Source organism: Synechococcus sp. J7-Johnson, assembly GCF_024345795.1.
GTDB lineage: Bacteria > Cyanobacteriota > Cyanobacteriia > PCC-6307 > Cyanobiaceae > Regnicoccus_A.
Genome location: NZ_JAGQBU010000003.1, coordinates 1 through 55,055 on the forward strand (window position 1 = coordinate 1; position 55,055 = coordinate 55,055).

Consider the following 55,055-nt stretch of genomic DNA (forward strand, 5'->3'; position numbering starts at 1 on the left):
CGGGAGCGGTTTTCGATCGATCCATGCCGGCCAGCAGGAGGTGGCCCATGACATCAGCCGGATGCTGGCGCTGGGAGAGGGCAGCCTGGCCCCAGGCACGGCTTGATCACACTTTTAGGCAGCCCTGCCCCTCCATGGGGGAGTTCTGGCTCCATGCCGAAGCGTTCGACGCTGCCCCTGATGGGTCCATGGGTGCACAGCCCGAACTGCTGGTCACCGACAACGAGACCAATGCCAGACGACTGTTCGGCGCTGAGAACCCCAGCCCCTTTGTGAAGGACGGCATCAACAAGTGTGTGGTGGAGGGCGACCGCGGGGCGGTGAATCCGAAAGGAATCGGGACCAAAGCGTCTCTGCATTACGTCTTGCCCCTGTTAGCGGGGGAAACCCGGGTGCTGAAGTTGCGGCTGATGAATCGCCCGCTCCCGGTCGATCCCCTCGGCGACGAATTCGATGGGGTCTTCCTTGCACGCCTGCAGGAGGCTGACGCTTTCTACGCCGATCTGCTCCCACCCTCTTTGCTGCCCCCCCTGCGCGACCTGCAGCGCCAGGCCTTTGCCGGGCTGCTCTGGAGCAAGCAGACCTACCTCTACGTGATCCGCGACTGGCTCGAGGGGGATCCGGCCACGCCGCCACCGCCGGGGCACCGGCTCGGCCGCAACCGCCAGTGGCAGCACTTCCACGCGGATGACGTTCTGTCCATGCCCGACAAATGGGAGTACCCCTGGTTCGCCGCCTGGGATCTGGCTTTCCACTGCGTGCCCATCGCCCTGGTGGATCCCGGCTTCGCCAAGTACCAGCTCGATCTGCTGACGCGCGAGTGGTTCATGCATCCCAACGGTCAGCTGCCCGCCTACGAATGGGCCTTCGACGATGTCAACCCGCCTGTCCACGCCTGGGCCACGTGGCAGGTCTACAGCAGGGAGAAAAAAGCCACCGGCACAGGCGATCGACCTTTTCTTGAGCGGGTGTTCCAGAAGCTCCTGCTCAATTTCACCTGGTGGGTGAACCGTAAGGATGCTGAGGGCAACAACATCTTCCAGGGCGGCTTCCTCGGGCTCGACAACATCGGTGTGTTTGATCGCAGCGCGCCGCTACCCACCGGCGGCTTCATCGAGCAGGCCGATGGCACCAGCTGGATGGGCATGTTCTGTCTCAACATGCTCACCATTTCTCTCGAGCTGGCGCTCGAGAATCCCGTCTACGAAGACATGGCGACGAAGTTCTTCGAGCATTTTCTCTACATCGCCGCGGCCATGAACCACATCGGCACTGGTGGCAACCGTCTCTGGGACGATGGGGACGGGTTCTTTTACGACGTGCTGCAACTGCCGGATGGCAGCAGCCTGCCACTGAAGATTCGCTCGATGGTGGGGCTGATTCCCCTCTTTGCCACAGCGATTCTGGAGCCCGATGTCATTGATCGACTCCCGAATTTCAAGGAGCGGCTTGAGTGGTTCATCCGTCACCGGCCTGATCTCAAGGTCAACGTGGCCTGCATGGAGACCCGGGGGCAGAAGGCCCGCCGCCTGCTCGCCCTCACCTACCTCAGCCCCAACCGCTTCGTGGCGCAGGATCGCTTCCGCCGCATCCTGTATCGCCTCCTCGATCCCGCCGAATTCCTCGGCGACCACGGCATCCGTTCCCTCTCCCGCCACCACGCCGAGCATCCCTACGTCTTCTCGTTCGAAGGCCGCGAGCACCGGGTCGGATACGAGCCTGCGGAGTCGCGTTCCGGCCTGTTCGGTGGCAATTCCAACTGGCGTGGCCCGGTGTGGTTTCCGGTCAACCTCCTGCTGATCGAGGCTCTCAGCCAGTTCCATCGCTACGCCGGTGAAGGCTTCCAGGTGGAATGCCCCACCGGTTCCGGCCACTGGGTGAGCCTCCAGCAGGCCGCCGACCTGATCACCGACAGGTTGATCGCCCTTTTCCTGCCCGACGCCGACGGTGCTGTGCCGGCCTATGGCGGCTCCGCCGCTTTTCTCACCGATGCAGGCGGACAGCCCTTGCATTTGTTCCACGAGTATTTCCATGGCGACAGCGGCACCGGTCTGGGGGCGAGCCACCAGACGGGCTGGACCGGCCTGGTCGCTCTGCTGATCCAGGAGCGGGCCGGCCGGCTTGCTCAGCCCTCCACTTAGGCCGTCTGCGCCTGGGGCGGAGGGAGTTCGTCTGGCCATGTCGTGGGCCTCGATGAGCCCTACCGCACTCACCAGAAGCAGGCTGAACTAATCGCCCCACTTCGAACCGGCCTGACGTAATCGCAACGAGCAACGTGCCAGGTGCGAATTCTCTGGGCATGGGGTGCTGTTCACCAGGCCCATGGGCCTCGCCCTTAGGCCAGCGGGTCCATCAGAGGGGGTCAGTGCCGGTCCGATCCGTTGCTGGGGTCTGGGAATCATTCCGCAGGCGCCGCTGGCCCCTGAGCAGCCGGCAGGCCAGCAGAAAAGCGCCGCAGGCGACCAGCGAAACGGTGAGCACCTCTCCCCGCCCGGGGATCAGCAGCACGTAGCCCTTTCCCTTGGTCAGCGCAGCAAAGCTAGACACGCAGAACGGCATCAGGAACAGCCGCAGCGTCGTCCAGTGATCGCTTGGCGCTCGAACAGCGCGGGAGACGCTGAGCATCAGGCCCACACCGATGATCAGGCTGAGACCCAGTGAGTTGAGCCACAACAGGAGGTCGGGCTCGAACAGCGCGATGGCACTGACCAGATACCAGATCAGGTAGCACCAGAGCACCTGTTTCCCTGGGCGCAGGTTGGCGAAGTAGCGCAGCAGGGTCATCCCCTGTCCCGTGACTAATTGCCCCCATTTTGAGGTCTGACGCTCCAAACCCCTACGACGGTCTCTGCAGCCCGCCGCCTGGCTGCGGCGGGCACTTGGGGGTGCCGTGACCATCAGCTCTGGGGCAAGCCGGTGATTGTCGATAATTGGACCTATTCGTGCATCAACTGCGGGCTGACCCTTCCCCACTTACGGGCCTAGGCTAAGAAGTACAAGGACTACTCCAATGTGCACAAGACCAGCCACAAGCTGGGGGTAATCTTCCCGGTGCTGATCGACAATGACATCGCGATCTGGAAGGCTTTCAACAACACTTACTGGCCGGTGATTACTTCATCGACCATCAGGGTCGCATCCGCGCCAGCCACATTGGAGAAGGTTTCTATGCCAAGTCTGAGCAGACGATTCAGCAGCCTCTACATGAAACGGGCCATCGCAATGTGCCCAACGGTCGGATCAGGCCCTGAAGCCCCGTGAGCATCTGCCCGTTGCTCCCCGAGATCCCCCGGTCGCTCACCCTGCGGCACCGACTCAGCCTCGGGATTCAGCGGAGCACTGGCGGAACTTCTGGCGCCAGACGGTTTCGATGGCGTTGCGGATGCCGTGGCTGGTTGTCAACCGGATGCGGCAGCGGTGGCGGCGCGGGGATCGCGTTCGAAGCAGGTGATGACCAGGGCTCCTTCGAGCAGGAGATGGAGCTGCCTGACCAGCCGGCCAGGATCTGCGATCCCCAGTTCCTGGCATTGCTGCTCCAGCAGCGTGCGGCAAGCGGCCTTGAATGTCTCGGCGGCCTGGCGTTCCCAAGTCAAGCTCCCATAGCCCAATGGACACTGCCAGAGAGAAACCAATGAAGCTATTTGCCGTTGTTGTGGCTACACAGTCAAGCTACTATGAATACAAGAAGGCTCATCCTGAGCATGACCAGAAGCAGCTGTCCTGGTTCAAAGAGCAAGAGGAGAATGGAACACTTCTCTGCTGCGGATCCTTTTATCCTCATGATGGCACCGGGCTTTGGATCATACAGGCAGACAATATAGAAGCTGCCAGAATGATTGTTGCATCCAGCCCTAGAGCCAATGACGGAATGCTGTCTGATCAAGCGCGAGTTGTGGAGTGGGAAGCGCATATTGGACTCAGCCGCTTCAAGTAAGCTGTCCTCCCGTTTCAAAAAATCTTATGGCGACTGCTTCAGCCTTGAGTGATGGACTAGAGATCGCACTTATCAGGTGGCTCTAAATGAATAAACTTCTGCATACCGTTGGAGCCATAGTTGTGGTGCCTTACGTTCTGCTGGCGACATTCTTTCTTTACGTCGGTGAGCTTGCACGGGCAAGAGGCCTCGGTGCCCTTATTGAGATCGCCTGGAATAGTCTTGATTGGTTGGCTTGGGGTATCTACGTAGCTCCTGCGCTTTGGATTTGCCTGGTCGCGACAGGTTTCGTTCCAAGCCTGCAAAGAGCAAGTGCCCTTTGTCTATGCCTTCTTGCTGCTGCCAGCTTCCTTGTGGTCGTCTCCCTGTCCTCAAGTCAAGTTGGTATTGGCGAGCTCATCGTCCTTCTTCCATGCATCGGCGCTGCCGCGACCAGCGCCTGGGTATTCGTTCGGATTGGTCGCAAGATGAAGTAGATATTCAATCCATCACTTGATTAGGCAGCAAGCTCCGTTAGCAGGCCTTGTCACCTAGACTGGTACGCATGTACCAGTTGTGTTCGCCATGGCCATGAATCGAATCCAGTTTCAGGCAGGCCTGTCGCTGATCGAGTTCATCCAGCTCTACGGCACCGAGGAGAAATGCGAGGCCGCCCTGGAGCAGGCGCGTTGGCCTGAGGGTTTCCGTTGCCCCGGTTTTGAGGGCAAGGTGTATAGGGGCTCATAAATGGCAGGCGCCACAAGCGCTATCAATGCCGGAGCTGCCGCCATCAGGCCACCCTCACGGCCGGAACCATCCTGGAGGCGACCAAGTTGCCGCTTACCACCTGGTTCCTCGCTTTCTACCTGGTGGGGCAGGCCAAGACTGGCATCTCTTCACTCGCTCTGAGGCGCCATCTCGGCGTGAACTACCGCACGGCATGGCTGGTTCACAACAAGATCATGCAGGCGATGAAGAAGCGGGATGGGGCCTATGTCCTGCGGGGAAAGGTACAGGTGGATGATGCCTACCTTGGCGGAGAACGCTGTGGTGGCAAGACTGGTCGTGGATCAGAGAACAAGTTGCCGATCGTCGCGGCCGTATCTCTCGATGATGCGGGCCACCCCAGGCACGTGAAGCTTGCCACTGTGGCCACCTTCTCCTTTGCCGCCATCGCTGACTGGGCAAAGGATTCACTGGCGATAGGATGTGAAGTGATCTCAGATGGGCTTGCCTGCTTCCGCGCTGTGGCAGAAGTCGGTTGCTTCCATCACCCTGTGGTCGTGAAAGGACGCCATCCCAATGAACTGCCGGAATTCCGCTGGATCAACACGGTGCTCAGCAACTTGAAAACCAGCTTCAGCGGCACCTTCCATGCCCTGAAATTCGATAAGTACGCTGATCGCTACCTCGGCGCCTTCAACTACCGCTTCAACCGGCGCTTCGAATTGGCAACGATGACCGAGCGTGTGGTTCATGCCATCCGCAGCTGCGGCGCTCGGCCGGAGCGCATCTTGAGGAGTGCGGAGCTAGCTTCCTAATCAAGATCCATCATGCTTCACAGCAAAGCTCAAGTATGGCTGCGTGCCGGATCGCAGGTGTGTAACTGATTGGTCCTTGCGACCCACCCAGGTTGCTTGTCCGCTGGTCGTTGAAACGTATGTACAGAGGTACAACGATGATCCCTGGTGAGTTGATGGTCGGTGCTGGTACCTACGTGATTATCAAGAGGCTTCTGATCGCGACCTGGAAGCTCCTTGGCTTCGGAGCATGTTCTGTGCCAATGCCTGGCGGTCCTATTTGGCTCAGCCGCGCCGCTGCTCTGCGGGCCGTTCTTCCGGAATGATTGCCCCAGCCACTGGACAGACCTGCAGGCAGATGCCGCAGTCGATACAGGTGTCGAAATCGATCCAATAAAAGGATGTTCCCTTCTTGTTGGCTCCCTGGCCGGGGTGAATGCAGGCCACCGGACAGGCATCGACGCAATCGGCCACGCCTTCACAGATGTCGGTGACGATGCTGTGGGCCATGGCTGAGGAGTGCTGCGAGCAACGATCTTAGAAATCAACCCCCCGGCGACGGCACGGCTGATGGTGGCTTCAGTCGAGCCATTCCAGAGCTGAGCAACCACGGCGCTGGGCAGCCGCTTCGGCCTCGTCCCGGCCTGGGCAGGCATCGGGCAGCAGTTCGGCGTTCTGGCCCTGCCGGTGCCTGCAGGCGAGGGTCTCCAGGGCGTCGGCCAGGCTTGAACGCTGGCTGTAGGCCACTAGCACCGGCCGGCTGGCCTGGTCGCGGGCACCTGGCCTGAACAGCAGGTCGCGGATGTCCTCGATCGAGAAGCCGAAGCCCACTCCGGCCGCCTCGCTGGCCTCGGCCCCGAAGCGGCCCACCAGGGCGTCGTAGCGACCGCCGCTGGCGATTTCCACCGGCGCCTCTGCCCCCAGGCAGACGAGTTTGAGCACAATGCCGTCATAGAGATCGAAATGGGGCTGGAAGCTGGGATCCAGCTGCAGGCCGATGCCCAGCCGTGAGGCCGTGGGCGCCACGATCTCCAGGGAGCCCGCCAGCTCATCGATCAGGGGGCTCTCGCCCAGATGGCGGCGCAACTGGGCGAGCACCGCCGTCGGTTCGCCGCGCAGGCGCATCAGCTGCTGGAGCCGATCGATCTGGGCCTGGGGCAGGGGCAGGCGGGCGATCGCCAGGGGATCGAAGTTCGAGAGGGCCTGGCGAGCGCTGGAGCGATGGTCTTCGGAAAGGTCTTCGAGCAGGGCGGAGAGCACGCCGTGGTGGCCAACCAGCAGCCGGGGCTGATGGCTGGCCTGAAGGCCAAGGGTTTCGCTGCAGGCCAGCAGCAGGGCCATCAGCTCGGCGTCCGCCGCCGCGGAGCGCACCCCCAGCAACTCGACCCCGCTCTGGAGCTGCTCGCTCAGGCGCTGCCCGCCGCCGTCGCCGGTGAAGGTGCGAAAGGTGCTGCCCTCGGCCCACAGCCTCAGGGGACGGGGGCGATCGGCCAGGCGGGTGCAGGCGGCTCGGGCGATCGAGGCGGTCAGCTCCGGGCGGAGCCCAAGCGGTTCCTCGGCAGTGAGGCGCGCCACCTCTCGCTCGGAAATGCCGCCACCGGCTTCGAGGGTGTCGATCCGCTCCACCATCGGCGGTGCCACCTCCTGGTAGCCCCAGAGCCGGTACACCGCCGCCAGCTTCTGGCAGAGCTGGCGGTTGCGGTCCACCTGGCGGGGATGGAGATCCCTGGCGCCGGCGGCGGGTTGCAGGGCCATGGGAGCGGAGGGGCAGGGAACGGGAGAGGCTGGATCCTATGGAGCGGCGGGGGGCTAGGGGTTGAGTTCCGTAGCCCCGAACAGGTGGCCGGGCAGGGGGCGGCAGTGGCTGAGGCCCTCGATCAGCGCCGCCTGCAGGCCAGGTGTGCAGGCGATTAGCCGGCCCTCGGCCAGGGAGGCGAGACCCCCGTCGTAGCGGCTGACCACACCGCCCGCCTGCTCCACGAGCACCACTCCTGCGGCCAGGTCCCATGGGGAGAGGCCCCGCTCCCAGTAGCCATCGAGCCGGCCGGCGGCCACAAAGGCCAGATCCACCGCCGCCGCCCCGCCGCGGCGTACCCCGCGGGTGCGGTGGGTGAACCAGCAGAACTCGCTGTAGTTGGTGTCCGGCTGGCTCTGGCGGTCGTAGGCGAAGCCTGTCACCAGGAGAGAGGCAGCGAGGTCGCTGCAGCCACTCACCTGCAGCGGACGGTCGTTGCACCAGGCCCCCAGCCCTGGGGCGGCCCAGTAGAGCTCCTCGAGGACCGGCACGCTGATGGCTCCCAGTAACGGAGCGCCCTTCCAGGTGAGTCCGATCGAGGTGGCGAAGAAGGGATAGCCGTGGGCGTAGTTGGTGGTGCCATCGAGGGGATCCACGCACCATTCCAGATCCGATCCGGTGCTGCGCCGTCCGCTTTCCTCCGCCAGTACCCCCAGCTGCGGTGTGCGGGCTTCGAGCACGGCCAGCACCGCCTGCTCCGCCGCCAAATCGGCCTCTGTGACCAGATCGCCGGCACGACCCTTTTCGCGGATTGATTCCAGCTGGCCGAAGTGTTGGGCCAGCACATGGGCACCGGCTGAGGCGGCCTCCCGGGCCACCTCAGCCAGCTGCTCGAGCTCGGAGCGCTCGAGGGCCGAATCGAGCAGGGCCTGCCCAGAAAGGCTTTGCACGGGCTGGGGAGAGGTAGGTGGGGCGGAGGTCATCATTCCTCCTCAAGGGGCAGGCCGGGCGTCACCCGTCCCCGGCCGAAGTAGCGGCCGAACTGAAGCTCGTAGACCTCGTCCTCGTCCTGGGTTTCCACCTCCAGAGGGCCGGTGGCCCTGGCCACGCAGAGCAGGCCATAGCCCTGCCGGCGCAGATCCTGGGACAGCCCCAGGGCTTCCTGCTGATCGATCTCACCGGCGATCACCCGCACGGCACAGGTGGTGCAGCAGCCGTTGCGGCAGCTGAACGGCAGAGGTTGCCCCTGGGCTTCGAAACTGCGCAGGATGTACTCCCCTTCAGGGACCTCCAATCGGATCACCTGTTGTTCCTGCCTCCAGTGCACCGTGATCGGAAAGGTTCGTGTCATCGGCTAGGCCTTGAGCCATGGGGCTGACTGCTACATTGCCATCTGCCCCATGACAGCCCCTGGAGAGGTGGCCGAGTGGTCGAAGGCGCAGCACTGGAAATGCTGTATAGGGGCAACTCTATCGAGGGTTCGAATCCCTCCCTCTCCGCTTCCAACGAAAAAGCCGGCTCTCGCAGCCGGCTTTTTTTATGGGCGAATTCGCTGTAGAGCCCGAGTGAATGGGACTGAGCCCGGTATGGCTGGACCATCAGGGGTTGGTTGACTTCAGCCGAAGCGACCGGTGACGTAGTCCTGGGTGGCCTGCTGCACCGGGGAGTTGAAGATACGCTCAGTGTCGTTGAACTCCACCAGGTAACCGATCTTGCCGCTGCCGCCTTCCACCGCCTCAGCATTGAAGAAGGCGGTGTAATCCGAAACCCGCACCGCCTGCTGCATGTTGTGGGTCACGATCACGATGGTAAAGCTCTTCTTGAGCTCATGCATCATCTCCTCGATCTTGAGGGTGGAGATCGGATCGAGAGCCGAGCAGGGTTCATCCATCAGGATCACTTCCGGTTCAACGGCGATGGCACGGGCGATGCAGAGCCGCTGCTGCTGGCCACCTGAGAGTGCATTGCCACTCTCCTTGAGTTTGTCCTTGGTTTCATCCCAGATGGCGGCCTTCCGCAGGGAGCGCTCCACCAGCTCATCCATGTCGCCTTTGTAGCCGTTGATCCGGGCACCGAAGGCGATGTTTTCGTAGATGCTCTTGGGGAAGGGGTTGGGCTTCTGGAACACCATGCCGATGCGCCGCCGCACCTCCACAGGATCCACCTCGCGGGCATACATGTCCTGCCCATCAAACACCACGCGACCGCGCAGGCTGCAGCCCTCGATCAGATCGTTCATGCGGTTGAGGGCCCGAAGAACGGTTGATTTGCCGCAGCCGGAAGGGCCGATGAAGGCAGTCACCTTGTTGCGGGGAATGTCCATGTAGACATCCCGCACGGCTTCAAAGCTGCCGTAACTGATGGTGACGTTCTCCAGGCTGAGGCAACTGGGCAGGGTGGAGCTGGTGCTGGCTGGCTTCAGGGTGCTGGTCATGGCTGGTTGGGGGGTGGTGGGCAGATCCGGGCGGAGGATGGCTAGCTGGAGGCGAACCTGCGAATGAAGCGGGCCAGGAGATTGGCCCCAAGAATCAGCATCACAAGCACGAACGAGGCGGCCCAGGCCAAAGAGTTCTGGGCTTCGTAGGGCATGATCGCGAAGTTGAAGATCAACACCGACATCGACGCGATCGGGTTGAACAGTCCCTCCGGCCAGAAGGGCGAAAACAGAGCTGTGAAGATCAGGGGTGCTGTTTCACCGGCGGCTCTGGCGATGGCCAGCACCACCCCGGTGGCGATCGGAGTGAATGCGCTGGGCAGTGTGATCCTGGTGATCGTCACGAACTTCGATGCACCAACTCCAATGGCTCCCCAACTGAGTTCCTGCGGCACCAGCTTGAGGGCTTCATCTGTGGTTTTGATCACTGTGGGCAGCATCAGCACCGCCAGAGCCATGCCTCCGGCCATGGCGGAATAGGACTGACCGAAAAAGACCCTTGTGGCCACGATCGCGCTGTAGACGAACACGCCGCAGATGATCGATGGCACCCCGGCCAGGATGTCGTTACCGACGCGGATGAACTGGGCGAACCAGCCGCTGCTGGAGTACTCGGCAAGGAAAATCCCTCCGCCCACGCCCACGGGAATGGCGATCAGGGAGGCCACCAGTGTCACCACAAAGGTGCCGATGATGGCGTTGGCGATGCCGCCTCCCTCAAGACCAGGAGCCGGTGGGAGTTGGGTGAACAGGCTTACACTGATCAGCTTGCCCCCCTGGATCAGCACATAGACCAACACCAGTAGAAGGGGCATAACCGCGATCAGGCTGAATAGCGCGGCGATCGAGGTGAAGATCTTGTCGGTGCGGTTGCGCTTCAGCTGCGGATTGAAGTGGAGCGAGCGCGACGGTAGAGCCGGAGTGGCAAGGGTCATGGTGAGCTGCTCAGTTGTATTTCAGGCTGAACTTGCCGACGATCCATTGGGCGAGGATGTTCACAGCAAAGGTGAGGACCATCAGAATCAGAGCTGCGTAGAGCAGGGCCGATACCTGGATCCCATCGGCCTCACCGAACTGGTTTGCGAGCATGGCGGAGATGGTGTTCCCCGGTGCCAGCAGCGACCAGCTGAAGTTGGTCGAATTACCGATGATCATGGTCACGGCCATGGTTTCACCCATGGCACGGCCCAGAGCCAGCATCACTCCACCGATGATCGAGGAGATGGCAGCGGGCAGGATCACGTTGAAGATGGCGATCCAGCGGGTGCTGCCCACGCCGTAGGCCCCCTGTCGCAGTTCCATCGGGACCTGGTTGAGAGCATCCCGGGATATGGCGGTCATGATCGGCAGGATCATCACGACGAGGATCAACACGGCCGGCGCCATGCCTGGTCCCTGGGGGGGGCTTGAGAACAGAGGAAACCAGCCGAGGCTCTGGTACAGGAATTGAAGGAACGGTCTGAGCAGGGGCTCCATCACGAAGATGGCCCACAGGCCAAGCACCACCGAAGGGATCGCTGCAAGCAGTTCCACCATCATCCCGATCACCTCGCGCAGGTTGCGCGGAATCAGGTTCTCGGTGATGAAGATCGCCGTGCCCAGTGAAATCGGCACGGCGATGAGCAAGGCCAACAGCGAAGATACGAGTGTGCCGTATATGGCGGTGAAGGCTCCGTATTGGCTGTTGACCGGATCCCAGCCTGAGGTGACAAGGAAGGACAGTCCGAAGCTGGCCATCGCCTCCTGGGCTCCGTTGAACACCGTCAGGAAGATGCAGAGCAGCACCACTGCCACCAGGGACGCCAGCACGATCGTGAGCAGCTTGAATCCGACGTCGATGGTGCGCTCGGACCTGGGGCGGTTGCGCAGTGTGAACTGATCCTCGCCCGATTCAGATCGGATCACCATGTAGCTACGTAAGAGAAGACGAGTTGCCCGCAATGGCCAACCACCTGTTGAACTTAGGTTGCAATCCAGGCCCGCGACCACTAAGAACGCCTTAACGCCGTCCCGTCGTCAGCGTCTGTGGGCGCCGCCACCGCTCAGGCTTCTGGCCAGGAAGCCGGTAGTTTGGGGCTTCGCTTTGGGGATGCATGGGCCGGATCGTGGGCATTGACCTGGGCACCACCAACTCGGTGGTGGCGGTTCTGGAGGGCGGTCGACCCCAGGTGATCGCCAATGCCGAAGGGGGCCGCACCACACCCTCGGTGGTGGGCTTCAGCCGTGATCAGGAGCTGCTGGTCGGTCAGCTCGCCCGCCGCCAGCTGGTGCTCAACCCCCGCAACACCTTTGCCAACCTCAAGCGCTTCGTCGGCCGCAGCTGGGATGAACTCGACGACGGCAGCCTGGCAGTGCCCTACACGGTGCGGGCCAACGACCAGGGCAATGTGCGCATCGTCTGCCCCATCACCGAGCGGGAATATGCGCCGGAGGAGTTGCTGGCCAGCATCCTGCGCAAACTTGTTGACGACGCCGCCACTTATCTGGGCGAAGCGGTGGAAGCGGCGGTGATCACCGTGCCGGCCTACTTCAATGATGCCCAGCGCCAGGCCACCCGAGATGCCGGCCGCCTGGCGGGACTCACGGTCGAGCGGATCTTGAACGAGCCCACAGCCGCGGCTCTGGCGTACGGCTTCGACCGCAGTGCCGTCAAGCGGGTGCTGGTGTTCGATCTGGGCGGCGGCACGTTCGATGTGTCGGTGCTGCGCATCGCCAATGGTGTTTTCGATGTGAAGGCCACCAGCGGTGACACCCAGCTGGGCGGTAACGACTGGGATCTGCGCATTGTCGACTGGCTGGCGGAGGCTTTCGAGGCCCGTCATCAGATTGATCTGCGCCGGGATCGCCAGGCCCTGCAGCGGCTTAGCGAGGCAGCAGAAAAGGCCAAGCAGGAGCTCTCCGGCGTCACCACCACCCCGATCTCGCTGCCGTTCATCGCCACCGGCCCAGATGGCCCCCTGCACATCGAGACCAGCCTGGAGCGGCGCACCTTCGAGTCCCTCTGCCCCGACCTGCTCGATCGTCTGCTGCGTCCTGTGCAACGGGCTCTGCGTGATTCCGGTCTCACGGCCGATGACATCGACGATGTGGTGCTGGTGGGCGGCAGCACCCGCATGCCGATGGTTCAGGAGATGGTGCGCACACTGATTCCGCGCGAACCCTGCCAGTCGGTCAATCCCGATGAGGTGGTGGCCATCGGTGCGGCGGTCCAGGCCGGCATCCTCACGGGTGATCTGCGCGATCTGATGCTCAACGACGTCACCCCCCTCTCACTAGGCCTGGAGACGATCGGCGGGGTGATGAAGGTGCTGATCCCCCGCAACACCGCAATTCCCGTGCGCCGCTCGGATGTGTTCAGCACCTCCGAGGCCAACCAGTCGGCTGTGGAGATCCATGTGCTCCAGGGGGAGCGCCAGATGGCCACGGACAACAAATCGCTGGGGCGCTTCCGGCTCTCTGGCATTCCACCTGCTCCCCGGGGTGTGCCCCAGGTGCAGGTGTCACTCGACATCGATGCCAACGGCCTGCTGCAGGTGTCAGCCACCGACCGCACCACCGGACGACAGCAGAGCGTCAGCATTCAGGGGGGCTCCAACCTCAGTGAACAGGAGATTCAGGCGCTGCTGGAGGAGGCTCAGCGCAAGTCCGCTGAGGACCGGCGCAAGCGGGTGGCGGTGGATCGGCTCAACCGGGCCCAGACCCTGGTGGCCCAGGCGGAGCGTCGCCTGCGGGATGCCGCCCTCGAGCTCGGTCCCTATGGAGCGGAGCGGCAGCAGCGTTCCGTGGAGATGGCCCTGCGCGAGGTGCAGGTGCTGCTCGATGACGCCGATCCGGCTGAACTCGACCTGGCTGTAAGCCAGTTGCAGGAGGCTCTCTACGGTCTCAACCGCCGTCTGATCAGCGAACGCAAGACCGAATCAGGACCCCTCCAGGGCCTCAAAAACACCCTGGGCTCGATCAAGGACGACCTGTTCTCCGATGAGGACGACTGGGACGACTGGGACCGCTCCCGGCCCGGACCCTCCGAGCGCTGGGGAGGGGATCCCTGGGCACCACCATCCCGTTACGGCGGCAACCAGGACGATGGCTATTCCTCGTATCAGACTCCTCGGCTGGAGCGCTCCAGGCTTGAGCCCGCTCCTCCAGACTCCCCGCGGGCTGATCGCTATGAACCGGCCGCCGGTCCGGCACCGTCCCGCCGCAGCGGCGACTGGCCCTCGGAGGGGCGCAGACGTCCCAGGGCCGACGATCCCTGGGCTGAGGACTGAGGACAGTGAGCCGAAGCACCACCGCCACGGTCGGCGATGACCACTGGGCGGTCCTCGGGCTGAGCCCGGGGTCCGACGCCGCGGCTCTCAAGCGCGGCTTCCGCGCGCAGGCACGCCGTTGGCACCCGGATCTCAACGGTAACGATCCCGTGGCCGAGGAGCGCTTCAAGCGGGTCAACGAGGCCTATGCCGTTCTCTCGGATCCACGCCGTCGCCAGGCCTGGGAATCGGGGCGGGATCCTGGCTCGCTGCGGGACGAGGCTGCCGATCCCTTCGCCACGGGCTTCCCCGATTTCAACGAATATCTCGAAGCGCTGTTCGGTCGCCAGTCACGCCCGGATCAACGCAGGCAGCCTGAGCCCGACCTTGAGCAGGAACGAGCCGAACCGTTCCGGCCACGGCAGGACCCGCGGGTCGAGGTGACCCACGCCCCGCCGCCGCCGTCGCCGGTTCAGGCCGCCAGCGACCTGGAGACGGTGGTTGATCTCAGCCCGGAGCAGGCCCTCGCCGGCACCCGGCTGGAGCTGGAGCTTCCCGGTGGCCTGGCGGTGGAGCTCTGGACACCTCCCCTGGCGGGTGATGGCTGGCGCCTGCGTCTGGCCGGTGTCGCACCGGGCGGGGCTGATCATTTCCTGCAGCTGCGGGTGCGGCGTCCCGATGGCCTGCGCATCGACGGCCTGCGGGTGCTCTACGACCTTGAGCTTTCGCCAGCTGAAGCGGCCCTTGGCTGCAAGGTGGTGGTGCCCACCCTGGAGGGTCGGGTGCAGCTCACGGTGCCCCCCTGCTCTTCCAGCGGTCGGCTGCTGCGCCTGAGGGGCCTTGGTCTCAGCCTGGAGGAGCGGCGGGGCGATCAGCTGGTGGAGCTGCGCATCGTCCTGCCTGAGCAGCTCAGCGACGCTGAAGCGGCGCTCTACAGACGGCTGGAGGAATTGTCCAGCGATGGTTGAGAGGCCCTCCGCTGCAGGCCACAATCAATGGGACACTTAGCGGCTGGGATTGGTTCGCTTCATGCCCGTCCATGTGCTGCTGTTCGAAGAGGGCACCGACAACGAAGGCATTCACTCCCTGGAGCTGAATGGCCGCACCGTGGTGCTGCTGTTCGAGGAACGGGACGATGCCGAGCGCTATGCGGGCCTGCTTGAGGCCCAGGATTTCCCTGTCCCCAGCGTGGAGGCGATTGAACGGGAGGAGATGGAGCTGTTCTGCGGCCAGGCTGGCTACGAAGCCCGCTTCGTGCCCTCCGGCTTCCTGCCCAGCTCCCCCGAGGAGCGCCTGCTGATCGCCCCGCCGGAGCGGAACATGGATCTGACCCACTGGAAGGACGAGCCCTCCCGTTCTGTCGCTCCCCAGGACAGCGGCGACGGGAGCAGCCCCGAACGTGCCGAGCTCGAAGCCTTCCGCCGTCGCCTGGAGGGCTTGCTGTGACCTGTGCCGACCGTGGCCATCTGCTCACCGAGCAGGCCAACCCCGCCAGCGCCAGTCTCGACCAGCTCAGCTCCAGCGAACTTGTGGATCTCTTCTGCCGGGAAGATGAGAAGGCGCTGCTGGCCATGGAGGCGGCGGCACCGGCCCTGGCCGAGGCGGTGGAGGCCATCAGCTCTCGCCTGCGCTCCGGCGGCCGGCTCTTCTACCTCGGTGCCGGCACCTCCGGCCGCCTCGGCGTGCTCGATGCGGCCGAGTGTCCTCCCACCTTCTGCACACCACCGGAGCTTGTTCAGGGCGTGCTTGCCGGAGGCGCACCGGCCCTGTTGCGCAGTTCCGAAGGTCTCGAAGACTTGCGCGAAGCCGGCCGCCATGATCTGATCGAACGAGGTTTCTCTCCCGGCGACGCCCTGGTGGGTATCGCCGCCGGTGGCACCACCCCGTACGTGCTAGGCGGCCTGGAGCATGCCCGCGCCATCGGTGCCCTGGCGATCGCCATGGCCTGTGTGCCGAGCGAGCAGGCGCCGATGCCCTGCGCCATCGACATCCGGCTGGTCACCGGGGCGGAACTGCTCACAGGCTCCACCCGTCTCAAAGCCGGCACGGCCACCAAAATGGCCCTCAACATCATCTCCACCGGGGTGATGGTGCGGCTGGGCAAGGTCTATGGCAACCGCATGGTGGATGTGGCCGTCACCAACAGCAAGCTGGAAGATCGCGCCCTGCGCATTCTCAAGGACCTGGCCGGGGTGGAGCGGGAGCAGGGTCCGGCGCTGCTTGCCGCCGCCGGCGGCTCGGTCAAACGGGCGCTGGTGATGGCAGCAGCCGGGCTGAGCGCCGAGCAGGCCGATGAGGCCCTGAGCGCCCACGACGGTCAGGTGAGGCAGGCCCTGGAGCAGCTCGGCGCTCAGCTGGTCTGAGCTGCTGCGGTCGGCTCGAAGGCCCCCCAGTAGGGGGAAGTAAAAAGGTCGAGCTTGCGGCGGGTGTCAGCCGGCACCTGCTCTTTCGGGGTCATCAGCGCATCCCGCAGGGCGCTGTGGGAGCTGCTGAGTGGTCGTTGGGCATCGATCCGCTCCGCTGCCACAGCCACGATCTGCTGGGCCAGGGCCGCATTGGCGTGCAGGTTCTCGATCACCAGATCCACCGTCACCGAGGCGTGATCCTCGTGCCAGCAGTCGTAGTCGGTAACCATGGCCAGGGTGGCGTAGGCCATCTCGGCTTCGCGGGCCAGGCGGGCTTCGCTGTGGTTGGTCATGCCGATCACCGAGCAGCCCCAGCTTCGGTAGAGATTCGATTCAGCCCGGGTGGAGAAGGCCGGACCCTCCATGCAGAGGTAGGTGCCGCGGCGGTGCAGCTGGCGGCCCGCTGGCATCAGGCTTTCAGCCACATCGGCCAGCAGCCGGCTGAGGCTTGGGCAGAACGGATCGGCGATGCCCACATGGGCCACTGCCCCGCTGCCGAAAAAGCTCACGGGCCTGGAGTGGGTGCGGTCGATGAACTGATCCGGCACCACCATGTCAAGGGGCCGCAGCGGATCCTGAAGGGATCCCACGGCGGAGCAGGAGAGGATCCAGCGCACTCCCAGCGAACGCAGGGCCCAGAGGTTGGCCCGGTAGGGCACCTCCGTGGGAAGGTGATTGTGGTGGCGCCCGTGGCGGGCCAGGAACACCACCTCCAGCCCACCGATCCTCCCCAGCCGGAGGCTGTCCGAGGGTGGCCCGAAGGGTGTTTCCACCGTGAGTTCACGGACGTCCTCGAGCCCCTGGATGGCATAGAGCCCGCTGCCACCGAGTACTCCCAGGCGTGCGTGGCTCAGGTCGAGGCCCTGGCTCGTGGCAGCGGCGGTGGGACTCATGGGGGGACCGACGGAGGGGAAAGCCCGGTGCAGGACTGGGGACTGTTCTACCCGAGAGTCGATACACTCCGCCTTTGCTCTGAGCCCCATGACCAAAGCTTTGATGGAGACCGAGGCAGGCACGCTGGAACTCGAGTTGTTCGACACCGACGCCCCCGGCACCGTCGCGAACTTCGTCAAGCTGGCCGAATCTGGCTTCTATGACGGCCTGGCCTTTCACCGTGTCATCGATGGCTTCATGGCCCAGGGAGGTTGCCCCAACACCCGCGCCGGTGCCAGCGGCATGCCCGGCACTGGCGGCCCCGGCTACATGATTCCCTGCGAGATCAACAGCCGTAAGCACCAGGCGGGCACCTTCTCAATGGCCCATGCCGGCAAGAACACCGGTGGCAGCCAGTTCTTCCTCTGCCATGAAGCCCAGCCCCACCTTGATGGGGTCCACACCGTGTTTGGCCAGGCCAGCAACGTGGATGTGGTGCTGGCGATCCGCAAGGGCACCCGCATCACGAAAGTGACGATCCTGCCCTGAGGGTGGCTGCCCCGGCTCGGTGCTCAGACCCAGCTCAGACCCAGCGCACGAAAGCCCCGGGAGTTGCCACCAGTTTGGGACTCACCTGAGTTAGCTCCAGCAAGGGCCGGCTATCGGGCTCCAGGGTGGCGCTGGGGTGGGCGCTGCGCTGGGCATCGGGGGTCAGCAGCAGGCTCACCGACCGGGTGGTGGCCCAGCCAGCCATCAAGGTCAGGGCTGAGAGCAGATCAGCCTCTGCCAGGGGCTGGTCCCCTCCGGCCTGCTGGGCGAGCAGCAGGGCAAGCTGCGGCTGCCCCAGCAGGGCCAGCAGGCGGGGGTGTTCCTCCCGCCGCAACTCCAGCCCCCGCTCGCTGGCCCACTGCCGCAGCTGGGGCCAGTGCTCGGCTTCCGCCTGCTCCGGCGCCACCGTCGTGCCGCTCCAGGAGAGCACCGCCGTGGGACCTCCCGCCCCGGTGTGCTCCCGGTCTGGGCCGCCGTGCATCAGATGGCCGAGTTTGGTCTTTTTGGTGAGCAGGTAGGCGGCGTTGTGCTGGCCCGGTTCCATCACCAGCGGCACCCGGTCTTCCACCTGCAACCCGTAGCCGCCGAGGCCGGCGATCTTGCGGGGGTTGTTGGTGATCAGGCGCAGGTGATGAACCCCCAGGTCACTGAGGATCTGAGCCCCGACGCCGTAGTTGCGCAGGTCAGCGGGAAAGCCGAGGCGCTCATTGGCCTCGACCGTGTCGAGACCGCCATCCTGAAGGCTGTAGGCCTTGAGCTTGTTGATCAGGCCGATGCCTCTGCCCTCCTGGCGCAGGTACACCACAACCCCCTCGCCGGCGGCTTCGATCATGCGCAGGGCTGCCTCCAGCTGGGGCCGGCAATCGCAGCGCAGGGAGCCGAAAGCGTCGCCGGTGAGGCATTCCGAGTGCACGCGCACCAGCACCGGTCCGCTGGCCAGCTCGGGGCGCCCCTTGACGATCGCCACATGCTCGCTGTCGTCGAGCTCATTTCGGTACCCGATCGCCCGGAACTGACCGAAGGCGCTCGGCATCTGGGCTTCGGCCTGGCGGCGCACGAATCGCTCAGTTCCGAGTCGGTAGCTGATCAGGTCGGCGATGCTGATCAGTCGCAGGCCATGGCGCCGTGCGTAGCGCGCCAGTTGGGGCAGGCGGGCCATCGAGCCATCGGGGTTCTGGATCTCGCAGATCACACCGGCTGGGTAGAGCCCGGAGAGACGGGAGAGATCGACGGCCGCCTCGGTATGACCGGCCCGTTTGAGCACGCCGCCCTGGCGAGCCCGCAGCGGGAAGATGTGGCCCGGCCGGCGCAGGTCTGATGGGCGGCTGGCGGGATGGATCGCCACCTGAATGGTGCGGGCTCGGTCGTCGGCACTGATGCCCGTGCTCACCCCGTTTTCTGGCCCGGCATCAACACTGACAGTGAAAGCGGTCTGGTTGCTGTCGGTGTTGCGGTCGACCATCAGGGGCAGCTCGAGCGCGTCGAGTCGCTCGCCTTCCATCGCCAGGCAGATCAGGCCACGGGCTTCTGTCGCCATGAAGTTGATCTGCTCGGGCGTGGCGAACTGGGCCGCGCAGATCAGATCACCTTCATTTTCACGATTTTCATCATCGACGACGACGATCATCTCGCCGTTGCGGATGCCGGCAAGGGCATCGGCGATCGAATCGAAGTGGATCGGGTCGTGGCCCTGATCCGGGTGTTGAGGCGCGTCAGAAGCGCCGGCGAGGGGAGCGGAACGCTCGGAGCGAACAGTCAGAACAGCTGGACCAAGTATCGAGCATTCTCTATCAGTTGCGGGTTCAACGTGAGCGGGGGACCGGTACGATCATCGCCCCAGATCCTCCGGCATGGTCAGCCCCACAGCAGCCCGGCGCGTCGCGGTGATCGGCGCCAGCGGCTACGGCGGCCTTCAGACCCTGCGCCTGCTTCAGCACCACCCCGAATTCGTGGTCAGCTATCTGGGAGGCGAGCGCAGTGCTGGCCGCGCCTGGAGTGAACTTGTTCCCTTTCTGCCTCTGAAGGGCAATCCGGTGGTGCGGGCCCCCGATCCCGAAGCCATCGCCGCCGAGGCAGACTTCGCCGTGCTCAGTCTTCCCAGCGGGCTGGCCTCCCAGCTGGTGCCCGCCCTGCTGAAGCTGGGGGTGAAGGTGGTGGATCTCTCCGCCGATTACCGCTACCGCTCCCTGGCCCAGTGGAAGGAGGTGTACTCCAGCGAGGCCGAACGGTTCGAGCGTCACGATGAAGCGCTATGTGCGGAGGCGGTCTATGGCCTGGTGGAGTGGGAGGAGGCGCGTGTAGCCACCGCGCGGCTGGTGGCGGCTCCAGGCTGCTTCCCCACAGCCAGCCTGCTGCCGCTGCTGCCCTTCCTCAAGCAGGGTCTGATCGATCGCAGCGGCATCATCATCGATGCCAAGACGGGCACCTCGGGCGGTGGTCGCGCTGCCAAGGAGAACCTGCTGCTGGCGGAGGCGGCCGAGGCCGTTGCTCCCTATGGCGTGGTGGGGCACCGCCATACCAGCGAGATCGAGCAGACCGCCAGCCAGGTGGCGGGGCAGCCGATCCAGCTGCAGTTCACCCCTCATCTGATGCCGATGGTGCGGGGTCTTCTGGCCACGGTCTACGGCCGGCTGCGGGATCCGGGCCTGACTGCCGAAGACTGCACCACCGTGCTTCAGGCCGCCTACCGCCACAGCCCCTGTGTGGAGGTGCTGCCGGTCGGCGTCTACCCCTCCACCAAATGGACCCGCCAGACCAACCGGGCGCTGCTTTCGGTCCAGGTCGACCGTCGCACAGGCCAGCTGATCCTGATGAGCGCCGTCGACAACCTGGTCAAGGGCCAGGCGGGGCAGGGAGTGCAGTGTCTCAATCTGATGGCCGGACTGCCGTCAGCCATGGGTCTGCCGCTGCTGCCGTTCTATCCCTGAGCCTGGCGGCGGCGATGGCCACTGCCAGGGGCAGCAGGCGGTGCTCCTGCTGGTGAATGCGCGCGGCCAGGCTGTAGCGGTCGTCGCCAGGGAGCACCGGAACGGTGGCCTGGGCCAGAATCGGCCCTCCGTCGAGGTCCTTGGTGACCAGATGGGCGGTGCAGCCGCTGAGGGTGACTCCAGCAGCGAGAGCCTGGCCAACAGCATCAAGGCCCCGGAAGCTGGGCAGCAGCGACGGGTGGATGTTGATCAGTCGCGAGGGGAAGGCGCCGATCAGGCGCGGGGTGACGATCCGCATCCAGCCGGCCATCACCACCAGATCGACGCCGGTGGCGCTGAAGGTCTCGATCAGGGCGCCATCCAGCTCTTCACGGCTTTGGTGCCGGCGGTGATCCACCAGGGCGCAAGGGATCCCCAGCCGATCGGCCCGCGCCTGGGCGCCGCAGCCTGGATTGTTGACCACCAGCTGGAGCACCCTGCCCCGAAGGGGACCTTGGCGGCAGGCAGCCACCAGTGCTTCGAAGTTCGAACCCTCCCCGGAGGCCATCACCCCAAGCCGCAGCTCGACGGCTTGGAGGGGCCAGGGCTGTGCCAACGGCCACTGGACACAACCGGGCGGATCGCTAGGGTCTGTTGAAGCGGGCATTGGCGTCTTGTCCCATCTCTCCATCCTGCCAACGGTGATCCGTGATCTGGATCTGCTGGCAGCGTCCCTTGTCGATCTCGGCTGTGATCCGATCCGAGCCGGAGTTCTTGAAGGCTTTGCCGGGGAGTGCACACCGGTGGATCTGAAGGTTCGCTTCGCCGGTGAACAGTGGATCGGTTGGAGCCGCCAGGCCGACGGCAGCCTGGCCCTGCTCGGGGATCTGCAGCGTCTGAGCCGCTCCCGTCCTCTGCAGACGTTTCTGGGCCGGCTCACCCGTGGCTATGCCGCCCGGCTTGCCCTGCAGGACGCTGCTCTTGAGCTGCCGATGGCCACGATCGAACTGGTGTCCTGAAGCACGGGTGGTTGACCTCTCTCTGGATCTGGGCCAACCCCACAGCCACCTGGTCCACGTCAGCCTCCGTTGCACACCGGCCACCCCTGTGCTGCGCCTGCGCCTGCCCGCCTGGACCCCGGGCTCCTACCTGATCCGCGACTACGTCCGCCACCTCGAAGCCCTGGAGATCCGCCAGGGAACGCAGAGCCTGCAGCCGATCCGCAGTGATCCCGCCGGTTGGCGGCTGGAGCTGCCGTCTCTGGAGCCGATTGAGATCCGCTACAAGGTGCTGGCCGCAGACCTGAGCGTCCGCACCTGTCACCTTGATGGCGACCACGGCTTTCTGGCCCTTGCGGCACTGGCGCTGCAGGTGGAGGGGGAACGCTGGTCCCCCCACCGGCTCAGCCTGCGGCTGCCGTCTGGCTGGCAGGCCTTTGTTCCCTTGCCGCTTCAGGCCGATGGATCCTGGCTGGCGCTCGACTTCGATCAGTTGGTGGACACTCCGGTGGAAGCGGGGCCCCACCGTGACCACAAGTTCAGCGTGGCCGGGGTGCCTCATCGCTGGGTCTGCTGGGATGCCACCGCGCCTGCCACCGCACCTGCAGACGTTGCTCCAGACAGTCTGCTCAATGCCCACCCCGCGCTGCTGCAGGACGTGGCTGCTGTCTGTGAGGCCTGCTGCCGGCTGATGGGCGAGCCCGTCCCTGCAGCTTCCGCGTACCTGTTCGTGCTGCATCTGCTCGATCAGGGCTATGGCGGCCTGGAGCACGACAGCTCCACGGTCCTGCAGTTCGGCCGCCAGGCCCTGCTCAAGCCTGAGGGTTATCGCCAGCTGCTGCAACTGGTGGCTCATGAGTATCTCCACCAGTGGAATGTGCGCCGGCTCAGGCCCGCGGCCCTTTGCCCGATCGACTACGACAAGCCCGTGATCGTGCCTGGCCTGTGGTTCGCCGAAGGGGTCACCAGCTATTTCGACCAGCTGCTGCCCCACCTGGCTGGTATATCGAGCGAAGAAGACGTGTTGCACGATTTCGGCACCGATCTCAGCCGCTTCCTGCTCACTCCGGGGCGTCTGGCTGGCCAGAGCCTGCGCCAGAGTGCTGAGGAGGCCTGGGTGAAGCTCTACCGGCGTGAGGCCAACAGCGACGACAACCAGATCAGCTACTACCTCAAGGGAGCGATCCTTGCGTTGGTGCTCGATCTTGAGTTGCGCCGCTCGGGGTCGTGCCTGGCCCAGGTGCTGCGTGATCTCTGGGCCCGCCTGGGCCGCTGGGGGCGGGGATACCGGGAGCAGGACCTGCTTGAGGCCTTCTGCGCACGCTCGCCTGGTCTGGCCGAACGCTTGCCGGCCTGGCTGGATGGCTTTGAGGATCCCGATCTGCCCGCCTACCTCCAGGATGTGGGGCTGATGCTGGAGCCTCAGCTGGCCCCGTCCCCCCACGTCGGGCTGACGGCGTCGCTCCAGGGAGGAACCCTGGAGGTGGTTCGTGTGGTGCGCGGTGGACCCTCCCAGGAGGGCGGCCTGGTGGTGGGCGATGAGCTGATCGCCTTCGAGGGTCTGCGTCTGCGCAAGCCCGAGGACCTGGCTCCGCTGCTGCAGGCCGGACAGCGTCAGGCGATCACCATCAGCCGGAGGGGGCGTCTGCGCACCCTGGCGATCACCGCCGCGGCGCCGGCGGTCGAGCGTTGGCGGCTGCTGGAGGATCCCGCCGCTGCCCCCGAGGCGTTGCAGCGCCGTCGCCAGTGGCTGGCTGTGGTGCCATGTTGAACACCCTTATGCAGCGCCTGCGGGCCAACCCCCTGGCCCTGGCTCTGCTGAGCGGAGGGGCGATCCTGGGGCTGGCCGGCCTGGGCTGGCTGGCCCGTGACCTCACCGCCAGCTCGGAGGCCGCCAGCCGCCCTTCGCTGTTGCAACTGCTCGAGCAGGTCACCCAGCCCACCCCTTCGCGTGAACCGCCGGCCAGCCGGCCAGCGCCCATGCCGCCGCCACGGCCGGCATGGGTCAGTCCCCTGGGCCGCCAGTGTGTCGACCTGCAGCCACGGCTGAGGCTGCGGCTGGAGGGGGAGCTCGCGGAGTTGCCCGTGCGCCGAAGGCGTCTGCCGATCGACCCCAGCAACTACGGGGTGCGCTTCGAGCGCGATGCCTTCGGCAATGCGCTCGATCCCACTCCCCAGATGGTGGTTCTGCATGAAACCGTTTACGGCATCGGCTCAGCCCTGCGCACTTTCCAGACTCCACACCCCAGGGATGAGGATCAGGTGAGTTATCACACCCTGATTGGCCTCGATGGCCAGGTGATCGATGTGCTCGATCCCAGCCAACGGGCCTTCGGGGCGGGCAATTCCGCCTTCAACGGCCGCTGGGTGGTCACCAACCCCAAGGTTGGGGGGTCGATCAACAACTTCGCTCTTCACATCGCACTGGAAACCCCCCTGGATGGGGAAGACAACGACCAGGGCCACAGCGGCTACAGCAGCAAGCAGTACGACGCCCTGGCCCTGGTGCTCAGCGACTGGATGCGTCGTTTTCCGATTCCTGCCACTCACATCACCACCCACCGTCATGTGGATCTGGGTGGAGAGCGGGCAGATCCGCGCAGTTTCAACTGGGCTGCTCTCCAGAGCCGGCTGGGGGCCCTCGGTCAGCTCTGCTGAAGCGAACGCTTCAGATCAGGGGCGAGAGCTGGGGCTTCCGCTCCGAGTAGATCAGGCCATGCAGCTCGGGGTCCTGCATGTAGCTGAGGATCCGGGCGGGGTAATCGAGTTTGCCGTTGTGCAGGTAGGCAAGGGTGGCCAGTGCCTTGGCATCGCGGGGGCTGCGGCTGGCCTGCAGCTGGCGGTCTGTGGGCAGACCCAGTTCGCGGCTCAGACGGGCGAACTTGCCCACCAGCAAGGTGACGTTGCGATTCGGATCGAGCAACTCCAGGCGCGCCGCCTGGATCTGATCGGCCGTGGGATCGGCGGGGAGCAGACCCTGATGGATCAGTTCGCCGATGCCGAGCTGGGCGGGTCCGTGGGTGCTGAACAAGCCCGACTGGGCGGCCAGAGGCAGGTCCTCGCCGGGTTTGGCGTGCTGAATTTCATCGAAGAGCACGGCCGCCACCAGCATCGGGTTGATCTGGTGGCGGCGGCTCTCCTGCAGGATCGTGGGCCGCAGCTCCGCAAGCCGCTCGACGGTGAGGGCCCTCAGGGGTGTGAGTTGATCGAGGCCATGGGTGAACAGCTGGGCCAGGGGGGCCTGGGGTCCATGCACCCCGAAGCGGCGTTGCAGCTCCTTCAGTTCCTCAGGAGTGAAATCGATGGGATCGGGACGCTGGCCTTCACTGGTGAAGGCGTCCGGGTCGCTGCTGTCGGTGCTGAGGCTGGCGGTCAAGCCGGGCTCGGTGAGCAGTGAGGCGCTGGAGAGGATCGGCTGGGGGGAACCCGAGGCAAGGCTCAGCAGCGAAATGGCGGCGGCCAGGGAAACAGCCCAGCGTTTTGCTCCGCCCTTTGGGGAGAACGAAGCCATCGCAGGGCGAGTGGTCAAGGAAATCCGCCAAAACAAATATTTCTTGAAGATTAACGCGGCTTGATTTGAACAATCCAGCTTCTGGGGTCGTTTGTGTTTCCGTCCATACCAAAAACGCTGATCTGGCCGACTTCGGTGTGGCATGGCACCCCTGTGCCTCCTGGGGGGCCCTTCCACGGATAAGTTCAGCCTCGGCAGCCGATTCGTGAAACCCGCCCGCATGACGACGCTTCCGGATTTCAGCATCCATGAGCCCCATGTGCAGTGGCAGCGCTTCTGCGCCCTGCTCTGGCATCAAGAAGACCTGGGCATCTGGGTCGATGCCAGCCGGATGGCGCTCAATCAGGCCCATCTGGACAGCCTGGCGCCGGCCTTCGATCGTGCCTTCACGGCCATGCAGGCTCTTGAGGCCGGTGCGATCGCCAACCCCGATGAGGGGCGTCAGGTTGGTCACTACTGGCTGCGTGCCCCGGAGCTGGCGCCCGATCCGGAGGCGGCGGCCCACATCAAGGCGGAGGTGGAGCGGATTGATGCCTTCGGCCAGCAGCTGATCGGCGCCGCTGTGCAGGCGCCGTCGGGCATGCCCTTCACCGATGTGCTCTGGATCGGCATCGGCGGGTCGGGTCTGGGGCCACTCTTGATCCTGCGCGCCCTCAAAGAGGAGGGGGTTGGACTGCCGTTCCACTTCTTCGACAACGTCGATCCCCAGGGAATGAGCCGCACCCTCTCCGCCCTGGGCGAGCGGCTGCGCACCACCCTGGTGGTGGTGGTCAGCAAGTCGGGGGGAACGCCTGAACCGCGCCTGGGCATGGAGCAGGCCCGTGCCCGCCTCGAGGCTCTCGGCGGAACCTGGGCCCAGCAGGCCGTCGCCGTCACCATGGTGGGCTCCCAGCTGGATCAGCGGGCTGAGGCTGAGGGCTGGATGGCTCGCTTCGACATGTTCGATTGGGTGGGGGGGCGTACCAGCATCACCAGTGCCGTGGGCCTGCTGCCGGCGGCCCTGATCGGCGCCGATCTCCACGGCTTCCTAGAAGGGGCGGCCCGCATGGATGCGGCCACTCGCGTCACCAACCTGCTCGAGAACCCCGCAGCGCTGATGGCAGCCGCCTGGCATGTGGCCTGTGGCGGAGCTGGAGGACGAGACATGGTGGTGCTCCCCTACCGAGACCGGCTGGAGGTGTTCAGCCGTTACCTGCAGCAGCTGGTGATGGAGTCGCTGGGCAAGCGGCTGGATCGGGATGGCTGCCAGGTGCATCAGGGGATTGCCGTGTATGGCAACAAGGGCTCCACTGATCAGCACGCCTACGTTCAGCAGCTCCGCGACGGGGTCGACAACTTCTTCGTCACCTTCATCGAAGCCCTCGACGATCCGGCTGATGTCGCCCCCATTACCGGGGAGTACCCGGGCGACTTCCTCGATGGCTTCCTGCAGGGCACTCGCTCCGCTCTCAGCGAAGGAGGGCGCCAGAGCCTTTCGATCAGCCTGCGCCGCTTCGATGCCCGCAGCCTGGGGGCGCTGGTCGCCCTGTTCGAGCGGGCCGTGGGCCTCTACGCCGAGCTGGTGAACGTCAATGCCTACGACCAGCCCGGGGTGGAGGCCGGCAAGAAGGCCGCCGCCACGATCCTGGAGCTTCAGGGTCGGCTGGAGGCGTTGCTAGCGGATGGACACCCCCGCTCTCTGGAGGCGATCCAGGAGGAGCTGCAGCTCCCCAGCCCCGAGGCGGCCTTCTGGATCCTGCGCCACCTTTGCGGCAATGCCCGGGGCTACAGCGCTGAGGGTGACTGGGGCAATCCGGCCGGCCTTGTGTTCCGGACGATGTGAGCCCCTTCAGCTGGACCGATCACCATTGCTAGGTTCCGCTGCTTTGCGGCCCCATGATCCGTTCACGCGCTGCGGTGGCCTGGGCAGCTGGCAAACCCCTGGAGATCACCGAGATCGAGGTGGCGCCGCCGGCGGCCGGTGAAGTGCTCCTGCGGGTGGTGGCCAGCGGGGTGTGCCACACCGATGCCTTCACCCTCTCCGGGCAGGACCCCGAGGGTCTCTTTCCTGCCGTGCTGGGCCATGAGGGCGGAGCCATAGTCGAGGAGCTGGGGGCCGGTGTGACCTCCGTGGCGGTGGGTGATCACGTCATTCCCCTCTACACGCCGGAATGCAGGGCCTGCAGCTTCTGTCTCTCCGGCAAGACCAACCTCTGTCAGGCGATCCGCGCCACCCAGGGCCGGGGCCTGATGCCCGACAGCAGCAGCCGCTTCTCCAGCGCCGGCCGCCTGATCCACCACTACATGGGCACCTCAACTTTCTCGGAGTACACCGTGGTGCCCGAGATCGCCGTGGCCAGGATCAGCAAGGAGGCACCGCTCGAGAAGGTGTGCCTGCTGGGCTGCGGCGTCACCACCGGCATCGGCGCGGTGCTCAATACCGCCAAGGTGCAACCCGGCAGCACGGTGGCCGTCTTCGGACTGGGCGGCATCGGTCTGGCAGTGATCATCGGAGCGGTGATGGCCGGCGCCAGCCGCATCATCGGCATCGACACCAACCCGGAGAAGTTCGCCATCGCCCGCCAGCTCGGTGCCAGCGATTGCCTCGACCCCAGCGCCTTTGATGCCCCGATCCAGGAGGTGGTGATCGATCTCACCGATGGCGGTGTCGACTATTCCTTCGAGTGCATCGGCAATGTTCAGGTGATGCGGGCGGCCCTGGAGTGCTGCCAGAAGGGCTGGGGTGAATCCACGATCATCGGCGTGGCCGGAGCCGGCCAGGAGATCGCCACCCGCCCCTTTCAGCTCGTGACGGGCCGTGTATGGCGTGGCTCAGCCTTTGGTGGCGTGCGCGGTCGCACGGAACTGCCTGGCTACGTGGAGCGCTTTCAGAGCGGTGAGATCCCGCTTGACAGCTTCATCACCCACACCATGCCCCTGGAGGAGATCAACAGGGCCTTCGATCTGATGCACGCGGGCGAGAGCATCCGCTCGGTGATCCACTTCAACCCCTGAGGCCCCACCCCGTGCTCACACTCCTGAGTGAGAACCGCAGCTTTGCCGGGAGCCACCGGCGCTACCGGCACCAGTCGGGGGTGCTCGACTGTGCGATGACTCTGGCGGTGTATCTGCCGCCCCAGGCACTCAGCGGAGCAACGGTGCCGGCGCTCTACTGGCTCTCCGGCCTCACCTGCACCGACGAGAACTTCATGCAGAAGGCCGGGGCCCATCGCCTGGCCGCCAGCCTCGGCCTTGCCCTGATTGCCCCCGACACCAGCCCCCGCGGCCCCGAGGTGCCGGGCGATCCCGACGCTGCCTGGGATTTCGGCCACGGGGCCGGTTTCTACCTCAATGCCAGCGAGGTCCCATGGGCGCGCCACTACCGCATGCACGACTACGTGGTGGAGGAGTTGCCGGCCCTGCTGGAGAGGGATCTGCCCCTAAACGGCCGCCGCGGCGTCAGTGGCCACTCGATTGGGGGGCACGGCGCCCTCGTCTGTGCCCTGCGCAATCCGGGTTTCTACCTCTCCGTCTCGGCCTTTGCGCCGATCAGCCACCCCAGCCACTGCCCCTGGGGTGAGAAAGCCTTCAGCCGCTACCTCGGCCCTGATCGCTCCCGCTGGAGCGCCTGGGATGCCTGCGACCTGATCGCTTCGGCGCCGGAGCGGCTGCCGCTGCTGGTCGACCAGGGACTCGACGACCCGTTCCTGGAGAGTCAGCTGAGACCGGATGACCTGGAGGAGGCCGCGCGAGCCGCCGGTCACCCGCTGCAGCTGAGGCGCCAGAGCGGCTACGACCATAGCTATTTCTTCATCGCCAGCTTCATCGACGACCACCTTCGGCACCACGCGGCGGCCCTGCTGCCCCAGGGTTAGGGCACCAGGTTCACGAGTTTGCCGGGCACCACGATCACGCGGCGGGGGGGCTGGCCTTCAAGCCACTTTAGGGCGATGTCGCTCTCGAGAGCCAGTTGTTCTAGGGTGGCGGCATCGGCATCGGCAGGCACCTCCAGCTGGCCCCGCACCTTGCCCTTCACCTGGATCACCAGAGGCACCGTGTCCTGGATCAGGGCGGCGGGATCGGCCACGGGCCAGCGCTGGCGATGCACGCTGCACTCCCCACCCAGCCGCTGCCAGAGCTCCTCGGCAAGGTGGGGAGCGAAGGGGGCCAGCAGGATCACCAGGGCGTTCAGGGCTTCGATGGCCACGGGCTCGCTCGCCAGCTCCAGCTGGGCCGCCATGGCGTTGCTGAGCTTCATCAGCTCCGAGACAGCGGTGTTGAACTGGTAATGGCCTGGGGCGAGGTCGTCGTTGATGGCGGCGATGGCGCCGTGAACGGCCCGGCGCAGCTCCTGCTCCGCCCGTGTGCTGGCCTCTGCGGGGCCGCCCGGGGGATTGGGCAGGTGGAGTCCGCGGGCGACCGCCCCGTCCACCAGCCGCCACAGGCGCTGCAGGAAGCGGAACTGCCCTTCCACATCGGCGTCGTCCCACTCCAGGTCCTTCTCCGGCGGCGCCTTGAAGAGGATGAACATGCGGGCGGTGTCGGCCCCGTAACGATCGATCACCTCGGCCGGATCGACGCCGTTGTACTTCGACTTGGACATCTTCTCGTAGAAGGTGTCGAGCCGCTCGCCATCGATCGGATCGCGGGGATCGGCGGGATCGGCCACATCAGCCGGGGCCACGTATCGGCCGGTCTGTGGATTCTTGTAGGTGATGGCCTGCACCATCCCCTGGGTCAGCAGGCGTTTGAACGGTTCATCGAAGCCGAGCAGGCCCCGATCGCGCAGCACCTTGGTGAAGAAGCGGGAATAAAGCAGGTGCAGGATGGCGTGCTCGATGCCGCCCACGTACTGGGCCACGGGCAACCAGCGGTCCGCCGCACTCCGCTCGAAGGGCAGGCGGGTGTTGTGGGGATCGCTGTAGCGCAGGTAGTACCAAGATGAGCAGATGAAGGTGTCCATCGTGTCGGTCTCCCGCCGGGCGGCCTGGCCGCAGCAGGGGCAAGGCACGTTCACCCAGCTCTCCAGCTGGTTCAGCGGTGAACCGCCCTTGCCGCTGAAGGCCAGATCCCTGGGCAGCTCCACCGGCAACTGCTCCGCCGGCACCGGCACCACCCCGCAGCTCTCGCAGTGAATCATGGGAATGGGGCAACCCCAGTAGCGCTGGCGGGAGATCAGCCAGTCGCGCAGGCGGTAGCTCACCTTGCCCTCACCCCAGCCTTCCGCCTCGGCCAGGGCCACGATCCCGGCGCGGGCTTCGGCGGCATCAAGGCCATCGAAGGGCCCGGAATGAACCAGGCATCCCCCCGCCGTCCAGGCGCCGCCGTCGTAGGCCTCCTCCTGGGCACCCTCGGGCACGATCACCCGCTTCACCGGAAGCTCGTACTGGCGGGCGAAGACGAAATCCCGCTGGTCGTGGGCCGGCACCCCCATCACGGCACCGGTGCCGTAGTCGGCCAGGACGTAATCGGCGATCCAGATGGGGATCGTCTCGCCGTTGAAGGGGTTGCGTGCGGTTGCCCCCAGGGGCACCCCTCGTTTGGGTTGGTCTTCGGCGGTGCGTTCCTGCTCGCTCTGGCTGCTCACCAGATCACAGAAGGCCTCCACCGCCAGGCGCTGGTCAGGGGCGGTGAGACTGGCCACCAAGGGGTTCTCCGGGGCCAGCACCAGGTAGCTCACCCCATAGACGGTGTCGGGGCGGGTGGTGAAGACAGTGATCGACTCCTCCATGTCGGCTGCGCTGTCTGCCGCCGCCGGCGCAACGATCGGGAAGCGCAGCTGGGCCCCCGTTGAGCGACCGATCCAGTTGGATTGCATCGTGCGCACCCGCTCCGGCCAGCCATCGAGCTGATCGAGGTCGTCGAGCAGGGCTTCGGCGTAGTCGGTGATGCGCAGGAACCACTGGCGCAGCTGTCGCTTCTCCACCTTGGCCCCGGATCGCCAGGAGCGTCCCTCGCCATCCACCTGCTCATTGGCCAGCACCGTCTGATCGATCGGATCCCAGTTGACCGTCGCTTCCTTGCGATAGGCCAGGCCCGCCTCGTGGAACTGGAGGAACAGCCACTGGGTCCAGCGGTAATAGTCGGCGTGGCAGGTCGCCACCTCCCGGTCCCAGTCGATCGAGAGGCCGAGTCGCTGCAGCTGGGCGCGCATCTGGGCGATGTTGGCGTCGGTCCAGTCGCCCGGATCCACACCCCGCTCGATCGCGGCATTCTCCGCCGGCAGACCGAAGGCGTCCCAGCCCATCGGATGGAGCACCCTGCGGCCGCGCAGCCGCTGCACCCTGGCGATCACATCGGTGATCACGTAGTTGCGCACATGGCCCATGTGCAGGTTCCCCGAGGGATAGGGGAACATCGAGAGGGCATAGAACGTGTCGCCGCTGCCGTTGTTCTCGCCGTCGTCGCCTGGTTCTGGTGTCTGGTGGAGTCCCTGCTCATGCCAGCGCCGCTGCCAGTCGGCTTCGATCGCGTCGGGGTGATAGCGGCTGCTGTCCGGGCTGGCGCCTGTGCTGGATCGGGTATCGGACTCGGCCATGTTCCGGGGTCGGCCGGTTCGCATCAGCCGTTGAGTGCGTGGCTGTGATCGTGCCACACCCCCCAGGGGTGGCTCATGCACGCTCACTCCAGAGCCTGAATGGTCTCCAGGGCGGAACGGCGGATCAGTACGGGGTGTTGGGCGTCGGCAGGACGCAGGGCCAGAAACTCGGGGTCCTGCCAGTCGAGGCAGCCTTCAAGCTGCTCGCCGCCGGGGAATCGCACCCGCAAGGGTGTGCGCCGGCGGACCCAGTTCTGGAGAAGGCGCACCCCGGGCAGGCTGGGATCCAGGTTGTGAGTCTCCATAGGATTCAGCGTATGTGAATCGGGAATGGGGCCGTGCTGGCATTCAGCAAGTACCAGGGGCTGGGCAATGATTTTCTGCTGGTAGATGGGCGCGAGGCTGCCGATCCCCAGGAACTGTTCGGTCTCGACCCGGAGCGGGTGCGCTGGATCTGCGACCGCCGCTTCGGGGTGGGCGGCGATGGGGTGATCCTTGCGCTGCCGCCCGAGGGAGATGGGGAGCTGCGCATGCGCATCTTCAATGCCGACGGCAGCGAAGCGGAGATGTGCGGTAACGGCATCCGCTGCCTGGCCCGTTTTCTGGCCGACAGCGACGGCGATCAACCGGGGAGGACCTGGCAGGTGGAGACCATGGCCGGCCGGATGGTGCCGGAATTGCTCGCCGATGGCACGGTGCGCGTCGACATGGGTGAGCCGTTCCTGGTGCCCGAGCAGGTGCCCACCACCCTGGCGATCGGTGCGGCGGGGCTGCCCCAGGGGGAGCTGGAGGTGGAGGGGGTCAGCTTCGGGGCGGCGGCGGCCGGCATGGGCAATCCCCATCTGGTGATCCCGGTGGAGGAGGTGGAGGCGGTGGATCTGGAACGGTTCGGACCCCTGCTGGAGGTGCATCCCGCCTTCCCGGCCCGCACCAACGTGCATTTCGTGCAGGCGCTCAGCCCCGATCACCTGGTGATGCGCGTCTGGGAACGCGGCGCCGGTCCCACCCTGGCCTGTGGCACGGGAGCCTGCGCAACCCTGGTGGCCTGCCACCGCCTGGGCCTGAGCGCCCGCTCGGCCCGGCTGGATCTTCCCGGCGGCTCGCTCTGGATCGACTGGGAGTCCGGTTCGAACCATCTGTTCATGACTGGGCCTGCCGAACCGGTGTTCGACGGGGTGCTGGCGCCGCCACCGGCAAGTGTCGTTGAGCCGGCCATCACGCCGGAGTCGTCACAGCCGTCGCAGCCGTCGCGACCGGCGGAGCCGGAAGACATCAGCTGCGCCACTGACTGCGTGCAAGGCTGCCAGCGGCCAGACAACTGCCCCAGCGCTGAGGCCCGCCGTCGGGTGGAGGAATTGCTGGAGAGCCGCTCCCTCGATGATCTGGTTTCCCTGGCGGCTCAGTCGCTCGAGACCCGCACCCAGGCCCGCTTCAGCCGCGACCGCGCCGGATCTGATCGCGCGGCCGAGTGAACTCGGGCGGGCCCACCGGCAGTGGAGCGCAGCAGCTGCTCTACCTCGATGCCTCGGCCGGTGCCCCTCCGGCTGAGGCGGTACTGGAGGCGATGGCCGCTGCCAGTCGAACCGCCTGGGCCAATCCTTCCAGCCTCCATGGCTATGGCCTGGCGGCGGCGGACAGCCTTGAGCGCAGCCGCCGGGAGCTCGCCGCCCAGCTCGGTGCTGAGGCCGAGCAGCTCACCTTCTGTTCCGGAGGCACCGAGGCAGCCCACCTGGCCCTGCTGGGAGCCGCCGCGGCCATGCCGCCCGGTCGCCTGCTGATCTCGGCCGTGGAGCATCCGGCGGTGGCCGCCGCCGCCGAGCGCTTGATCGGCGGTGGCTGGACTTTGGAGCGGCTTCCGGTGGATCACCTGGGTCGGCTGCGGTTGGATCGGCTTGAGGACCTGCTGGAGCCGCCCACCCGCCTGGTTTCGGTGATCTGGGGCCAGAGCGAGGTGGGCACCCTGCAGCCCCTGCAGGCGATCGGTGAGCGCTGCCGCCAGGCCGGTGTGATCCTGCACAGCGACGCCGTGCAGGTGGTGGGCCATCGACCGATCGATTTCGCTTCGATGCCGCTGGATCTGCTCACCGTCACCGCCCACAAGCTGCAGGGGCCTCGGGGAATCGGCGCCCTGCTGGCCCGCCCTGGCCTGGTGCTGCGGCCGATGATCGCGGGCGGCGGCCAGGAGGGGGGGCTGCGCTCCGGCACCGAGCCGGTTGTCCTGGCGGCTGGATTCGCTCAGGCTCTCCAGCTCGCGCAGCAGCGGCTGGAGCTGCACGCCGGCCATGATCCGCTTGAGCCGTGGCGTGACCACCTGCTGCAGGCCCTGCTGGCCCTGGGCGGAGTCGAGCTGACTGGCTGCCCATTGGAGCGACTGCCCCACCACCTCAGTGTGGTGGTGCGGGACAGGGCTGGACGTCCCCTGTCGGGTCGTCGCCTGGTGCAGGCCCTCTGGCGCCAGGGCCTGGCCGTCAGCAGCGGCAGTGCCTGCCAGGGAGGGCGAGCCGGCGGCAGCCCTGTGCTGCAGGCCATGGGCTACGAGCCCGAGCTGGCCGCCAGCGGCCTGCGCCTGAGTCTGGGCCCCTGGCTGTGCCAGGAGCAGCTTGAGTCGGTGCCAGAGCGCTTTGAGCGGGCCCGCCAGGCCGTGGCGGCGGGACAGCTTGGGTAGGGTCACTGGGCTTCGCTGAGGTTTCGCGTGCTTCCTGCCGATCTACGCAGAGCCGAAGTTGAGGCCCTTGAGGCCCTTATGCAGGCCCTGGTGGAAAGCCCCAGCGGTCGCTGGACCATGGAGCTGCGCTTCGAGGGCCTCAAGCTGCTGCCCCTGGCCCTGAGGCTGTTGGCGTCCCTGAATCCCGCAGAGCGTCCGGTGCGCCTGCTCTTCCCCGATGCCGGGGCCGCCGCGCTGGCCCGCCGCGATGCACCGGATCTGGCCCCCCAGCTGGGTTCCCTCGGTGATCAACTGCGGCGTCAGGAGCAGGACAGTGATCCCTCCGCCGGAGACCTGCTGGTGCTGGCGGAGCCCGCCCAGGCCGAGTACGAGGAGGTGGAGCGGCTCTGCCAGGCCCACCGCGGCGCTGTGGTGCTGCTGAATGGACGCCTTGAGGATGCCGCCGTGGGCATTGGCAGTGTGGCCCGGGAACGGCGGCGGGGATTCCTTGCCACCTGGCGAGCGGCCTATGCCCTGCTGCCGCTGGAGAGTGGTGCCCTTCGGTTCGCTTTCCCCGGTCCCTGGCAGCTCTACCGCCTGGATCCGGATGGCTACCGCCCGGCCGCCAGCTTCGATCAGAAGCCCGATACGGAGCAGCAGCTGGAGGCCCTCAGTCCCGATCAGGGCCCTGACATGGCGGCCGGTCTGCGGGCCCTCGACCGCTTCATCGGCAGCCTGAGCAACTGAAACCGGGGGGATCCTGGCGCCGTTGAGTTCCCAGCTCCCCCTGGCAGGAGCGGGGAACTCTCCTTAAAGTTGCGCGTCTGCCCCTTGCCCATGCCCCCCGAGTCCACCTCCGCGGCACCGAGCGGCTCCTCCCGCTGGGGGTTGGTCGACATCGGCGCCGGAGCCGCTGTGCTGCTGGCCATCGGTGGTGTGATCTGGAGCCCGAAACTCAGTGGCGCCGTAGCCACTGCCACTGGGGCGATGCAGCCGGTCACCGTGATCGTCGACGTGCGCGGCGTTCCTTCAGCGGATCCCGAAGGTCTTATCGCCGCTGCTCGGGAGGAGGGGAAGGTGAGCATCGTGATCCGCAACCAGCCTCACGGCACCGTGAAGCTCAAAGACCTGCAAAGGCTGCAGCGCAGATTGGTGGCCCTCCAACCCGACGGCCGTGTCGTAACCGCAGAGGATCCAAACCAGGCTCTGGTGGGTTCCCTCGATGCTCGCTTCGTTCTCGAGGGCCAGGGCCGCAAGACCGATGGCGGGGTGGTCTTCGGTAACCAGAACCTCAAGATCGGCGCCCCGGTGGAACTGGAAGGGCGTAACTATCGCCTCAACGGCTCCGTGAGCGGTCTTCTCCTTGGAAAATCCTGAGATGGTGATGATGTCGCAACCCCAAGCATCCCGGTACCAGCGGCCCATGGCCGCAGGCCTCGCTCTGGGACTCAGCCTGGTTCCTGGTCTGCCGGTGCTAGCCGCTGATCCCCTGGCCCGCCTGCCCGGTTCACCTGCGGCTGCAGGTCTGCCGCGGCTCCAGAGCCAGGTGAGCTGTCCCGCCCTGCAGCAGCGCGTTCAGGCCAGCCTTGGACCGGAAGCCGGTCTCTGGAGCGTGTCGGTGGCGGATGGCAGTGGTCGTCTGCTGGCGGATGTGAACGGGCTGCAGCCGCGGGTGCCCGCCTCCAATCAGAAGCTGTTGAGCACAGCTTTTGCCCTCGATCGCCTCGGTCCCGACTACCGCCTCACCACCCGCCTGTGGCGACTCTCCGACGGCACCCTTCGGCTCACTGGTGAAGGGGATCCCGACCTGGCCCTGCCCCAGCTGCAGCGTTTCGCCAAGCTGGCCCTTGGATCCGGCGGCGCTGACGGTGCTCCTCCCAGCCTGGTGAGGCTGCAGCTCGCCGAATTGCCTCCCCAGGCCTGGTGGCCCCAGGGCTGGCATCCCGGAGATCGGGCAGAGGCCTATGGCGCGCCGATCACCCGGCTGGCGCTCACCAGCAACGCCATCGACATGGCTGTGGCCAACCCCACCTCACGGCTGCGCACGCTGCTCAACCGGGAACTGGTGCGCCAGGGGGGCAAAGCCGTCGAGCTGAGCGTGGTTTCCTCCGATGCACCCCTCTCCCGGGATGCAGTGCTGATCCACGAGGAACCTTCGGCTCCGATGCATAACCTGCTCAGCCTGGCCAACAGCGAAAGCCACAATTTCACCGCCGAAGTGTTGATGCGGCAGGCCAGTGGCAGCTGGGACCTGGCCGTCAGCCGTCAGGCCCAGATGCAGTGGCTGGCTGAACAGGGACTTCCCCTGCAAGGGGTCCGGGTGGCCGACGGCAGCGGCCTGGATCGGGCCAACCGTCTCACCAGCCGCTTCCTCACAGCCCTGCTGCTCAACATGGGTCAGCACCCCTACGCCGGCTATTACATGGCCTCAATGGCGGTGGCCGGACAGCGGGGCACGCTCCGCAACCTGTACAAGGGCACCAGCCTGGAGGGGCGGTTCCGCGGCAAGACCGGCACCCTCACCGGTGTGCGCTCGATCAGTGGGGTTCTCAACACCAGTGATGGCCCCCGTTACGTGAGCCTGATCTCGAACGGGGCTGGAGCACCGAACACCATGATCGGTGTCGTGCTCCGCCAGGTTCAGAACGTCAGCCTCTGCCAGCCACCTGCCTGAGGCGTGAGGCCGCGCGCCTGGCGCGGCTGATCGGCACGGCCGCATCCTCACCGCTGGGAGCCTGGGCCGTGCTTGGCCTCTCGGCTGAGGCCGACACCTCGGTGCTCTGGATACGAACCAGTTCGCGGCGGCCGGCGAGAACCACCTTGCTCAGCTCGCCCAGCCGTCCCTCGAGTTCGGTGAGGACCTGCTCGGCGTAGCGGTTGGCTCCGTCCTGCACCGTGCTGGCCTCCTGGCGGGTGCGGCTGATCAGTGCTTCGCACTGTTGCTGCGTCTGCTGGCGGAACTGCAGGGCATCGTTGTGCAGCCGCTCAGCCTCACTCTGGCTTTCGCGCTGGATGCGCAGACCTTCCTGACGGATCTTCTCCAGTTCCTGCAGGCTCTGCTGGCGGGAGCGCTCGTGCTGCTCGCTCAGCTGGCGCTTCATCTCAACGAAGTCCTGATCGAGCTGCTGGCGACGCTGCATGGCCTCCTGTTCAAGCTGCTGGCGACGGCTGCTGAACTGCTGTTCGGTCTGGGCGAGGCGGGTCTGGTGTTCCTGCTCGGTATGGGCCACTTGCTGACGGGCCGAGAGCAGCAGTTGCTCGCACTGCTGGCGGGCCTGCTCCCGCAGTTCGGCGACCTGGCGCTCGGCCTCCTGGCGCACGGCAGCGGAATTGATCAGCTGCTCCCGCTCCTGACGGGCCCGGCTGATGATCTCCTCGGCCTGCTGGCGGGCCTGGGCGATGAAGCTTTCCCGTTGACGCAGCAGCTCCTCGGCCTGGTCGAGCTGGGCGGGCATGGCCTCCCGCACCGCGTCCATCAGCTCGATGGCGTCCTGTTCATTGACGAGGCGGCCACCACTGAACGGAATGCGGCTGCCTTCCAGCACGATTTCTTCGAGCTGGTCGATCTGATCCAGCACGCTGATCCGTGTGTCGGCCATCTCAACGGGGCAGGGGATTACCGATTAAAGAGCCTGGCGAGGTCATCCGCCACTCCCGGAGGCACCATGTGGCGCACATTCCCACCGAAGCGGGCCACCTCCTTGACCACGCTGCTGCTGAGAAAGCTGTGGTGAGCGGCGGTGACCAGGAACAGGGTTTCCACCTCCGCAGCCAGGCTGCGGTTGGTGTGGGCGATCTGAAGCTCGAATTCGAAATCGCTCATCGCCCGCAGCCCGCGCAGGATCACCGCTGAGTCGCAGCTCCGGGCGAAGTCCACGGTGAGGCCGTCGAAGCTGCTCACCTCCACCCGCTCCAGGTGGGATGTGGCCTGGCGGATCTGGTTGAGCCGTTGTTCCAGGGGGAAGCTGGCCTGCTTGCTCGGGTTTTGCAGCACGGCCACCACGAGGCTTCCAAACAGCCTCTCGGCCCGCTCGATCAGGTCCAGATGGCCCAGGGTGAGCGGATCGAAACTGCCGGGATAGAGGGCCTTCATGGGCACTTGGTCATGGAGCCCCCCGCAGGGAAGCGATGGCGCGGATCCTATGGATGGCGCCGCCACCGCTGATCACGCTGCTTAAAGTCGAAGTATCGATCGCGACACCTTGATGGCCACCGATGCTCCCCCCAGCGCAGCCAGCGGCGGCCTCGATGCCGCCGCCAAGAAGACGCTGTTGCGCAAGATTCCCCACGGCCTGTTCATCTGCGGGGTAGCCGAGGGCGACACCATCAACGGCTTCACCGCCAGCTGGGTCACCCAGGGCTCCTTCGAACCACCCTTGGTGGTGGTGGCCGTGCGGGCCGATTCGACCAGTAACGGCATCATCCAGCGCACCCGGCGCTTCTCTCTGAACGTGCTCGCGGCCGATCAGAAGGATCTGGCCGCCGTGTTCTTCAAGCCCCAGAACGGCATCGGCGGCCGCTTCGATGCTGCTCCCTACAGCCTGGGACCCCTGGGTCTGCCGATCCTCGAGGCGGCTCTCGGCGCCGTCGAATGCGAGTTGGTGGGTGAGGTGGCCCATGGCGACCACACCGTGTTCGTGGCCGAAGTGAAGACCGCCGTGTTGCACCGTGATGGAGCGGCCCTGGAATTGGGACCAACCGGCTGGCAGTACGGAGGCTGAACCGGGCCCAGGATCCAGCTGCCATGGGCCGCATCGCCCAGCCCCTCCTGAGTGATTCCGATCGCCTCAGCCTGCGCCTGAAGGAGCTGCCCGCTGAGCCGGGCTGTTACTTGCTGCGCGACGCCGAGGACCGCATCATCTACATCGGCAAGTCGAAGACCCTGCGCAGCCGTGTGCGCAGCTACTTCCGCGACTCCCATGATCTGAGCCCGCGCATCAGCCTGATGGTGCGGCAGGTCTGCGAGATCGAATTCATCGTGACCGACAGCGAAGCGGAGGCGCTGGCGCTCGAATCCAACCTGATCAAGGCCCACCAGCCGCACTTCAACGTGCTGCTCAAGGACGACAAGAAATATCCCTATCTCTGCATCACCTGGAGCGAGTCCTACCCACGTATCTTCATCACCCGGCGTCGGCGCCTGCGCAGCCCGCTCGATCGCTTTTACGGTCCCTACGTCGATGTGGGTCTGCTGCGCCGCACCTTCTTCCTGGTGAAGCGCGTATTTCCCCTGCGTCAGAGGCCCCAGCCCCTCTACCGCGACCGCACCTGCCTCAATTTCGACATCGGCCGCTGTCCGGGGGTGTGCCAGGAAAAGATCAGCCCGGAGGCTTATCAGCAGACCCTGCGCAAGGTGGCGATGGTGTTCCAGGGCCGCAGCGACGAGCTGCTGGACCTGCTGCGTGCCCAGATGCAGCGCTATGCCGAGCGCGAGGATTATGAGGCCGCGGCACGGGTGCGTGACCAGCTGCAGGGGCTCGAGCAGCTCACGGCCGAGCAGAAGATGACCCTGCCCGACGCCTCGGTGTCGAGAGATGTGCTGGCCCTGGCCTCGGATCAGCGGCTGGCGGCGGTGCAGCTGTTCCAGATGCGTGCCGGCAAGCTGGTGGGGCGACTCGGTTACACCGCTGACGCCAGCATCGCCGCTCCGGGGGAGATCCTGCAGCGGGTGCTGGAGGAGCACTACAGCCAGGTGGAGTCAGTGGAGATCCCACCCGAGGTGCTGGTGCAGCACCCCCTGCCCCGCCAGCAGCTGGTGCAGGACTGGCTGAGCGAGCGCCGTGGTCGCAAGGTGCGGGTGGCGCACCCTCAACGGCAGCAGAAAGCCGAATTGATCGAGCTGGTGGAGCGCAACGCCGCATTCGAGCTCAGCCGTGCCCAGCGCAGCGCCGAGCAGCATCAGCTGGCCACCGAGGACCTTGCCCAGCTGCTCGACCTCCCCCAGCCGCCCCGACGCATCGAGGGGTACGACATCAGTCACATCCAGGGAAGTGACGCGGTGGCCTCCCAGGTGGTGTTCGTTGATGGGCTGCCCGCCAAGCAGCATTACCGCAAGTACCGGATTCAGAGCAGCAGCATCAGCGCTGGCCACTCCGACGACTTCATGGCGATGGCGGAGATCATGCGGAGGCGGTTCCGCCGTTGGTCACAGGCGAAGGCGGAGGGGGGCGACCTGGCCGAGCTGCGGCGCAGCGGCGACAGCGCCCTGCACACCGGCGGTCTGGGGGACTGGCCCGATCTGGTGATGATCGATGGCGGCAAGGGCCAGCTCTCTGCAGTGATGGAGGCCCTGCGCGAGCTGGATCTGCACGAGGAGCTGGTGGTGTGTTCGCTGGCCAAGCAGCGCGAGGAGGTGTTTCTGCCGGGGGCCAGTCAGCCGCTGGAGAGTGAGCCCGATCAGCTCGGTCTGCGCCTGCTGCGTCGGCTGCGCGATGAGGCCCACCGCTTTGCGGTCAGTTTCCACCGCCAGCAGCGGGGGGAGCGGATGAAACGTTCCCGTCTCTCTGAAATCCCCGGCCTCGGTCCCAAGCGGGTCAGGGATCTGCTGGCCCACTTCCGCTCGATCGACGCCATTCAGCTGGCCAGCCCAGAGCAGATCGCCGCTGCTCCTGGCGTGGGTCCAGCCCTGGCCCGGCAGGTGTGGAGCTATTTCCATCCCGACGATCCAGAGGAGATGGCGGAAGGAGAGTCGGACGTCGAACCGCTGGCGGTGGGATGAGGGGAACAACTCCCCTAACTTGTGAAACTCATGTTGCTTGCCCCGATGACGCTGCCGGCCCTGCCAGCGGAGGCCTATCTCTGGTTCAAGACCCTCCATATCGTGGGGGTGGTGGTGTGGTTCGCCGGGCTCTTCTACCTCGTGAGGCTGTTCATCTATCACGTGGAGGCCGAGGCTCTGGAGGAGCCCCTGCGCAGCGCCTTCCAGCAGCAATACACCCTGATGGAGCGGCGGCTGGCCAACATCATCACCACCCCGGGCATGGTGGTTGCTGTGGCCATGGCGGTGGGTCTGCTGGTCGCCCAGCCCATCTGGCTGAAGCAGGGCTGGATGCACGCCAAGCTGGCCGTGGTGATGGCCCTGCTGGCCTATCACTGGTTCTGTTACCGCCTGATGGGTCAGCTGCGCCAGGGAAGCTGCCGCTGGAGCGGGCGGCAACTGCGGGCCCTCAACGAGTTACCCACCCTGATGCTGGTGCTGGTGGTGATGCTGGTGGTGTTCAAGGGGCAGTTCCCCACCGGCGCGGCCACCTGGTTTCTGGTGGCCCTAGTGGTGGCGATGGCCGGCTCGATTCAGTTCTATGCCCGCTGGCGCCGGCTTCGAGTCGAACAGGAGGCCCTCGCCGGTGGCGCCTGAGCATCCGTTGGTGCCTGTCCTGCAGGGGGTGGATCCCTCCTGTTGCCCCGGGCGGCTGAATTTTCACTGCCACACCACCTGCAGTGACGGCAGCCTCCAGCCGGAATGGCTGGCTGACCAGGCAGTCGACCTGGGGCTCGAGCACTTCGCCGTGACCGATCACCACAGCGCGGCTGCCTACAAGCCTCTGCAACGGCGGCTGACCCAGCACCGGGAGAGGGGTTGGACGGTTCCCACCCTCTGGAGCGGCGTCGAGATCAGCTGCCTGCTGGAAGGTTGTCTGGTGCACGTGCTCGGGCTTGGCTTCGAACCTGGCCATGCCGCCCTCGCTCCTTACCTCGAGGGCAGTGCTGTGGTGGGCCCGGCGCTTCGTGCCGGGTCCGTGCGCCAGGCGATCCATGCCGCTGGCGGACTGGCCCTGCTGGCCCATCCCGCCCGATACCGCCTCCCTTACCACCTGCTGATCGCGGCGGCGGCGGAGCTGGGATTCGATGGCGCCGAGGCCTACTACGACTACGAGCAAGGGGAGTACTGGCGTGCCTCTCCCCTGGTGTGCGACACAATCGCGGCCCAGCTGAATCGGCTGGGATTGCTGACGAGTTGCGGTACTGATACTCACGGTCTGGGGCTTGGCGGCCGTTAGGCTGATTACAAGGTTTCCGTTTCCTGACCATGGGTCTGTTTGATCGTCTACTCGGTAACCGCTCCGAAGGAGCCTTCTCCTCCAAGGCCCCCAAGGCCAAACCGGTGAAGGCCAAGCAGGAAGAAAGCTTCTACCTCGATCCAGACGCCTCGAGCAGCCTCGGTGATGTGAACTTCATGCGGCGGGCGAACAAGATCCGCCACACTTTCCCCGGTAACGCCGACAACCCTGGCGGCAAGGAAATGATCCAGGAGGTGGATTCGATGGCGGCTCGGCTCGAGATGGCAAGCACGGGCCTGCCCGGAACCGAGGCGAAGGCCATCAACACCAACCTCACCGGTGGTGTGCCCAAGCCGGTCAAGAAAACCTTTGCTGAGAAGTTGAGCTCGGCGGAGCTGAGCAAGCGCCTCAGGGGAGCTGCCGTGGGTGGTGTCAACGCCGCTGGCGGTGCAGCACCAGCCGCCCGTAAGGCTTCAGGGAGCGCGGCCGATGGCCAGCCGGGCAGCAGTCTGCAGCAGGCCAAGCCCGGCACTACTGATGCCTTTAAGGACATGGCCAGGGATATCAACTCCTGATCAGCCTTCCACCAGGCTTTCACTGCTGAGCACCAACTGCCTCAGAAGTTCCAGTTGCTCAGGGCTGGCCGACTCCCACAGCCGGCGGTTGTGGGCTTCCAGCAGCCGCTCGGCCATGTCGCGCAGGGCCCAGGGATTGGCCTGGCGCAGGAAGTCCAGCAGGGTTTCATCTCCCAGCCAGGTGTCGCAGATGGCGCCGTAGCTCCAGTCCGGCACGCGGCCGGTGCTTGCGTCATAGGCGAAGAGGTAATCGAGGCTGGCCGCCAGCTCGAAGCCCCCCTTGTAGCCATGGGCGCGCATCCCCTCGATCCAGCGGGGGTTGAGCACCCGCGAGCGCAGCACCTTGTCGAGTTCCCGCTCCAGGCGATGCAGGCGGGGCCGCTGGCTGCGGGAATGATCTCCGAACCAGAGGGCGGGCGCTGAACCGCGCACACGCTCCGTGGCGGCGCTCAGCCCCCCCTGGAACTGGTAGTAGTCGTCGGAATCGAGCAGGTCATGCTCTCGGTTGTCCTGGTTATGCAGCACCACCTGAACCTGGCGCAGCCGTTGCTCCAGCCCGTCGCGATCGGCGATCGCCTCACCGCTGCCCTCATAACGCCAGCTGCTCCAATTGAGGTAGGCCTCGCCCAGATCGCTGCGCTCCTCCCACTGGCCGCTGTCGATCAGGCCCTGCAGTCCCGCCCCATAGGCCCCCGGCGCTGAGCCATAGACCCTGGCGCAGTGACCTTCGCGTTTCAGGGCCGCCGCCAGGGGATTATCCGGTTCCGCCTCCTGCAGGCCCGCCACCAGGGCCGTGGCCCGGTTAACCCAGCCCACCAGCTGGGGGAAGGCATCCCGGAACAGGCCGGAGATGCGCAGGGTCACATCCACCCGGGGCCGCCCCAGCAGAGACAGCGGGATCACCTCCAGGTCCACCATCCGCCGGGTAGGCCCGTCCCAGACAGGCCGCACCCCCATCAAGGCCAGAGCCTGGGCGATGTCTTCACCGCCGTTGCGCATCGTTGCTGTCCCCCAGACCGAGAGGGCCAGTTGGCGCAGATCGTCACCTTCCTCCTGAAGGTGCAGCTCCAGCAGCAACTCGGCGCTGCGCCGTCCGAGATCCCAGGCCGCTTCGCTGGGCAGTCCGCGCAGATCGACGCTGTAGAAGTTGCGGCCGGTGGGGAGGAGATCGGGACGGCCGCGGGTGGGGGCCCCGGAGGGACCGGCGGCGATGCGCTCCCCCGCCACGCCCGCGAGAAAGGCTTCTCGCTCCGCCTCACCGCAACGCAGCAGCCGTGGGATCAGGTCGCCGCGCACCCTCTCCAGTACCGAGCGGGTGATGGCGCCGCAGGGCTGTGCTCCCACCATGGGAGTCGACATGGACTCCAGCAACGACTCAACTGGCGGCGCCAGCAGGGGTCGCAGCAGTTGAAGGGCCCACGCCTCCAGCAGGGCCACGCCATCCCCGATCCGGCGGCAGGAATGGGCCGAATCCGTCGTTGTCCCGCCAGGAGTTGCCGCTGTGGGCGTGGCTCCGCCAGCGGCCAGGGCTTTCAGCAGCAGCTGCTGGTCGGCCGGATCCAGGGGGTCTTCTTCCGGATCTGCCCAGGGATCGAACGTCAGCCCCAGATCCTTCGCCAGGGCCTGGGTCAGTCCAGGCCCCTCGGCGAGGGGTGGCCGCGCCAGACAGAGCAGCAGCTCCAGCAGCGGCTCCGGCGAGGGCAAGTGGCCGTAGGTGTGCAGGCCCGTGCGGATCTGGGCCTCCTTGAGCTCACAGAGATAGCCGTCGGCGCGATCGATACGGCTCTCCAGGTCACAGGCATCCAGGGGCAGCTCCAGGGTCTCGAGGGTCTCGGCCAGGCGCTGGCGCAGGGGTGCCACCCGCCCGCTGCCCAGTTGGCAGGCCTCCCAGTACTCATCCAGCAGTGCTTCAAGCGTCTGGAGCGGCCCGTGCAATCCCGCACGCCCCAGGGGCGGCGTGAGGTGGTCGAGGATCACGGCCTGGGCTCGGCGCTTGGCCTGGGAGCCTTCGCCCGGATCGTTGACGATGAAGGGATAGAGGTGGGGCATCGGCCCCAGGGCCCACTCGGGAAAGCACTGGCTCGAGAGCCCCAGCCCCTTGCCTGGCAACCACTCCAGATTGCCGTGCTTGCCCACGTGCACCACCAGCTGGGAGCCTTCCACCTCCCGCAACCAGAGGTACTGGGCCAGATAGGCGTGGGTGGGGGGCAGATCGGGGCTGTGGTAGCTGAGGCTGGGGTCGCGGTCGTAGCCCCGCTCCGGCTGGATCAGCACATGGGTGCGGCCGAAACGCAGACCTCGGATCGGAAACCCGACTCCGCTGGCGGTGCGCTCCAGTCCGCTGTCCTTGTCGGGGGAACCCCAGCGCCGCTCGATCAGATCCCGTCCCGCCTGTGGCAGCGCGCCATACCAGAGCTGGTAGGTGGCCAGGGGAAGGTGGTCGAGGGGCGGCCGGTGGCTGCTCTCGGCATCGTTGCTGCGGCCCGCCAGCAAACGACGGATCAGCTCCTGGCCATCCTGCGGCAGCTCCTCCGCTTTGCCGAGGTCGTAGCCGGCGGCGGCCAGCCAGTGCAACATCGCCGCCGCACTCGCGGGGGTGTCCAGACCCACGCCATTGGCCAGGCGGCTGTTGCGGGTGGGGTAGTTGGCAAGCACCAGCGACAGGCGCCGCTGGGCCGGGCGAGTGCCGCGCAAGCTCACCCAGGCCTTGACCAGCTGGGCGATCCAATCGAGGCGTTCGGAATCCGGCTCGTAACGGTGCAGAGCGGTGGTGAGCCGCTCATCGGCCCGGTCGGCGGCCTCCTTGAACGCTCCCACCCGGGTGGTTAGGCGGCCATCCAGCTCCGGCAGCGCCACCTGCAGGCTCAGATCCAGCGGGCTGAGGCCGATGCTGCTGCTCCGCCAGCGGTCTCGGCTGGAGCTGCTGCAGAGCAGCTGCAGCACCGGTACGTTCAGGGCCTCCCAGAGCGGAGCGCCGAGGCCTGCCTCCTCGAACTGCACCGAGGCGAAGGAGGTGGTGCAGAGCACCGCTTGCACCTCTTCGCGCCCCAGCAGGTCGGCCACACCGCGTTGCACAGCTCCATCGCGCAGGCCGCTCACCCACAGGGCTCTGGGGCAGAGTCCCCGCCGGCGCAGGGCGCTCAGGGTGGCCTCGGCCAGGGCGGTGTCGCCTGCCTGCAACAGGGCGCGGTAGAGCACCAGGCCGACCCGGGGTCCTGGATCGGCCCGCCAGTCGTGGGGGGCCGGATCGGGCAGGGGCTGGGTCAGCGGCGGCTCGGGCTGCTCCCCCACCAGCAGGGCTCCGAGGCTGAGCAGCACCCGGCGCAGGTTGGCGCGCCCCCCTTCCCGCAGGCAGCGGCCGAATGCCAGGGCCAGGGCCTGATCCACAGTGCCCAGGCCCGCCAGGTCGCTCTCGTCTTCGCTGGTGCCAGCCACCACCACCAGCTGGCGGCCTGGGCCGGTGGCCCAGCGGCGCAGCTGCTCGAGGCCATAGCTCCAGTGGCCCCGCCCCCCCAGCAGGCGCACCAGCACCAGCCGGGTGTCCCCCATGCTGGTGGCCAGATAGTGGTCAATCACGGCGGGGTGATCCAGGGCCGCGAGATTGAGGCCGCGCACCTCCTGGTTGAGCAGGGCCGGCTCGTCGCGCAACAGGCCCGCGAGCGCGCTCAGGTCGGTGTCGGCGCTGCTGAGCAGCAACAGGGGAGCCGACGGCTGCTCCACATAGAGGGGACCATCCGTGTCGCCGGTGGCGCCGGGAACTGCCGCAAGCCGATGCATCGGCCCATCCTCGGTCCTGACGGTGAGAAGATCGTGGCCCGTCCACGGTGCGGAGCCGGCCGCTCCTCCCCCTAGCCAAGCTTCTCCGCATGCAGAAATTTCTCCCCTACGCCTGGTTCCAGGGCGGATGCGTTCCGTTTGCCGAGGCCACCCTCTCGGTGGCCACCCACGCGCTGCATTACGGCACCGGCGCCTTCGGGGGGATGCGGGCCCTGCCCAACCCATCGGATCCTGGCGAAATTCTGCTGTTCCGCGCCGACCGCCACGCCCGCCGACTGAGCCAGAGCGCCCGACTGCTGCTGGCTGAACTGGAGGAGAGCACGATTCTCAGCGCCATCGACGCCTTTCTGCAGGCCAACCGTCCCACTACCCCGATCTACCTGCGGCCGTTCGTCTACACCAGTGATCTCGGCATAGCGCCGCGTCTGCACGACATCGAGACCGACTTCCTGATCTATGGCATCGAGCTGGGCGACTACCTCTCCCCCGATGGGGTGAGCTGCCGCGTCAGCAGCTGGACCCGCCAGGAGGACCGCTCCCTGCCCCTGCGCGGCAAGATCAGCGGCGCATACATCACCAGTTCCCTGGCCAAGACGGAGGCGGTGAAAAGCGGCTTCGATGAGGCTCTGCTGCTCAACAGCCGCGGCAAGGTCAGTGAGGCCAGTGGCATGAACCTCTTCATCGTTCGCGAGGGCGTGCTGATCACCCCGGGCGTTGATCAGGACATCCTTGAGGGCATCACCCGCGCCAGCATCCTGGAGCTGGCCCGTGCCCTCGACATCCCTGTGATCGAGCGGGCGGTCGACAAAACCGAGCTGTTCGTGGCCGACGAGGTGTTCCTCAGCGGCACTGCGGCACGGGTGACCCCGGTGCGTCGGGTCGAGACCACCGATCTGCCCACGGAGCGCCCTGTGATGGAGCTGCTGCGGGAGCGGCTCACCCAGATCACCATGGGCAAGGACCCCAGCTACGACCACTGGGTCACCCGCATCCGCCTGCGCGACTGATTTCTAGAGTGATCGCTGGCACGATCACGCGATGACGGCACTGGTTGGCGGGGCGGCGGCGGCAAAGACAGGAACCGACAGAGTCGGGTTTCTGGAGCACCTGCACGGCCCCGACCGGCCCGTGGTTGTATTCGATGGCGCGACCGGTACCTCGCTGCAGGAGATGGACCTGAGCGCCGAGGACTTCGGTGGCGCCGCCCTCGAGGGCTGCAACGAGAACCTGGTCTTCACCCGCCCTGATGCCGTGCAGGCCGTGCACCGTCAGTTTCTTGAGGCGGGCTGCGATGTGATCGAAACCGACACCTTCGGCGCCGCTTCGATCGTGCTGGCGGAGTACGGGCTGGAGGATCAGGCCTTCGCCCTCAACCAACGGGCCGCCGAGCTGGCCCGCGAGATGGCCGATCGCTACAGCACCCCCGCCAAGCCCCGGTTCGTGGCGGGCTCCATGGGCCCCACCACGAAGTTGCCCACCCTGGGCCATATCGATTTCGACACGATGAAGGCCTCCTTCCGTGAGCAGGCGGCGGGGCTGCTGGCGGGTGATGTCGATCTGTTCATCGTCGAGACCTGCCAGGACGTGCTGCAGATCAAGGCGGCGCTCCAGGGCTTGGAGGAGGCCTTTGAGGCCGCCGGCCAGCGTCGGCCGTTGATGGTCTCGGTCACGATGGAGACCACCGGCACGATGCTGGTGGGCTCCGACATCGCCGCAGTCGTCTCGATTCTGGAGCCCTTCCCGATCGATGTGCTGGGCCTGAACTGCGCCACCGGACCAGAGCAGATGAAGGCTCATATCCGCTATCTGAGTGAGCACAGTCCGTTTGTGATCAGCTGCATTCCAAACGCCGGACTGCCGGAGAATGTGGGTGGAGTGGCTCACTACCGGCTTACACCCCTGGAGCTGCGGATGCAGCTGCTTCACTTCGTCGAGGATCTGGGGGTGCAGGTGATCGGTGGCTGCTGTGGCACCACCCCGAGCCATATCGCAGCACTGGCTGAACTGGCTCTGGATCTGCACCCCAGCCCCCGGCCCGTGCGGCTGCCGGAGCAACGGCTGGCGCGTCCTGCTCTGCAGTGGGAGCCGGCGGCGGCCTCGATCTACGGAATCACTCCTTATCACCAGGACAATTCGTTCCTGATCATCGGCGAACGGCTCAATGCCAGCGGCTCCAGGAAGGTGCGTGATCTGCTCAACGCCGAAGACTGGGACGGCCTTGTGGCCCTGGCTCGCGGCCAGATCAAGGAAAATGCCCATGTGCTCGATGTCAACGTCGACTATGTCGGTCGCGACGGCGAGAAGGACATGCACGATCTTGTCAGTCGTCTTGTCACAAATGTGAATCTGCCCCTGATGCTGGATTCAACCGAGTGGCAGAAGATGGAGGCCGGCCTGAAGGTGGCTGGTGGCAAGTGCATCCTCAATTCCACCAACTACGAGGATGGCGATGAGCGCTTCTTCAAGGTGCTGGAGCTGGCCCGCCGCTATGGCGCTGGGGTGGTGGTGGGCACCATTGATGAGGAGGGAATGGCCCGCACGGCAGAGCGCAAGTTCTGCATCGCACAGCGGGCCTACCGCGATGCCGTTGAGTATGGAATCCCGGCCCATGAAATCTTCTACGACCCCCTGGCTCTGCCCATCTCCACAGGCATCGAGGAGGACCGCCGGAATGCCGTCGCCACTATCGAGGCCATCCGCCTGATTCGCCAGAATCTGCCGGGCGTTCATGTGGTGCTGGGAGTGAGCAATGTGAGCTTCGGGCTCTCTCCAGCGGCTCGGATCGTGCTCAATTCGGTCTTCCTGCACGATTGCTGCGAGGCGGGCCTCGATGCCGCCATCGTCAGCCCCGCCAAGATTCTTCCCCTCGCCAAGATCAGTGAGGAGCATCAGCAGGTCTGCCGTGATCTGATCCTCGACCGCCGCCGTTTCGAATCGGAGGCGGCGGGAGCGATCTGCACCTATGATCCCCTCACAGTGCTCACCGGACTGTTCGAGGGGGTCAGTGCGAAGGAGGCAAGGGCATCGGGTCCGAGCCTGGCCGATCTGCCCGTGGAGGAGCGCCTGCGTCAACACATCATCGATGGTGAACGCATCGGACTTGAGCCTGCCCTTGAGGAGGCCATGGCCAGTCACCCGCCGCTGCAGATCATCAACACCTTTCTGCTTGATGGCATGAAGGTGGTGGGGGAGCTGTTCGGCTCCGGTCAGATGCAACTCCCCTTCGTGCTTCAGAGCGCCGAAACGATGAAGGCAGCAGTGGCTTTTCTTGAGCCGCACATGGAGAAGGTAGATGGAGTGAGCAGTGCCAAGGCCAAGTTCCTGATCGCCACCGTCAAGGGCGATGTGCACGACATCGGCAAGAACCTGGTTGACATCATCCTGACCAACAACGGCTATGAGGTTATCAACCTTGGCATCAAGCAAGGGGTAGAGGCGATCATTGAGGCCCAGCGTCTTCACCAGGCCGACTGCATCGCCATGAGCGGTCTGTTGGTGAAATCGACTGCCTTCATGAAGGACAACCTGCAGGCCTTCAATGAGGCTGGCATCACCGTTCCGGTGATCCTCGGTGGGGCGGCCCTTACCCCCCGCTTCGTGCAGAAGGACTGCCGCTCCGTTTACAACGGCCAGGTGATCTATGGCCGCGATGCCTTTGCCGACCTGCGCTTCATGGATGCGCTCTCGGAGGCCCGCAAGACCAGCCAGTGGGATGACCGCCTTGGCTTCCTCGCCGGTGCCCCTGCCGGGCTCGGCCTGGAGGTTGAACCCGAGCCCGCGCTGGCAGCGGAACGGATCGACACACCTGATCAGGCCACGCCTGTTGAGCCCGCAGCAGTTGGAGCTGCTGCCACTTCCGAGACAGCCGTCAATCCTGACGCCACCAGCCACCTAGAAGTCACCAGCCATCGCTCCGAGGTGGTGCCGGAGGAGCCCGCCGTCCAACCCCCCTTCCTTGGCAGTTGCCTGATTCAGGAGAGCGAGATCCCCCTCGATGAGGTGTTTGACTATCTGGATCGCAACGCCCTCTTCGCCGGCCAGTGGCAGCTCCGCAAGAGCCAGGAGCAGAGCCGTCAGGCCTACGAGGCGATGCTGGCTGAGAAGGCCGAGCCCGTTTTACAGAGCTGGATCGAGCGCTGCCGGCAGGAGGTCCTGCTCACCCCCCGTGTCGCCTACGGCTACTACCCCTGCGGCCGTGAAGGCAATGCCCTTGTGGTGTTCGACCCCGATGGCAGCGAGCGGGTGCTCGGGCGCTTTGAGCTGCCGCGTCAGCGGGGCGGTAATCGCTACTGCATCGCCGATTTCTTCCGCGATCTCAGTGAAGGCGGGCCCAGTGATGTGCTGCCGATGCAGGCGGTGACCATGGGCGAGCGGGCCAGTGCCTATGCCCGGGAGCTTTTCGCCGCCGATCGCTACACCGACTATCTCTACTTCCACGGGCTGGGCGTTCAGATGGCCGAGGCGCTGGCGGAGTGGACCCATGCCCGCATCCGACGGGAGCTGGGCTTTGCGGCCGAGGAACCGGCGGTCCTGCGTGATGTGCTGGCCCAGCGCTACCGCGGCAGCCGCTATTCCTTTGGCTATCCGGCCTGCCCCAACGTGGCCGATTCCCGCCAGCAACTCACCTGGCTCGATGCCGGTCGTATCGGCTTGACCATGGATGAGAGCGACCAGCTCGATCCCGAGCAGAGCACCACCGCCCTGGTGGCGGTTCATAGCCGTGCCCGCTATTTCAGCGCCTGATTCCATCGCCGCCAGGGCTGCCGGGGCGGTGGCAGGCTGAGGTGGTTTCTGCCTGTTCTGCCATGGCCATTGCCGGTCCTGATGGTGTCGATGCGGCGATCGCCGCCGGCATTGATCTCGATGGAAGCCCCATACCTGCCGAAATGCTCAGCCTTTACAACGAGGTGATGGCGTTGGAGGCTCAGCGGGCCCGCAGCGGCGTGCGCAAGTCGATGCGCAACCGGGTGGTGAAGACCGGCTCTAAGCACCTGGACCAGGCCAGCCTCGATGCCAGGCTCAAGGCTGCAGGCTGGGAGGGCCTCAAGGCCAAGGAGATCGATTTCTTCTACGGCTGAGGCTCAGAGCGATTCGAGGCTGTCGATCACGTCCTGCTGGAAGGCCTCCAGAGCATCGGAGTCGCTCAGATCAATGCCCTCTCCAGCGGCGTTCTGGGTGAGTTCCTGGAAGTGGAAGGCCCCCTCCCCATGGGCGAGAAATTCCATGGCGGAAGTTTCACCGCTTTCCTTGAAGGCGTCATACAGGGCCATGAAGGCAGCGTCTTCGGCGTAATCCCAGCTCATGAAGGTGTTGAAGGCAAGGCGGAAGGGCGGCAGAAGGAGGCCTTCCAACACCACAGCTCAATGAGCTTTAACGCCTGCCCCCCCGAATCCGTCAACCTCTCCGCTGGATTTCGTGCCCGCCGCTGGTCAGACTCAGGGTTAATGCCTGGGAATTTGCGTGGATCAATCGTCGAGTGCCCCCAGCCCGTTGTCGCTGAATGTGCTTGGGCAGCCTCTGGTGGTCTGTGGTTGTGAGCCGATGACCGGCTGGTTCCGCGATGGCCACTGCCGCACCGATCCCTCCGACCATGGCCGGCACACGGTCTGTTGCGTCATCACCGACCTGTTTCTGCGCTATTCCCTCTCCCAGGGCAACGACCTCAGCACCCCCAGGCCCGCCTACGGCTTTGCCGGCCTCAAAGCCGGCGACCATTGGTGTGTCTGTGCCGCCCGCTGGCTGGAGGCCCACGACGACGGTGTGGCGCCACCGGTGCGGCTGGAGGCAACTGACGCCTCCAGCCTGGAGCTGATCCCCCTGGAGCTGCTGCAGTCATTCGCCCACTCCCCCTCCCCCCAGGCCTGAGGCCCCGGCCTCACCAGGGAATCGTCGTCCCGTCCCAGGCCAGGAAGCGGCCGGAGTGGGCGGGCCCCTGGGCGGCGATCACATCGAGCAGCTGGTTGGCGGCCCGCTCAGGCTTGAACAGCTGCTCCGCCGGCACCGAGCGGCGAAAGGGTTCGGAGAGCGCCGTGGCGGTGGTGCCCGGATGCAGCAGGCTCACGCAGGCCAGGGGCAGACGGCGCTCCCATTCCAGGGCCAGACAGCGCAGCAGCTGGTTCTGGGCCGCTTTGGCGGCCCGGTAGCCATACCACCCACCCAGCTGGTTGTCGCCGATGCTGCCCACCCGGGCTGAGAGGCTGGCGAAGTGCACTGGCTCCTGGCGGGGCAGCAGGGGTTCCAGGGATCGGGCCAGTAGCGCCGGGCCATAGGCATTCACGCTGAACAGGCGCTCCAAGGAGCTGCGCTGAAGCTGCTGCAGCCGCTTCTCCGGTTGCAGGTCACCGTCGTGGAGCAGGCCGGCGGTGTTGATCACAAGCCGCAGCTGCACGTCCTCCTCCTGCAGTCGCCTGGCGCAGGCCTCAAGGCTGGAGTCGTCAGTGAGATCGAGGCCCAGAACCCGCTCGGGCGGCACCACTCTCCCCGCTGGCCACGGCCGCCGGCTGGTGGCCCACAGCCGCAGGGCAGGGGCCCGCTGCGCCAGAGCCTGGAGCAACGCCTGGCCGATGCCGCCGCCGCCCACCACCAGGGCATCCCCCCGCCAGTGGAAGAGCCCCTGGGCGCCTTCAGAGGCTCCAGCTCCCTGAGCTGGCATCGACATGGAAAGGGGCGAAAGAGGAATGTCCCATCATGGTGAGATGGCACTGCGCATTGGCATCTTCGGGCAAGGCGCTTGGGGCCGAGCCCTTGGCCGGGTGTTCCAGCAGGGTGGCCACCAGCTCAGCAGCTGGTCGCGCCGCGACGGCGGTGATCCCGCCGACCTGCTGGCGGACCAGGACGTGATCCTCTGCGCCGTCGCCATGGCCGGCGTGCCGGAGCTGTCCCAGAGGCTCTCCCCCCGGTGGCCTTCGGGGTTGCCCCTGATCAGCTGCACCAAGGGCCTGAACCTGCAGTACCACCTCACCGCTTCCCAGCTATGGCAGCGCTCGATTCCCAGCCTCTCCAGCCTGGTGCTGAGTGGCCCCAACCTGGCTGGCGAGCTCGAGATGGGGCTGCCGGCGGCCAGTGTGCTGGCTTCACGTCACTCTGATCTGGCCCAGTCGCTGCAGCAGGGCCTCAGCAGCGATCAACTGCGGCTGTACACAAACACCGATCCGATCGGCACCGAGCTCTCCGGTGCCCTCAAGAACGTCATGGCCGTGGCGGCCGGTGTCTGTGATGGGTTGGGCCTGGGAGCCAACGCCAAGGCCTCCCTGCTCACCAGGGGGCTGGCGGAGATGGGCCGCCTCAGCCAGCAGCTGGGCGGAGTTCCCGACACCCTCTATGGGCTTGCCGGGCTGGGAGATCTGCTGGCCACAGCGAACAGTCGCCTCAGCCGCAACTATCGCTTCGGTCTGCACCTGGCGGATGGACTCAGTGCCGAGGAGGCGATCCTGGCCATCGATGCCACGGTGGAGGGCCCATCAACGGCCGTCGCCGCCCTGGCCCTGGCGGAGCGGGGCGGTGCCCGCTTGCCGATCTGCGCCCAGGTTGTGGCCCTGATCGAGGGGCGCATCACACCCCATGAGGCCGTGCGCGCGCTGATGGAGCGGGATCTCAAGGCTGAGGAACGATGAGCGACAGCACCCTGCCCGCCGTCCTGATCACGGCCTTCGCCGAGCGACCGCTCCAGGGCAACGGTGCCGCGGTCGTGGCTCTGGAGCAGCCAGCCCCGGCTGCCTGGATGCAGGCGGTGGCCGGCCTGCTCCGCCAGTCGGAGACGGCTTTCCTGCTGCCCCTCAGCAGCCTCGGGCCTGGGGCTGAGCCCGCGGGTGAGTGGGCCCTGCGCTGGTTCACGCCGCGCTGTGAAGTACTGCTCTGTGGCCACGCCACCCTGGCCTCCGCCCTGGCTCTCGGCCACTGGGGCCTGCTGGCGCGAGGTACCTCGATCCGCCTGCACAGCCGCTCAGGGCCGCTGCTGGTGAGCCTGAGCGAGTCCGCTGCGGGCCGTGCCCAGCTGGTGCTCCCCTCAGCAGGCCTTGAGCCCGCTCCCCTGCCCGCTGAGTTGGATCGGTTGCTGGGGGTGAAGCCGGTTCGCGGCTGGCGTTCGGCCCTGGGCTACTGGGTGGCGCTGTTGCCGCCGGAGATTGACCTGGCTGGCCTGGATGGGGACTCTCTCGCGCAGGAGCTGCGCGGAGAAGTGCGCCAGGGCCTGGTGCTGATGCAGGCGGTGGACGCCAGCGGCCATTCCCCCACGGTGCAGGGGTTCCCGGCCGACTACCAATTGCGTTTCCTGGCACCGGGCCTCGGCATCAGCGAAGATCCGGTCACTGGATCCGCCCATGCCCTGGTGGCCCCGTGGTGGTGTGATCAGCTGCGCCGCGAGCGGGTGGTGGGCTGGCAACCATCCCTCCAGGGCGGCGGAATGGTGTGCGAACGGCTGTCTTCAGGCATGATCCGCCTGTCGGGTTCGGGTCA

Annotated in this window: 51 protein-coding genes, 1 tRNA gene and 1 pseudogene (1 of these 53 running past the window's edge); 33 read left to right on the forward strand and 20 right to left on the reverse strand. The window is 66.0% G+C overall.

The features are described 5' to 3' along the window. The first annotated feature begins 134 nt into the window (after window positions 1–134). Window positions 135–2,141, forward strand: a complete 2,007-nt coding sequence (locus KBY93_RS02340; RefSeq protein ID WP_315856376.1) for an MGH1-like glycoside hydrolase domain-containing protein — start codon at window positions 135–137, stop codon at window positions 2,139–2,141. A gap of 211 nt (window positions 2,142–2,352) precedes the next feature. Here KBY93_RS02340 and KBY93_RS02345 read toward each other — a convergent pair whose 3' ends face one another. Together KBY93_RS02345 and KBY93_RS02350 are read right to left on the reverse strand one after the other, a co-directional pair. Next, entirely contained in the window at window positions 2,353–2,784 is a 432-nt protein-coding gene (locus tag KBY93_RS02345) for a hypothetical protein (protein ID WP_255092640.1), read from the reverse strand. A 614-nt stretch (window positions 2,785–3,398) separates the two neighbouring features. Next, a complete protein-coding gene (locus tag KBY93_RS02350) occupies window positions 3,399–3,593 on the reverse strand; it encodes a hypothetical protein (RefSeq protein WP_255092641.1) in 195 nt (64 codons plus the stop codon). A 14-nt stretch (window positions 3,594–3,607) separates the two neighbouring features. Between KBY93_RS02350 and KBY93_RS02355 the strand changes: the two genes are divergently transcribed. The 3 genes and pseudogenes from KBY93_RS02355 to KBY93_RS02365 all read left to right on the forward strand — a co-directional run bounded on the left by KBY93_RS02355 (window position 3,608) and on the right by KBY93_RS02365 (window position 5,454). Beyond that, complete coding sequence (locus KBY93_RS02355) at window positions 3,608–3,934, forward strand: YciI family protein (RefSeq protein ID WP_255092642.1); 327 nt, start codon at window positions 3,608–3,610, stop codon at window positions 3,932–3,934. An 86-nt stretch (window positions 3,935–4,020) separates the two neighbouring features. Continuing rightward, window positions 4,021–4,410, forward strand: coding sequence for a hypothetical protein (locus KBY93_RS02360; RefSeq protein WP_255092643.1), 390 nt, complete (start codon window positions 4,021–4,023; stop codon window positions 4,408–4,410). An 88-nt stretch (window positions 4,411–4,498) separates the two neighbouring features. Continuing rightward, window positions 4,499–5,454: pseudogene (locus KBY93_RS02365) on the forward strand (IS1595 family transposase). Between the two features lie 264 nt (window positions 5,455–5,718). Here the strand turns inward: KBY93_RS02365 and KBY93_RS02370 are convergent. The 4 genes from KBY93_RS02370 to KBY93_RS02385 form a co-directional block, all read right to left on the reverse strand. Then, window positions 5,719–5,943, reverse strand: a complete 225-nt coding sequence (locus KBY93_RS02370) for a ferredoxin family protein (RefSeq protein WP_094553949.1) — start codon at window positions 5,941–5,943, stop codon at window positions 5,719–5,721. Window positions 5,944–6,012: 69 nt separating this feature from the next. Beyond that, window positions 6,013–7,188: an ATP phosphoribosyltransferase regulatory subunit gene (locus tag KBY93_RS02375; RefSeq protein ID WP_255092644.1), complete on the reverse strand. Its 1,176-nt coding sequence runs from the start codon at window positions 7,186–7,188 to the stop codon at window positions 6,013–6,015. Between the two features lie 54 nt (window positions 7,189–7,242). Beyond that, window positions 7,243–8,118 carry an inositol monophosphatase family protein gene (locus KBY93_RS02380; RefSeq protein ID WP_255092645.1) on the reverse strand — a complete coding sequence of 292 codons (876 nt, stop codon included), beginning with the start codon at window positions 8,116–8,118 and terminating at the stop codon, window positions 7,243–7,245. Between the two features lie 32 nt (window positions 8,119–8,150). After that, a complete protein-coding gene (locus KBY93_RS02385) occupies window positions 8,151–8,519 on the reverse strand; it encodes a 2Fe-2S iron-sulfur cluster-binding protein (RefSeq protein ID WP_255092646.1) in 369 nt (122 codons plus the stop codon). 61 nt (window positions 8,520–8,580) lie between these two features. Here KBY93_RS02385 and KBY93_RS02390 point away from each other — a divergent pair. After that, window positions 8,581–8,667 (forward strand) — tRNA-Ser (locus tag KBY93_RS02390). A gap of 116 nt (window positions 8,668–8,783) precedes the next feature. Here KBY93_RS02390 and pstB read toward each other — a convergent pair. From pstB to pstC, 3 genes are read right to left on the reverse strand one after another with little or no spacing between them, the layout of a single operon-like run. Continuing rightward, a complete protein-coding gene (gene pstB, locus KBY93_RS02395) occupies window positions 8,784–9,602 on the reverse strand; it encodes a phosphate ABC transporter ATP-binding protein PstB (protein ID WP_255092647.1) in 819 nt (272 codons plus the stop codon). A gap of 41 nt (window positions 9,603–9,643) precedes the next feature. Next, window positions 9,644–10,537 carry a phosphate ABC transporter permease PstA gene (pstA, locus tag KBY93_RS02400; protein ID WP_255092648.1) on the reverse strand — a complete coding sequence of 298 codons (894 nt, stop codon included), beginning with the start codon at window positions 10,535–10,537 and terminating at the stop codon, window positions 9,644–9,646. 10 nt (window positions 10,538–10,547) lie between these two features. Beyond that, window positions 10,548–11,510, reverse strand: coding sequence for a phosphate ABC transporter permease subunit PstC (pstC, locus tag KBY93_RS02405; protein ID WP_255092649.1), 963 nt, complete (start codon window positions 11,508–11,510; stop codon window positions 10,548–10,550). Between the two features lie 185 nt (window positions 11,511–11,695). Here pstC and dnaK point away from each other — a divergent pair, with 185 nt between their 5' ends. From dnaK to murQ, 4 genes are all read left to right on the forward strand, one after another. Next, the gene (dnaK, locus tag KBY93_RS02410) at window positions 11,696–13,870 is read left to right on the forward strand and encodes a molecular chaperone DnaK (RefSeq protein ID WP_255092650.1); all 2,175 of its coding nucleotides are present in this window, start codon (window positions 11,696–11,698) and stop codon (window positions 13,868–13,870) included. Between the two features lie 5 nt (window positions 13,871–13,875). After that, window positions 13,876–14,817 (forward strand): DnaJ C-terminal domain-containing protein, encoded by a 942-nt coding sequence (locus tag KBY93_RS02415; protein ID WP_255092651.1) that lies wholly within the window; start codon window positions 13,876–13,878, stop codon window positions 14,815–14,817. A 61-nt stretch (window positions 14,818–14,878) separates the two neighbouring features. Beyond that, window positions 14,879–15,295 (forward strand): DUF3110 domain-containing protein, encoded by a 417-nt coding sequence (locus tag KBY93_RS02420; RefSeq protein ID WP_255092652.1) that lies wholly within the window; start codon window positions 14,879–14,881, stop codon window positions 15,293–15,295. Beyond that, the gene (gene murQ, locus KBY93_RS02425; protein WP_255092653.1) at window positions 15,292–16,212 is read left to right on the forward strand and encodes an N-acetylmuramic acid 6-phosphate etherase; all 921 of its coding nucleotides are present in this window, start codon (window positions 15,292–15,294) and stop codon (window positions 16,210–16,212) included. Before KBY93_RS02420 ends, murQ begins: the two co-directional genes overlap by 4 nt. Here the strand turns inward: murQ and mtnP are convergent. Then, window positions 16,200–17,147 (reverse strand): S-methyl-5'-thioadenosine phosphorylase, encoded by a 948-nt coding sequence (gene mtnP / locus KBY93_RS02430; protein WP_255092654.1) that lies wholly within the window; start codon window positions 17,145–17,147, stop codon window positions 16,200–16,202. The genes murQ and mtnP overlap by 13 nt on opposite strands. An 88-nt stretch (window positions 17,148–17,235) precedes the next feature. Between mtnP and KBY93_RS02435 the strand changes: the two genes are divergently transcribed. Beyond that, window positions 17,236–17,676 carry a peptidylprolyl isomerase gene (locus KBY93_RS02435; RefSeq protein ID WP_255092655.1) on the forward strand — a complete coding sequence of 147 codons (441 nt, stop codon included), beginning with the start codon at window positions 17,236–17,238 and terminating at the stop codon, window positions 17,674–17,676. 34 nt (window positions 17,677–17,710) lie between these two features. On the opposite strand, the gene ribBA is transcribed toward KBY93_RS02435, so the two are convergent. After that, window positions 17,711–19,303, reverse strand: a complete 1,593-nt coding sequence (gene ribBA / locus KBY93_RS02440) for a bifunctional 3,4-dihydroxy-2-butanone-4-phosphate synthase/GTP cyclohydrolase II (RefSeq protein ID WP_255092656.1) — start codon at window positions 19,301–19,303, stop codon at window positions 17,711–17,713. 223 nt (window positions 19,304–19,526) lie between these two features. Here ribBA and argC point away from each other — a divergent pair, with 223 nt between their 5' ends. Then, a complete protein-coding gene (argC, locus tag KBY93_RS02445) occupies window positions 19,527–20,603 on the forward strand; it encodes an N-acetyl-gamma-glutamyl-phosphate reductase (RefSeq protein WP_255092657.1) in 1,077 nt (358 codons plus the stop codon). Here the strand turns inward: argC and purN are convergent. Beyond that, window positions 20,542–21,249, reverse strand: coding sequence for a phosphoribosylglycinamide formyltransferase (gene purN / locus KBY93_RS02450; RefSeq protein ID WP_399222395.1), 708 nt, complete (start codon window positions 21,247–21,249; stop codon window positions 20,542–20,544). The genes argC and purN overlap by 62 nt on opposite strands. 7 nt (window positions 21,250–21,256) lie before the next feature. Between purN and KBY93_RS02455 the strand changes: the two genes are divergently transcribed. Genes KBY93_RS02455 through KBY93_RS02465 form a run of 3 tightly spaced genes read left to right on the forward strand, consistent with a single transcriptional unit; the run spans window position 21,257 to window position 24,238 of the window. Continuing rightward, window positions 21,257–21,601, forward strand: coding sequence for a DUF1257 domain-containing protein (locus tag KBY93_RS02455; RefSeq protein ID WP_255092658.1), 345 nt, complete (start codon window positions 21,257–21,259; stop codon window positions 21,599–21,601). A 7-nt stretch (window positions 21,602–21,608) separates the two neighbouring features. Further along, the gene (locus KBY93_RS02460; RefSeq protein ID WP_255092659.1) at window positions 21,609–23,351 is read left to right on the forward strand and encodes a M61 family metallopeptidase; all 1,743 of its coding nucleotides are present in this window, start codon (window positions 21,609–21,611) and stop codon (window positions 23,349–23,351) included. After that, window positions 23,345–24,238: an N-acetylmuramoyl-L-alanine amidase gene (locus tag KBY93_RS02465; protein WP_255092660.1), complete on the forward strand. Its 894-nt coding sequence runs from the start codon at window positions 23,345–23,347 to the stop codon at window positions 24,236–24,238. Before KBY93_RS02460 ends, KBY93_RS02465 begins: the two co-directional genes overlap by 7 nt. Before the next feature lie 10 nt (window positions 24,239–24,248). Here the strand turns inward: KBY93_RS02465 and KBY93_RS02470 are convergent, their stop codons facing one another. Then, window positions 24,249–25,091: a helicase DnaB gene (locus KBY93_RS02470; protein ID WP_255092661.1), complete on the reverse strand. Its 843-nt coding sequence runs from the start codon at window positions 25,089–25,091 to the stop codon at window positions 24,249–24,251. A gap of 220 nt (window positions 25,092–25,311) precedes the next feature. Here KBY93_RS02470 and KBY93_RS02475 point away from each other — a divergent pair, with 220 nt between their 5' ends. From KBY93_RS02475 to fghA, 3 genes are read left to right on the forward strand one after another with little or no spacing between them, the layout of a single operon-like run. Further along, window positions 25,312–26,913 carry a glucose-6-phosphate isomerase gene (locus KBY93_RS02475; protein WP_255092662.1) on the forward strand — a complete coding sequence of 534 codons (1,602 nt, stop codon included), beginning with the start codon at window positions 25,312–25,314 and terminating at the stop codon, window positions 26,911–26,913. Between the two features lie 53 nt (window positions 26,914–26,966). Continuing rightward, window positions 26,967–28,085, forward strand: coding sequence for an S-(hydroxymethyl)glutathione dehydrogenase/class III alcohol dehydrogenase (locus tag KBY93_RS02480; protein WP_261355147.1), 1,119 nt, complete (start codon window positions 26,967–26,969; stop codon window positions 28,083–28,085). 11 nt (window positions 28,086–28,096) lie between these two features. Then, window positions 28,097–28,945, forward strand: coding sequence for an S-formylglutathione hydrolase (gene fghA, locus KBY93_RS02485; RefSeq protein WP_255092663.1), 849 nt, complete (start codon window positions 28,097–28,099; stop codon window positions 28,943–28,945). Here fghA and leuS read toward each other — a convergent pair. Beyond that, complete coding sequence (leuS, locus tag KBY93_RS02490) at window positions 28,942–31,608, reverse strand: leucine--tRNA ligase (protein WP_255092664.1); 2,667 nt, start codon at window positions 31,606–31,608, stop codon at window positions 28,942–28,944. The genes fghA and leuS overlap by 4 nt on opposite strands. A gap of 83 nt (window positions 31,609–31,691) precedes the next feature. Then, window positions 31,692–31,913: an Hfq-related RNA-binding protein gene (locus KBY93_RS02495; protein WP_255092665.1), complete on the reverse strand. Its 222-nt coding sequence runs from the start codon at window positions 31,911–31,913 to the stop codon at window positions 31,692–31,694. 33 nt (window positions 31,914–31,946) lie between these two features. Here KBY93_RS02495 and dapF point away from each other — a divergent pair, with 33 nt between their 5' ends. The 5 genes from dapF to dacB all read left to right on the forward strand — a co-directional run bounded on the left by dapF (window position 31,947) and on the right by dacB (window position 36,926). Further along, complete coding sequence (gene dapF / locus KBY93_RS02500; protein ID WP_255092666.1) at window positions 31,947–33,080, forward strand: diaminopimelate epimerase; 1,134 nt, start codon at window positions 31,947–31,949, stop codon at window positions 33,078–33,080. Then, window positions 33,077–34,273 carry a cysteine desulfurase family protein gene (locus KBY93_RS02505; protein ID WP_255092667.1) on the forward strand — a complete coding sequence of 399 codons (1,197 nt, stop codon included), beginning with the start codon at window positions 33,077–33,079 and terminating at the stop codon, window positions 34,271–34,273. Before dapF ends, KBY93_RS02505 begins: the two co-directional genes overlap by 4 nt. A 27-nt stretch (window positions 34,274–34,300) precedes the next feature. After that, a complete protein-coding gene (locus KBY93_RS02510) occupies window positions 34,301–34,999 on the forward strand; it encodes a DUF1995 family protein (RefSeq protein WP_255092668.1) in 699 nt (232 codons plus the stop codon). 90 nt (window positions 35,000–35,089) lie between these two features. After that, complete coding sequence (locus tag KBY93_RS02515; RefSeq protein WP_255092669.1) at window positions 35,090–35,629, forward strand: DUF4330 domain-containing protein; 540 nt, start codon at window positions 35,090–35,092, stop codon at window positions 35,627–35,629. 46 nt (window positions 35,630–35,675) lie between these two features. Then, entirely contained in the window at window positions 35,676–36,926 is a 1,251-nt protein-coding gene (gene dacB / locus KBY93_RS02520) for a D-alanyl-D-alanine carboxypeptidase/D-alanyl-D-alanine-endopeptidase (protein WP_255092670.1), read from the forward strand. Here dacB and KBY93_RS02525 read toward each other — a convergent pair. Together KBY93_RS02525 and coaD are read right to left on the reverse strand one after the other, a co-directional pair. Beyond that, window positions 36,901–37,851, reverse strand: a complete 951-nt coding sequence (locus KBY93_RS02525) for a hypothetical protein (protein WP_255092671.1) — start codon at window positions 37,849–37,851, stop codon at window positions 36,901–36,903. The two genes, dacB and KBY93_RS02525, sit on opposite strands and share 26 nt — an antisense overlap. Before the next feature lie 17 nt (window positions 37,852–37,868). Further along, the gene (gene coaD / locus KBY93_RS02530) at window positions 37,869–38,345 is read right to left on the reverse strand and encodes a pantetheine-phosphate adenylyltransferase (protein ID WP_255092672.1); all 477 of its coding nucleotides are present in this window, start codon (window positions 38,343–38,345) and stop codon (window positions 37,869–37,871) included. 112 nt (window positions 38,346–38,457) lie between these two features. On the opposite strand from coaD, the gene KBY93_RS02535 reads away from it, so the two are divergent. From KBY93_RS02535 to KBY93_RS02555, 5 genes are read left to right on the forward strand one after another with little or no spacing between them, the layout of a single operon-like run. Beyond that, complete coding sequence (locus KBY93_RS02535; RefSeq protein WP_094553920.1) at window positions 38,458–38,973, forward strand: flavin reductase family protein; 516 nt, start codon at window positions 38,458–38,460, stop codon at window positions 38,971–38,973. Window positions 38,974–38,996: 23 nt separating this feature from the next. Continuing rightward, window positions 38,997–40,970: an excinuclease ABC subunit UvrC gene (gene uvrC, locus KBY93_RS02540; RefSeq protein ID WP_255092673.1), complete on the forward strand. Its 1,974-nt coding sequence runs from the start codon at window positions 38,997–38,999 to the stop codon at window positions 40,968–40,970. Between the two features lie 45 nt (window positions 40,971–41,015). Next, the gene (gene hemJ, locus KBY93_RS02545) at window positions 41,016–41,606 is read left to right on the forward strand and encodes a protoporphyrinogen oxidase HemJ (RefSeq protein ID WP_255092674.1); all 591 of its coding nucleotides are present in this window, start codon (window positions 41,016–41,018) and stop codon (window positions 41,604–41,606) included. Next, complete coding sequence (locus tag KBY93_RS02550; RefSeq protein WP_255092675.1) at window positions 41,551–42,249, forward strand: PHP domain-containing protein; 699 nt, start codon at window positions 41,551–41,553, stop codon at window positions 42,247–42,249. Before hemJ ends, KBY93_RS02550 begins: the two co-directional genes overlap by 56 nt. 29 nt (window positions 42,250–42,278) lie before the next feature. Further along, entirely contained in the window at window positions 42,279–42,824 is a 546-nt protein-coding gene (locus KBY93_RS02555) for a hypothetical protein (RefSeq protein WP_255092676.1), read from the forward strand. On the opposite strand, the gene cobN is transcribed toward KBY93_RS02555, so the two are convergent. After that, window positions 42,825–46,601, reverse strand: coding sequence for a cobaltochelatase subunit CobN (gene cobN, locus KBY93_RS02560; protein ID WP_255092677.1), 3,777 nt, complete (start codon window positions 46,599–46,601; stop codon window positions 42,825–42,827). It abuts the gene before it with no gap. 89 nt (window positions 46,602–46,690) lie between these two features. Between cobN and KBY93_RS02565 the strand changes: the two genes are divergently transcribed. From KBY93_RS02565 to KBY93_RS02575, 3 genes are all read left to right on the forward strand, one after another. Further along, window positions 46,691–47,608: a branched-chain amino acid transaminase gene (locus tag KBY93_RS02565; protein ID WP_094553915.1), complete on the forward strand. Its 918-nt coding sequence runs from the start codon at window positions 46,691–46,693 to the stop codon at window positions 47,606–47,608. Between the two features lie 31 nt (window positions 47,609–47,639). After that, on the forward strand, window positions 47,640–51,344 hold the full coding sequence (metH, locus tag KBY93_RS02570) for a methionine synthase (RefSeq protein ID WP_255092678.1): 3,705 nt from the start codon (window positions 47,640–47,642) through the stop codon (window positions 51,342–51,344). 62 nt (window positions 51,345–51,406) lie between these two features. Further along, window positions 51,407–51,679: a DUF4090 family protein gene (locus KBY93_RS02575; protein ID WP_255092679.1), complete on the forward strand. Its 273-nt coding sequence runs from the start codon at window positions 51,407–51,409 to the stop codon at window positions 51,677–51,679. A 3-nt stretch (window positions 51,680–51,682) separates the two neighbouring features. Here KBY93_RS02575 and KBY93_RS02580 read toward each other — a convergent pair whose 3' ends face one another. Further along, window positions 51,683–51,904 carry a hypothetical protein gene (locus tag KBY93_RS02580; RefSeq protein ID WP_094554126.1) on the reverse strand — a complete coding sequence of 74 codons (222 nt, stop codon included), beginning with the start codon at window positions 51,902–51,904 and terminating at the stop codon, window positions 51,683–51,685. 199 nt (window positions 51,905–52,103) lie between these two features. Between KBY93_RS02580 and KBY93_RS02585 the strand changes: the two genes are divergently transcribed. Next, window positions 52,104–52,466, forward strand: coding sequence for a DUF2237 family protein (locus KBY93_RS02585; protein WP_255092776.1), 363 nt, complete (start codon window positions 52,104–52,106; stop codon window positions 52,464–52,466). Window positions 52,467–52,476: 10 nt separating this feature from the next. Here KBY93_RS02585 and KBY93_RS02590 read toward each other — a convergent pair whose 3' ends face one another. Further along, complete coding sequence (locus KBY93_RS02590) at window positions 52,477–53,253, reverse strand: SDR family NAD(P)-dependent oxidoreductase (protein WP_255092777.1); 777 nt, start codon at window positions 53,251–53,253, stop codon at window positions 52,477–52,479. Window positions 53,254–53,296: 43 nt separating this feature from the next. Between KBY93_RS02590 and KBY93_RS02595 the strand changes: the two genes are divergently transcribed. Further along, window positions 53,297–54,214, forward strand: a complete 918-nt coding sequence (locus KBY93_RS02595; protein ID WP_255092680.1) for an NAD(P)H-dependent glycerol-3-phosphate dehydrogenase — start codon at window positions 53,297–53,299, stop codon at window positions 54,212–54,214. Beyond that, a protein-coding gene (locus tag KBY93_RS02600; RefSeq protein WP_255092681.1) for a PhzF family phenazine biosynthesis protein crosses the window boundary here: on the forward strand, window positions 54,211–55,055 show its 5' portion. The gene runs 85 nt beyond the window's last position; 845 of the gene's 930 nt are visible here — the first part of the coding sequence; it begins with the start codon at window positions 54,211–54,213; the stop codon falls past the right edge of the window. Before KBY93_RS02595 ends, KBY93_RS02600 begins: the two co-directional genes overlap by 4 nt.

What these genes read in the sequence shown, in the direction of transcription:
- KBY93_RS02345 (WP_255092640.1), bottom strand. Translation starts at nt 2,784, where the DNA reads ATGACCCTGCTGCGCTACTTCGCCAACCTGCGCCCAGGGAAACAGGTG.
- KBY93_RS02580 (WP_094554126.1), bottom strand. Translation starts at nt 51,904, where the DNA reads ATGAGCTGGGATTACGCCGAAGACGCTGCCTTCATGGCCCTGTATGAC.
- KBY93_RS02360 (WP_255092643.1), top strand. Translation starts at nt 4,021, where the DNA reads ATGAATAAACTTCTGCATACCGTTGGAGCCATAGTTGTGGTGCCTTAC.
- pstC (WP_255092649.1), bottom strand. Translation starts at nt 11,510, where the DNA reads ATGGTGATCCGATCTGAATCGGGCGAGGATCAGTTCACACTGCGCAAC.
- KBY93_RS02555 (WP_255092676.1), top strand. Translation starts at nt 42,279, where the DNA reads ATGGGTCTGTTTGATCGTCTACTCGGTAACCGCTCCGAAGGAGCCTTC.
- metH (WP_255092678.1), top strand. Translation starts at nt 47,640, where the DNA reads ATGACGGCACTGGTTGGCGGGGCGGCGGCGGCAAAGACAGGAACCGAC.
- ribBA (WP_255092656.1), bottom strand. Translation starts at nt 19,303, where the DNA reads ATGATCGTCGTCGTCGATGATGAAAATCGTGAAAATGAAGGTGATCTG.
- pstB (WP_255092647.1), bottom strand. Translation starts at nt 9,602, where the DNA reads ATGACCAGCACCCTGAAGCCAGCCAGCACCAGCTCCACCCTGCCCAGT.
- pstA (WP_255092648.1), bottom strand. Translation starts at nt 10,537, where the DNA reads ATGACCCTTGCCACTCCGGCTCTACCGTCGCGCTCGCTCCACTTCAAT.
- KBY93_RS02550 (WP_255092675.1), top strand. Translation starts at nt 41,551, where the DNA reads ATGCCCGCTGGCGCCGGCTTCGAGTCGAACAGGAGGCCCTCGCCGGTG.
- uvrC (WP_255092673.1), top strand. Translation starts at nt 38,997, where the DNA reads ATGGGCCGCATCGCCCAGCCCCTCCTGAGTGATTCCGATCGCCTCAGC.
- KBY93_RS02340 (WP_315856376.1), top strand. Translation starts at nt 135, where the DNA reads ATGGGGGAGTTCTGGCTCCATGCCGAAGCGTTCGACGCTGCCCCTGAT.
- KBY93_RS02595 (WP_255092680.1), top strand. Translation starts at nt 53,297, where the DNA reads ATGGCACTGCGCATTGGCATCTTCGGGCAAGGCGCTTGGGGCCGAGCC.
- KBY93_RS02495 (WP_255092665.1), bottom strand. Translation starts at nt 31,913, where the DNA reads ATGGAGACTCACAACCTGGATCCCAGCCTGCCCGGGGTGCGCCTTCTC.
- KBY93_RS02465 (WP_255092660.1), top strand. Translation starts at nt 23,345, where the DNA reads ATGTTGAACACCCTTATGCAGCGCCTGCGGGCCAACCCCCTGGCCCTG.
- dnaK (WP_255092650.1), top strand. Translation starts at nt 11,696, where the DNA reads ATGGGCCGGATCGTGGGCATTGACCTGGGCACCACCAACTCGGTGGTG.
- KBY93_RS02420 (WP_255092652.1), top strand. Translation starts at nt 14,879, where the DNA reads ATGCCCGTCCATGTGCTGCTGTTCGAAGAGGGCACCGACAACGAAGGC.
- hemJ (WP_255092674.1), top strand. Translation starts at nt 41,016, where the DNA reads ATGACGCTGCCGGCCCTGCCAGCGGAGGCCTATCTCTGGTTCAAGACC.
- KBY93_RS02470 (WP_255092661.1), bottom strand. Translation starts at nt 25,091, where the DNA reads ATGGCTTCGTTCTCCCCAAAGGGCGGAGCAAAACGCTGGGCTGTTTCC.
- KBY93_RS02590 (WP_255092777.1), bottom strand. Translation starts at nt 53,253, where the DNA reads ATGCCAGCTCAGGGAGCTGGAGCCTCTGAAGGCGCCCAGGGGCTCTTC.
- leuS (WP_255092664.1), bottom strand. Translation starts at nt 31,608, where the DNA reads ATGGCCGAGTCCGATACCCGATCCAGCACAGGCGCCAGCCCGGACAGC.
- KBY93_RS02435 (WP_255092655.1), top strand. Translation starts at nt 17,236, where the DNA reads ATGACCAAAGCTTTGATGGAGACCGAGGCAGGCACGCTGGAACTCGAG.
- KBY93_RS02575 (WP_255092679.1), top strand. Translation starts at nt 51,407, where the DNA reads ATGGCCATTGCCGGTCCTGATGGTGTCGATGCGGCGATCGCCGCCGGC.
- coaD (WP_255092672.1), bottom strand. Translation starts at nt 38,345, where the DNA reads ATGAAGGCCCTCTATCCCGGCAGTTTCGATCCGCTCACCCTGGGCCAT.
- KBY93_RS02375 (WP_255092644.1), bottom strand. Translation starts at nt 7,188, where the DNA reads ATGGCCCTGCAACCCGCCGCCGGCGCCAGGGATCTCCATCCCCGCCAG.
- KBY93_RS02475 (WP_255092662.1), top strand. Translation starts at nt 25,312, where the DNA reads ATGACGACGCTTCCGGATTTCAGCATCCATGAGCCCCATGTGCAGTGG.
- KBY93_RS02525 (WP_255092671.1), bottom strand. Translation starts at nt 37,851, where the DNA reads ATGGCCGACACACGGATCAGCGTGCTGGATCAGATCGACCAGCTCGAA.
- argC (WP_255092657.1), top strand. Translation starts at nt 19,527, where the DNA reads ATGGTCAGCCCCACAGCAGCCCGGCGCGTCGCGGTGATCGGCGCCAGC.
- dacB (WP_255092670.1), top strand. Translation starts at nt 35,676, where the DNA reads ATGGCCGCAGGCCTCGCTCTGGGACTCAGCCTGGTTCCTGGTCTGCCG.
- mtnP (WP_255092654.1), bottom strand. Translation starts at nt 17,147, where the DNA reads ATGAGTCCCACCGCCGCTGCCACGAGCCAGGGCCTCGACCTGAGCCAC.
- KBY93_RS02535 (WP_094553920.1), top strand. Translation starts at nt 38,458, where the DNA reads ATGGCCACCGATGCTCCCCCCAGCGCAGCCAGCGGCGGCCTCGATGCC.
- KBY93_RS02480 (WP_261355147.1), top strand. Translation starts at nt 26,967, where the DNA reads ATGATCCGTTCACGCGCTGCGGTGGCCTGGGCAGCTGGCAAACCCCTG.
- purN (WP_399222395.1), bottom strand. Translation starts at nt 21,249, where the DNA reads ATGCCCGCTTCAACAGACCCTAGCGATCCGCCCGGTTGTGTCCAGTGG.
- cobN (WP_255092677.1), bottom strand. Translation starts at nt 46,601, where the DNA reads ATGCATCGGCTTGCGGCAGTTCCCGGCGCCACCGGCGACACGGATGGT.
- KBY93_RS02355 (WP_255092642.1), top strand. Translation starts at nt 3,608, where the DNA reads ATGGACACTGCCAGAGAGAAACCAATGAAGCTATTTGCCGTTGTTGTG.
- KBY93_RS02565 (WP_094553915.1), top strand. Translation starts at nt 46,691, where the DNA reads ATGCAGAAATTTCTCCCCTACGCCTGGTTCCAGGGCGGATGCGTTCCG.
- KBY93_RS02370 (WP_094553949.1), bottom strand. Translation starts at nt 5,943, where the DNA reads ATGGCCCACAGCATCGTCACCGACATCTGTGAAGGCGTGGCCGATTGC.
- KBY93_RS02515 (WP_255092669.1), top strand. Translation starts at nt 35,090, where the DNA reads ATGCCCCCCGAGTCCACCTCCGCGGCACCGAGCGGCTCCTCCCGCTGG.
- KBY93_RS02385 (WP_255092646.1), bottom strand. Translation starts at nt 8,519, where the DNA reads ATGACACGAACCTTTCCGATCACGGTGCACTGGAGGCAGGAACAACAG.